This window comes from Burkholderia semiarida (assembly GCF_029268935.1).
Classification (GTDB): domain Bacteria; phylum Pseudomonadota; class Gammaproteobacteria; order Burkholderiales; family Burkholderiaceae; genus Burkholderia; species Burkholderia semiarida.
In genome coordinates this window covers 428,847-484,883 of sequence record NZ_JAHLCL010000003.1, presented here as the reverse complement: position 1 = coordinate 484,883, position 56,037 = coordinate 428,847, and the positions used below count along the sequence as shown (strand labels likewise).

General features: G+C 68.7%; 55 protein-coding genes (2 of these 55 running past the window's edge). 31 read left to right on the top strand and 24 right to left on the bottom strand.

Annotated features, from left to right (window positions below; genetic code table 11):
• Positions 1 to 280: the 5' end (the start) of a 5-oxoprolinase subunit C family protein gene (locus KPB06_RS06010; protein WP_275906062.1), read on the bottom strand. The gene continues 788 nt to the left of window position 1, outside the view; the window shows 280 of its 1,068 coding nt (coding positions 1-280); its start codon is at positions 278 to 280; its stop codon lies beyond the left edge, outside the window.
• Complete coding sequence (gene pxpB / locus KPB06_RS06005; protein WP_275906063.1) at positions 277 to 933, bottom strand: 5-oxoprolinase subunit PxpB; 657 nt, start codon at positions 931 to 933, stop codon at positions 277 to 279. The genes KPB06_RS06010 and pxpB overlap by 4 nt, the downstream gene beginning before the upstream one ends.
• Before the next feature lie 149 nt (positions 934 to 1,082).
• Here pxpB and KPB06_RS06000 point away from each other — a divergent pair, with 149 nt between their 5' ends.
• Positions 1,083 to 1,595 carry a winged helix DNA-binding protein gene (locus KPB06_RS06000; RefSeq protein ID WP_059583924.1) on the top strand — a complete coding sequence of 171 codons (513 nt, stop codon included), beginning with the start codon at positions 1,083 to 1,085 and terminating at the stop codon, positions 1,593 to 1,595.
• Positions 1,596 to 1,669: 74 nt separating this feature from the next.
• Here KPB06_RS06000 and KPB06_RS05995 read toward each other — a convergent pair whose 3' ends face one another.
• Positions 1,670 to 2,278 (bottom strand): 5-formyltetrahydrofolate cyclo-ligase, encoded by a 609-nt coding sequence (locus tag KPB06_RS05995; protein WP_059642468.1) that lies wholly within the window; start codon positions 2,276 to 2,278, stop codon positions 1,670 to 1,672.
• Between the two features lie 8 nt (positions 2,279 to 2,286).
• Between KPB06_RS05995 and KPB06_RS05990 the strand changes: the two genes are divergently transcribed.
• The 4 genes from KPB06_RS05990 to KPB06_RS05975 all read left to right on the top strand — a co-directional run bounded on the left by KPB06_RS05990 (position 2,287) and on the right by KPB06_RS05975 (position 7,201).
• The gene (locus KPB06_RS05990) at positions 2,287 to 4,239 is read left to right on the top strand and encodes a lytic transglycosylase domain-containing protein (protein ID WP_060966543.1); all 1,953 of its coding nucleotides are present in this window, start codon (positions 2,287 to 2,289) and stop codon (positions 4,237 to 4,239) included.
• Between the two features lie 50 nt (positions 4,240 to 4,289).
• Positions 4,290 to 5,249 (top strand): complex I NDUFA9 subunit family protein, encoded by a 960-nt coding sequence (locus tag KPB06_RS05985; RefSeq protein WP_059583919.1) that lies wholly within the window; start codon positions 4,290 to 4,292, stop codon positions 5,247 to 5,249.
• A gap of 66 nt (positions 5,250 to 5,315) precedes the next feature.
• Entirely contained in the window at positions 5,316 to 5,960 is a 645-nt protein-coding gene (locus tag KPB06_RS05980) for a glutathione S-transferase family protein (RefSeq protein ID WP_059583917.1), read from the top strand.
• Entirely contained in the window at positions 5,960 to 7,201 is a 1,242-nt protein-coding gene (locus tag KPB06_RS05975; protein WP_059583916.1) for a multifunctional CCA addition/repair protein, read from the top strand. The genes KPB06_RS05980 and KPB06_RS05975 overlap by 1 nt, the downstream gene beginning before the upstream one ends.
• A gap of 42 nt (positions 7,202 to 7,243) precedes the next feature.
• Here the strand turns inward: KPB06_RS05975 and KPB06_RS05970 are convergent, their stop codons facing one another.
• Positions 7,244 to 8,026, bottom strand: coding sequence for a helix-turn-helix domain-containing protein (locus tag KPB06_RS05970; RefSeq protein WP_059583914.1), 783 nt, complete (start codon positions 8,024 to 8,026; stop codon positions 7,244 to 7,246).
• A gap of 388 nt (positions 8,027 to 8,414) precedes the next feature.
• Between KPB06_RS05970 and KPB06_RS05965 the strand changes: the two genes are divergently transcribed.
• Complete coding sequence (locus KPB06_RS05965; protein ID WP_059583913.1) at positions 8,415 to 10,265, top strand: M24 family metallopeptidase; 1,851 nt, start codon at positions 8,415 to 8,417, stop codon at positions 10,263 to 10,265.
• Positions 10,266 to 10,315: 50 nt separating this feature from the next.
• Here the strand turns inward: KPB06_RS05965 and KPB06_RS05960 are convergent, their stop codons facing one another.
• The 3 genes from KPB06_RS05960 to flgA form a co-directional block, all read right to left on the bottom strand.
• Positions 10,316 to 10,756, bottom strand: a complete 441-nt coding sequence (locus KPB06_RS05960; protein ID WP_059583911.1) for a flagella synthesis protein FlgN — start codon at positions 10,754 to 10,756, stop codon at positions 10,316 to 10,318.
• Between the two features lie 79 nt (positions 10,757 to 10,835).
• Positions 10,836 to 11,162, bottom strand: coding sequence for a flagellar biosynthesis anti-sigma factor FlgM (flgM, locus tag KPB06_RS05955; RefSeq protein WP_059583909.1), 327 nt, complete (start codon positions 11,160 to 11,162; stop codon positions 10,836 to 10,838).
• 117 nt (positions 11,163 to 11,279) lie between these two features.
• A complete protein-coding gene (flgA, locus tag KPB06_RS05950; RefSeq protein ID WP_059583908.1) occupies positions 11,280 to 12,485 on the bottom strand; it encodes a flagellar basal body P-ring formation chaperone FlgA in 1,206 nt (401 codons plus the stop codon).
• A 204-nt stretch (positions 12,486 to 12,689) separates the two neighbouring features.
• On the opposite strand from flgA, the gene flgB reads away from it, so the two are divergent.
• From flgB to KPB06_RS05885, 13 genes are all read left to right on the top strand, one after another.
• The gene (flgB, locus tag KPB06_RS05945) at positions 12,690 to 13,178 is read left to right on the top strand and encodes a flagellar basal body rod protein FlgB (protein WP_059583906.1); all 489 of its coding nucleotides are present in this window, start codon (positions 12,690 to 12,692) and stop codon (positions 13,176 to 13,178) included.
• A gap of 40 nt (positions 13,179 to 13,218) precedes the next feature.
• Positions 13,219 to 13,644 (top strand): flagellar basal body rod protein FlgC, encoded by a 426-nt coding sequence (gene flgC, locus KPB06_RS05940; protein WP_006485701.1) that lies wholly within the window; start codon positions 13,219 to 13,221, stop codon positions 13,642 to 13,644.
• A gap of 60 nt (positions 13,645 to 13,704) precedes the next feature.
• A complete protein-coding gene (gene flgD / locus KPB06_RS05935; RefSeq protein ID WP_059583904.1) occupies positions 13,705 to 14,451 on the top strand; it encodes a flagellar hook assembly protein FlgD in 747 nt (248 codons plus the stop codon).
• A 31-nt stretch (positions 14,452 to 14,482) separates the two neighbouring features.
• Entirely contained in the window at positions 14,483 to 15,727 is a 1,245-nt protein-coding gene (gene flgE / locus KPB06_RS05930) for a flagellar hook protein FlgE (protein WP_059583903.1), read from the top strand.
• Positions 15,728 to 15,746: 19 nt separating this feature from the next.
• Positions 15,747 to 16,505: a flagellar basal-body rod protein FlgF gene (flgF, locus tag KPB06_RS05925; RefSeq protein ID WP_059642437.1), complete on the top strand. Its 759-nt coding sequence runs from the start codon at positions 15,747 to 15,749 to the stop codon at positions 16,503 to 16,505.
• Between the two features lie 34 nt (positions 16,506 to 16,539).
• A complete protein-coding gene (gene flgG / locus KPB06_RS05920; protein ID WP_006485706.1) occupies positions 16,540 to 17,328 on the top strand; it encodes a flagellar basal-body rod protein FlgG in 789 nt (262 codons plus the stop codon).
• 20 nt (positions 17,329 to 17,348) lie between these two features.
• Positions 17,349 to 18,038: a flagellar basal body L-ring protein FlgH gene (gene flgH, locus KPB06_RS05915; protein WP_059583900.1), complete on the top strand. Its 690-nt coding sequence runs from the start codon at positions 17,349 to 17,351 to the stop codon at positions 18,036 to 18,038.
• 5 nt (positions 18,039 to 18,043) lie between these two features.
• The gene (locus KPB06_RS05910) at positions 18,044 to 19,228 is read left to right on the top strand and encodes a flagellar basal body P-ring protein FlgI (protein WP_060010306.1); all 1,185 of its coding nucleotides are present in this window, start codon (positions 18,044 to 18,046) and stop codon (positions 19,226 to 19,228) included.
• On the top strand, positions 19,229 to 20,218 hold the full coding sequence (gene flgJ / locus KPB06_RS05905; RefSeq protein ID WP_059608921.1) for a flagellar assembly peptidoglycan hydrolase FlgJ: 990 nt from the start codon (positions 19,229 to 19,231) through the stop codon (positions 20,216 to 20,218).
• A gap of 216 nt (positions 20,219 to 20,434) precedes the next feature.
• Positions 20,435 to 21,190, top strand: coding sequence for a flagellar brake protein (locus KPB06_RS05900; RefSeq protein WP_059583897.1), 756 nt, complete (start codon positions 20,435 to 20,437; stop codon positions 21,188 to 21,190).
• 194 nt (positions 21,191 to 21,384) lie between these two features.
• Complete coding sequence (gene flgK / locus KPB06_RS05895) at positions 21,385 to 23,370, top strand: flagellar hook-associated protein FlgK (protein ID WP_059583895.1); 1,986 nt, start codon at positions 21,385 to 21,387, stop codon at positions 23,368 to 23,370.
• A gap of 23 nt (positions 23,371 to 23,393) precedes the next feature.
• Positions 23,394 to 24,635: a flagellar hook-associated protein FlgL gene (gene flgL, locus KPB06_RS05890; protein ID WP_059583893.1), complete on the top strand. Its 1,242-nt coding sequence runs from the start codon at positions 23,394 to 23,396 to the stop codon at positions 24,633 to 24,635.
• A 280-nt stretch (positions 24,636 to 24,915) separates the two neighbouring features.
• A complete protein-coding gene (locus KPB06_RS05885) occupies positions 24,916 to 26,223 on the top strand; it encodes a solute carrier family 23 protein (RefSeq protein ID WP_059583890.1) in 1,308 nt (435 codons plus the stop codon).
• Between the two features lie 28 nt (positions 26,224 to 26,251).
• On the opposite strand, the gene KPB06_RS05880 is transcribed toward KPB06_RS05885, so the two are convergent.
• The 6 genes from KPB06_RS05880 to KPB06_RS05855 form a co-directional block, all read right to left on the bottom strand.
• Positions 26,252 to 26,833, bottom strand: a complete 582-nt coding sequence (locus KPB06_RS05880; protein ID WP_081066434.1) for a hypothetical protein — start codon at positions 26,831 to 26,833, stop codon at positions 26,252 to 26,254.
• Between the two features lie 72 nt (positions 26,834 to 26,905).
• On the bottom strand, positions 26,906 to 27,439 hold the full coding sequence (locus tag KPB06_RS05875; RefSeq protein ID WP_226094052.1) for a Csu type fimbrial protein: 534 nt from the start codon (positions 27,437 to 27,439) through the stop codon (positions 26,906 to 26,908).
• On the bottom strand, positions 27,436 to 29,739 hold the full coding sequence (locus tag KPB06_RS05870; protein WP_226094051.1) for a fimbria/pilus outer membrane usher protein: 2,304 nt from the start codon (positions 29,737 to 29,739) through the stop codon (positions 27,436 to 27,438). Before KPB06_RS05870 ends, KPB06_RS05875 begins: the two co-directional genes overlap by 4 nt.
• A 25-nt stretch (positions 29,740 to 29,764) precedes the next feature.
• Positions 29,765 to 30,517: a fimbrial biogenesis chaperone gene (locus KPB06_RS05865; RefSeq protein ID WP_059583888.1), complete on the bottom strand. Its 753-nt coding sequence runs from the start codon at positions 30,515 to 30,517 to the stop codon at positions 29,765 to 29,767.
• Positions 30,518 to 30,611: 94 nt separating this feature from the next.
• Positions 30,612 to 31,118 (bottom strand): Csu type fimbrial protein, encoded by a 507-nt coding sequence (locus tag KPB06_RS05860; protein WP_059583886.1) that lies wholly within the window; start codon positions 31,116 to 31,118, stop codon positions 30,612 to 30,614.
• An 845-nt stretch (positions 31,119 to 31,963) separates the two neighbouring features.
• On the bottom strand, positions 31,964 to 32,848 hold the full coding sequence (locus KPB06_RS05855) for a transcriptional regulator GcvA (protein ID WP_059583884.1): 885 nt from the start codon (positions 32,846 to 32,848) through the stop codon (positions 31,964 to 31,966).
• A 96-nt stretch (positions 32,849 to 32,944) separates the two neighbouring features.
• Between KPB06_RS05855 and KPB06_RS05850 the strand changes: the two genes are divergently transcribed.
• The 10 genes from KPB06_RS05850 (at position 32,945) to KPB06_RS05805 (ending at position 41,179) form a co-directional block, all read left to right on the top strand.
• Positions 32,945 to 33,613: a chromate transporter gene (locus tag KPB06_RS05850; protein ID WP_059583882.1), complete on the top strand. Its 669-nt coding sequence runs from the start codon at positions 32,945 to 32,947 to the stop codon at positions 33,611 to 33,613.
• On the top strand, positions 33,610 to 34,137 hold the full coding sequence (locus tag KPB06_RS05845; RefSeq protein ID WP_059583880.1) for a chromate transporter: 528 nt from the start codon (positions 33,610 to 33,612) through the stop codon (positions 34,135 to 34,137). The genes KPB06_RS05850 and KPB06_RS05845 overlap by 4 nt, the downstream gene beginning before the upstream one ends.
• Before the next feature lie 191 nt (positions 34,138 to 34,328).
• Positions 34,329 to 35,075, top strand: coding sequence for a YoaK family protein (locus KPB06_RS05840; protein ID WP_060010296.1), 747 nt, complete (start codon positions 34,329 to 34,331; stop codon positions 35,073 to 35,075).
• A gap of 440 nt (positions 35,076 to 35,515) precedes the next feature.
• Entirely contained in the window at positions 35,516 to 36,637 is a 1,122-nt protein-coding gene (locus KPB06_RS05835) for a porin (protein WP_059583877.1), read from the top strand.
• A 375-nt stretch (positions 36,638 to 37,012) separates the two neighbouring features.
• The gene (locus tag KPB06_RS05830) at positions 37,013 to 37,237 is read left to right on the top strand and encodes a hypothetical protein (protein ID WP_059584024.1); all 225 of its coding nucleotides are present in this window, start codon (positions 37,013 to 37,015) and stop codon (positions 37,235 to 37,237) included.
• A gap of 232 nt (positions 37,238 to 37,469) precedes the next feature.
• Entirely contained in the window at positions 37,470 to 38,825 is a 1,356-nt protein-coding gene (gene gor, locus KPB06_RS05825; protein ID WP_059583875.1) for a glutathione-disulfide reductase, read from the top strand.
• 3 nt (positions 38,826 to 38,828) lie between these two features.
• Positions 38,829 to 39,176, top strand: coding sequence for a hypothetical protein (locus tag KPB06_RS05820; protein WP_124658818.1), 348 nt, complete (start codon positions 38,829 to 38,831; stop codon positions 39,174 to 39,176).
• 127 nt (positions 39,177 to 39,303) lie between these two features.
• Positions 39,304 to 39,975: a CsgG/HfaB family protein gene (locus tag KPB06_RS05815; RefSeq protein ID WP_185716591.1), complete on the top strand. Its 672-nt coding sequence runs from the start codon at positions 39,304 to 39,306 to the stop codon at positions 39,973 to 39,975.
• Positions 39,976 to 40,055: 80 nt separating this feature from the next.
• A complete protein-coding gene (locus KPB06_RS05810; RefSeq protein WP_059583873.1) occupies positions 40,056 to 40,499 on the top strand; it encodes a DUF4810 domain-containing protein in 444 nt (147 codons plus the stop codon).
• A gap of 14 nt (positions 40,500 to 40,513) precedes the next feature.
• The gene (locus tag KPB06_RS05805) at positions 40,514 to 41,179 is read left to right on the top strand and encodes a DUF799 domain-containing protein (protein ID WP_059583871.1); all 666 of its coding nucleotides are present in this window, start codon (positions 40,514 to 40,516) and stop codon (positions 41,177 to 41,179) included.
• A 149-nt stretch (positions 41,180 to 41,328) separates the two neighbouring features.
• On the opposite strand, the gene KPB06_RS05800 is transcribed toward KPB06_RS05805, so the two are convergent.
• From KPB06_RS05800 to KPB06_RS05750, 11 genes are all read right to left on the bottom strand, one after another.
• Positions 41,329 to 42,630 carry an NAD(P)/FAD-dependent oxidoreductase gene (locus KPB06_RS05800; RefSeq protein ID WP_059583870.1) on the bottom strand — a complete coding sequence of 434 codons (1,302 nt, stop codon included), beginning with the start codon at positions 42,628 to 42,630 and terminating at the stop codon, positions 41,329 to 41,331.
• 25 nt (positions 42,631 to 42,655) lie between these two features.
• A complete protein-coding gene (locus KPB06_RS05795) occupies positions 42,656 to 43,960 on the bottom strand; it encodes an NAD(P)/FAD-dependent oxidoreductase (RefSeq protein WP_059584023.1) in 1,305 nt (434 codons plus the stop codon).
• Positions 43,961 to 44,058: 98 nt separating this feature from the next.
• Positions 44,059 to 45,657, bottom strand: a complete 1,599-nt coding sequence (locus tag KPB06_RS05790) for a DUF3138 family protein (protein ID WP_059583868.1) — start codon at positions 45,655 to 45,657, stop codon at positions 44,059 to 44,061.
• Between the two features lie 115 nt (positions 45,658 to 45,772).
• On the bottom strand, positions 45,773 to 46,612 hold the full coding sequence (locus tag KPB06_RS05785; protein WP_059583866.1) for an ABC transporter permease subunit: 840 nt from the start codon (positions 46,610 to 46,612) through the stop codon (positions 45,773 to 45,775).
• Positions 46,609 to 47,595, bottom strand: coding sequence for an ABC transporter permease subunit (locus KPB06_RS05780; RefSeq protein WP_059583863.1), 987 nt, complete (start codon positions 47,593 to 47,595; stop codon positions 46,609 to 46,611). Before KPB06_RS05780 ends, KPB06_RS05785 begins: the two co-directional genes overlap by 4 nt.
• Positions 47,596 to 47,605: 10 nt before the next feature.
• Positions 47,606 to 48,760: an ABC transporter ATP-binding protein gene (locus tag KPB06_RS05775; protein ID WP_275906064.1), complete on the bottom strand. Its 1,155-nt coding sequence runs from the start codon at positions 48,758 to 48,760 to the stop codon at positions 47,606 to 47,608.
• Between the two features lie 188 nt (positions 48,761 to 48,948).
• Positions 48,949 to 50,064, bottom strand: a complete 1,116-nt coding sequence (locus KPB06_RS05770; protein WP_059583859.1) for a polyamine ABC transporter substrate-binding protein — start codon at positions 50,062 to 50,064, stop codon at positions 48,949 to 48,951.
• Positions 50,065 to 50,126: 62 nt separating this feature from the next.
• A complete protein-coding gene (locus KPB06_RS05765) occupies positions 50,127 to 51,569 on the bottom strand; it encodes an aspartate aminotransferase family protein (protein ID WP_275906065.1) in 1,443 nt (480 codons plus the stop codon).
• A 34-nt stretch (positions 51,570 to 51,603) separates the two neighbouring features.
• Positions 51,604 to 52,941 (bottom strand): glutamine synthetase family protein, encoded by a 1,338-nt coding sequence (locus tag KPB06_RS05760; protein ID WP_059576368.1) that lies wholly within the window; start codon positions 52,939 to 52,941, stop codon positions 51,604 to 51,606.
• A 28-nt stretch (positions 52,942 to 52,969) separates the two neighbouring features.
• Positions 52,970 to 53,755, bottom strand: coding sequence for a gamma-glutamyl-gamma-aminobutyrate hydrolase family protein (locus tag KPB06_RS05755; protein WP_059576375.1), 786 nt, complete (start codon positions 53,753 to 53,755; stop codon positions 52,970 to 52,972).
• 283 nt (positions 53,756 to 54,038) lie between these two features.
• Positions 54,039 to 54,221: a hypothetical protein gene (locus KPB06_RS05750; protein WP_059576381.1), complete on the bottom strand. Its 183-nt coding sequence runs from the start codon at positions 54,219 to 54,221 to the stop codon at positions 54,039 to 54,041.
• A gap of 434 nt (positions 54,222 to 54,655) precedes the next feature.
• Between KPB06_RS05750 and KPB06_RS05745 the strand changes: the two genes are divergently transcribed.
• Both KPB06_RS05745 and KPB06_RS05740 read left to right on the top strand, forming a co-directional pair.
• Positions 54,656 to 55,207 (top strand): cupin domain-containing protein, encoded by a 552-nt coding sequence (locus tag KPB06_RS05745; protein ID WP_059576469.1) that lies wholly within the window; start codon positions 54,656 to 54,658, stop codon positions 55,205 to 55,207.
• Between the two features lie 88 nt (positions 55,208 to 55,295).
• A protein-coding gene (locus KPB06_RS05740; protein WP_059576383.1) for an aldehyde dehydrogenase crosses the window boundary here: on the top strand, positions 55,296 to 56,037 show its start. 749 nt of this gene lie beyond the right edge of the window; 742 of the gene's 1,491 nt are visible here — the first part of the coding sequence; its start codon is at positions 55,296 to 55,298; the stop codon falls past the right edge of the window.

Genomic DNA, 56,037 nt, shown 5'->3' with positions numbered 1-56,037 from the left:
CGGGCTTGCCGTCGAGCGTCGCGCCGAATTCGGTGCCGGTGATCGCGATGCGCGTGGCGCGCGGGAAGCGGAACGCGGCGGGGCCGATCGTGATTTCGACGGCCGCGGCGTCGGGGCGGTTGCCGACGAGCCGGTTGCCGACCTCGAGCGCGAGGCCGTCGAGCGCGCCGCCCTGCGCGACGCCGAGATGGCGCATGCCGCGGCGCCCGAGATCCTGCACGGTCGACAGCGGCCCGGCCTGCACGACCTCGATGGTGCCCGGTGCGTTGCTCTGGGTCATCGTGTGTGGACTCCGGCGATGGTGAAGCGTACGCGGTCGCCAGGCAGCAGCAGCGTCGGCTGCGGCCGCGCCGGATCGAACAGTACCTGCGACGTGCGGCCGATCAACTGCCAGCCGCCGGGCGACGTGGCCGGGTAGATGCCCGTCTGCGCGCCGCCGATGCCGACCGAGCCGGCCGGCACCTCGAGCCGCGGCGCCGCGCGGCGCGGCGTGTGCAGCGACGCGTCGAGGCCGCCCAGATACGCGAAGCCCGGCTGGAAGCCGACGAAGAACACGACGTAGGCGCCGCCCGCGTGGCGCGCGACGACTTCATCGGCCGACAGGCCCGTGTGCGCGGCGACGGCGGCCAGGTCGGGGCCGGCGGCCCCGCCGTATTCGACCGGGATCTCGACCTCGCGGCCGTCCGCGTGCTCGACGTCGGCCGTCTCCCACGCGTCGCGCAGCGCGGGCGTGAGCGAGTCGGCCGTCGCGGCGAGCGCGTCGAACACGATGGTCAGGTTGTTCATGCCGGGGACGACGTCGATCACGTCGGGCCATGCGCGTGCGGCCGCGGCCACGGCCCAGACGCGGCGCTGGCAATCGAGCGTGGCGGGCGGCGGCACCTCGCAGACGAGGGCGGCATCGCCGAGCGGATAAATGCGGGGTTGCGTCATCGGACTGGCACGGTTCGGACGGCAATGTTAGCGCACATTGTCAATAAAATATCGACAACTTCTCAATAAGCGTTTTCGCCTAGCTCGTCGGCCGGGGCTTCTGGCGTACACTCGGGCACATCCTGTCATCCGGCTTGCGCCGCCTTTCCATGAAGCGTCCTGCGACCAAGATCGTGTCATCCGAACACCTCGTTTCCGAATCGAGCGCGGAGCTGTCGGAGCTCGAATACGGGCTCATCATGGCCGGCAACGCGTTCAACCGCTGGATGGTGCGCTGCATGTCGGCGGCGGGCGCGAAGGACATGACGGCGGTCGAGGTCTCGCTGCTGCATCACGTCAGCCATCGCGAACGCAAGAAGAAGCTCGCCGACATCTGCTTCGTGCTCAATATCGAGGATACGCACGTCGCGACCTATGCGCTGAAAAAACTGATCGCCCGCGGCTATGTGAAGAGCGAGAAGAGCGGCAAGGAAGTGTTCTTCTTCGCGACCGACGCGGGCCGCGAGCTGTGCCTGAAATACCGCGAGGTGCGCGAGCACTGCCTGATCGAGACGCTGAAGGACAGCGGCCTCACCAACGAGCAGATCGGCGACGCGGCGCAGTTGCTGCGCCACGCTTCGGGCCTCTACGACACGGCCGCGCGCGCGGCGGCGTCGCTGTAGGCGCCGGCGCAAAGCGGCGCGCGCGGCGATGCGCTCACGGGCGCATGGCGACGATCGCGGCGCCGCGCGCGGCATTATCCGGCGCCCGGGTAAAGCGCGCCGTCGGTGACGATCCAGCGCAGCGCGAGATCGTGCGCTTCGGCCGGCAGCGCATCGACGCGGCATGCTTCGTACGCGATGCCGACCGTCACGGGCAGCGCGTCGCCCGGCCACGCGGCGAGCGTGCGGTCGTAGTAGCCGCCGCCGTAGCCGAGCCGGTAGCGCTGAAGATCGAATCCCACGCAGGGAATCAGCAAAAGATCGGGCACGACGACGATTCCCGACGCCGGTTCGGGAATCCGGTGATGGCCTTCGCGCATCGGCGTGCGCGCATCCCACGCGTGAAAGGCGAGCGGCGTGTGACGCTCGCCGATCACCGGCAGCGCGGCGCGCCGGCCGGCGCCCGCCGCGCACCATGCGAGCACCGCGTCGCGCGCATCGAATTCGCCCGGCAGCGGCCAGTAGAACCCGACCGTGCGCGGCGCCAGACGGTCGAGCAGCGCGCGCAGCCGCGCGTCGAGCGCGGCGTTCGCGGCGGGTTGCGACGCGGCGTCGCGACGGGCGCCGGACAGCGTTTTGCGCAGCGCAACCTTCGGGTTCGGCACAGGGTTGCGTGCTATGCTTTCGCTCACTTCGTGCTCCATTCAAAACGATGTCGAACAGCCTTTTCCGAGTATATCGCGCGCTCGCGCTGACGCTTTCGGCCGCCGCGCTCGTCGCGGGCACGGCCGCATGCGCCGCACCGAACGACGACACGCTCCCCGGGGATGACCAGATCTTCGTGCAGCTTCGCGAAGCCGCACGCCGCAACGACGCCGCGAAGGCCGCGCAGCTTGCGTCGATGATCCCGAACTATCCGGTTCCGTCCTACGTCGAGTATTTCCAGATCAAGCCGCAGTTGTTCGATTCGACGGGCCGCGCGCGCGTCGATGCGCCGGACGCGCCCGTGCAGTCGTTCCTGCAGCGCTACGACGGGCAGGCGATCGCCGATCGCCTGCGCAACGACTACCTGCTCGTGCTCGGCGCGCGTCACGACTGGCGCAATTTCGACGACCAGTACAAGCGCTTCGTGCTCGACGACGACACGCAGGTCAAGTGCTATGCGCTCGAATCGCGCGCGGCGCGCAACGAGAACGTCGCCGACGCGGCGCGCGCGCTGCTCGTCGAGCCGAAGAACTACGGCGACGCGTGCGTCGACCTGATCACCGCGCTCGCCGTCAACCAGCAGTTCACGAGCGACGACGTGTGGCAGCAGGCGCGCCTCGCGTACGAGCAGAACTACACGACGCTCGGCGGCAAGATCGTCGACGCGCTCGGCCCGCGCCCGGCCGGCTTCGACCAGGCGACGAGCGCGCCGCCGCTGTATCTCGCGCGCGGCGTCGGCCCCGACGCCGCGTCGCATCAGCTCGCGCTGATCGCGCTCGGCCGCATGGCGCGCAACGATCCGGACGCGGCCGCCGGGATGCTGACGACGGTCGCGCCGTCGCTCACCAAGCAGGAACAGGCGATCGCGTGGGGCGCGATCGGCTACCAGGGCGCGATCAAGCGCTCGCCGATGGCATCGGTCTGGTACGCGAAATCGGCGAACGCGCCGCTGTCGAACCCGGGCTACGAATGGCGCACGCGCGCCGCGCTGCTCGCCGGCAACTGGCCGATGGTGCGCTGGTCGATCGAGCAGATGCCGCCGTCGCTGCGCAACGATCCGGCGTGGATCTACTGGCATGCGCGCGCGCTCAAGCAGAGCGGCGACACGCTGCAGGCGAACCAGGAATTCGAGCAGGTGGCCGGCCAGTTCAACTTCTACGGGCAGTTGGCCGGCGAGGAGCTCGGCCAGCGCACGACGATTCCGCCGCGCACGAAGGTGAGCGACGCCGAGATCGATGCGATGAGCAAGATCCCGGGCTTCGCGCTCGCGCAGCGCTTCTATGCGCTGAACCTGCGCCTCGAAGGCAATCGCGAATGGAACTGGCCGCTGCGCGGGATGACCGATCGCCAGCTGCTCGCGGCCGCCGAATACGGCAAGCGCGTCGAGCTGCTCGACCGCACGGTCAACACGGCCGACCGCACGAAGGCCGAGCACGACTTCACGCTGCGCTATCCGTCGCCGTACCGCACGACCGTCGAGCGCTACGCGCAGTCGACGGGCCTCGACGTCGAGTGGGCGTACGGGCTGATCCGCCAGGAATCGCGCTTCATCATCAGCGCGCGTTCGTCGGTGGGGGCGGGCGGCCTGATGCAACTGATGCCAGCGACGGCCCAGATGGTCGCGAAGAAGCTCGGCATGGGCACGATCTCGCGTGCGCAGATGCACGACATCGACACCAACATCCAGCTCGGCACCTGGTATCTCGCCGACATCTACAACAACTTCGACAGCTCGCCGGTGCTCGCCACCGCCGGCTACAACGCGGGCCCGGGCCGGCCGCGCCAGTGGCGCCAGGTGTTGACGCAGCCGGTCGAAGGCGCGATCTTCGCGGAGACGATTCCGTTCAACGAGACGCGCGACTACGTGAAGAACGTGCTGTCGAACACCGTCTACTACGCGGCGCTCTTCGAGGGCAAACCGCAGTCGTTGAAGAAGCGTCTAGGCATGATCTCGCCCTGATACATGAACTGCCGCGCGAGACGCGGCAGTGTTCTTTCGAGGCCCACATCATGGATCGCCAGACCGTCGCGCTGCTGGGCGGCACCGGCTTCATCGGCAGCCGGCTCGTCAATGCGCTGATCGACGCCGGCAAGCACGTGCGGATCGGCACGCGGCGGCGCGACCACGCGCGCCACCTGCAGATGCTGCCGGTCGACATCGTCGAGCTCGACGCGCTCGACACGCGCACGCTCGCGCGCTTCGTCGCCGGCGCGCACGCGGCGATCAACCTGGTCGGCGTGCTGCACGGCGGGCGCGGCACGCCGTACGGGCCGGGCTTCGAGCGCGCGCACGTCGCGCTGCCGGCCGCGCTCGCGACGGCCTGCACGGAGGCCGGCGTGCGGCGTCTGCTGCACATGAGCGCGCTCGGCGCCGATTCCCACGGCGCGAGCATGTACCAGCGCTCGAAGGGCGACGGCGAAGCCGCGCTGCATGCGATCGCGGCCACCGATTCGCTCGCGCTGACGATCTTCCGTCCGTCGGTCGTGTTCGGCCCGGGCGACGCGTTCCTCAATACGTTCGCGACCCTGCAGCGCACGGTGCCCGTGCTGCCGCTCGCGATGCCCGACGCGCGCTTCCAGCCGGTGTTCGTCGGCGACGTCGTGCGCGCGTTCGTCAACACGCTCGATCTCGCGGGCGCGCACGGCAAGACCTACGAGCTCGGCGGCCCGACCGTCTACACGCTCGAGCAACTGGTGCGCTACTGCGGCACGCTGGTCGGCCGGCAGGCACGCATCGTGCGGCTGCCCGACGCGCTTGCGCGGCTGCAGGCAAGCGTGTTCGAATGCCTGCCGGGCGAGCCGGTGCTCACGCGCGACAATCTCGCGACGATGTCGGTGCCGAACGTGCTGTCGGGGCCGCTCGCGCCGGAACTCGGGCTCTCGCCCGCGAGTCTCGAAAGCATCGCGCCCGCGTATCTCGGCGAAGCGACGAAACGCTCGCGGTTCGACTGGTTCCGCTCGCGTCGTTAACCCGCGCGCCGGGCAACGTCGGCCGGCCCCTTTCTTTTCCTTTTTCGCGTTTTCGGGAACCCCGTCATGAAGCTCGTCATTGGAGACAAGAACTACTCGTCGTGGTCGATGCGGCCGTGGCTGCTGCTCGTGCATTTCGGCATCCCGTTCGACGAGATCGTGGTCGAGCTGCGTCGCGACGACACGGCCGCGCGCATCCGCGAATACTCGCCGACCGGCAAGGTGCCGTGCCTCGTCGACGATCACGGCTCGGCGATCTGGGATTCGCTCGCGATCGCCGAGACGCTCGCCGAGCGCTATCCGCAATTCCCGATGTGGCCGGCCGACCCGCTCGCGCGCGCGCATGCACGCTGCATATCCGCCGAGATGCATTCGGGCTTCGCGGCGCTGCGCACGCAGATGGGCATGAGCATCCGCGCGTCGATGCCGGGGCGCGGCGCGACGCCGGAAGCGCTCGCCGACGTCGCGCGCATCGACGCGCTGTGGAGCGAATGCATCGAGGCGTCGGGCGGGCCGTTCCTGTTCGGCGAATTCGGCATTGCCGACGCGATGTACGCGCCCGTCGTGATGCGCTTCAACACGTACGCGCCGGCGCTGTCGCCGGAAGCCGCCGGCTATGCGGCGCGCGTGACGGCGCTGCCGGCGGTGCGGCAGTGGATCGACGGCGCGCGCCGCGAAACCAACGTGATCGCCGAATACGAGCCCCAGTGATGAACATCTACGCAGTAGGCGGAGCGATCCGCGACGAATTGCTCGGCGTGCCGGTGCAGGACCGCGACTACGTGGTGGTCGGCGCGACGCCCGAGCAGATGACCGCGCAGGGCTTCCGGCCGGTCGGCAAGGATTTCCCGGTGTTCCTGCATCCGCAGACGCAGGAGGAATACGCGCTGGCGCGCACCGAGCGCAAGACGGCGGCCGGCTATCACGGCTTCCAGTTCCATTACGCGCCGGACGTGACGCTCGACGAGGATCTCGCGCGGCGCGACCTGACGATCAACGCGATGGCGCGCGAGGTGAGCCCGGATGGCGCGCTGGTGGGCCCGGTGATCGACCCGTTCGACGGGCAGGCCGACCTGCGCGCGCGCGTGTTCCGGCACGTGAGCGACGCGTTCGTCGAGGATCCGGTGCGGATCCTGCGCATCGCGCGCTTTGCCGCGCGGTTCGCGGATTTCACGGTCGCGGACGAAACGCTCGCGCTGATGCGGCGCATGGTCGACGCGGGCGAGGTCGATGCGCTCGTGCCCGAGCGCGTATGGCAGGAGATCGCGCGCGGGCTGATGGAGGCGAGGCCGTCGCGGATGTTCGCGGTGTTGCGCGACTGCGGCGCGCTCGCACGCATCCTGCCCGAGGTCGACGCGCTGTGGGGCGTGCCGCAGCGCGCCGATTACCACCCGGAAGTCGATACCGGCGTGCACGTGATGATGGTGGTCGACTACGCGGCGAAGCAGGGCTATTCGCTGGCGGTGCGCTTCGCGGCGCTCACGCACGATCTCGGCAAGGGAACGACGCCCGCGGACGTGCTGCCGCGCCACGTCGGCCACGAAGGCCGCAGCGTCGAACTGCTCAAGCCGCTGTGCGAGCGGCTGCGCGTGCCGAACGAATGCCGCGATCTCGCGCTGGTGGTCGCGCGCGAGCACGGCAACCTGCATCGCGTGATGGAAATGGGCGCGGCCGCGCTGGTGCGGCTCTTCGAGCGCAGCGACGCGCTGCGCAAGCCGGCGCGCTTCGCCGAACTGCTGCAGGCCTGCGAATCGGATGCGCGCGGCCGGCTCGGGCTCGAGGCGCAGCCGTACCCGCAGGCCGAGCGGCTGCGCGTCGCGCTCGCGGCGGCGCGCAGCGTCGATGCCGGCGCGATCGCGCGCGGCATCGGCAGCGACACGGAGAAGATCAAGGATGCCGTGCACCGCGCGCGGATCCAGGCTGTCGCGCAGGCGCTCGCGATCGGCGAGTAGGCGGGGCGGAACAGCGCGCAGGGCGTGCGCGCCCGTCGGCCGTTACGGTTTCTTCCTGCGTGCCGGGGTCGCGGCCGCCGGGCGTTTGCCGGCGGCGGTGGCGCGCGCCTTCGCCGTCCCCTTCCTTTCGGCTGCGCCGGCCCTCGACGGCCGTGCCGCGGCGGCGTCGCGGCCATTCCGTTCGAGCGCCGGCGCGCGGCGGCGCGCGCGCGGCGCGCCAGCGGCCGGCTGCCCGATATCCGTCGTCGCGGGCACGCATTCCGCACCGCTGTCGTCGAACAGCGGCAGCGTGCTGACGGTGATCAGCTCGGCCGGCCCGTCGCCGACGTTGGCCACGCGATGGCGCTTGCGCGCGTCGAAGTGCAGCGAGTCGCCGGCCGTCAGCGGGTAATGCTTCTTGCCGACCGTGTAGCAGACGCGGCCGGCCAGCACGTACACGAATTCGTCGCCGCCGTGCGCGACCCATTCGGACCGGTAGCCTTCCAGCATCTGCACCTTGAGCGCGTTGATCTGGCTGCCGTCGAACGTGGTGGACAGCCGCTCGTACCACTGCGACGCGGCGTCGAGCGCGTACGGCCGGCGGCTGCCCTCGTGCGAATCGGGCTGCGCCTGGCGCGGCTGGTCGATCAGCGCGCCGAGCGGCACGCCCAGCGCCTTCGCGACGTTGACGAGCGACGACAGCGAGATGCCCGTCAGATGACGTTCGACCTGCGACAGGAACCCCACCGACAGTTTCGCTTCGGACGCGACTTCCAGCAGCGTCTTCTTCGCTTCCCGGCGCAGGCGGCGAATGCGCTGGCCGATACGCATGAGGTCTGAATCCATGAATCTCTTTCGTGTGGCAACGAGTCGGGACGCGGGCGAAGGGGCTAAGCGGCCGCCGGGGCGGGGCGGCGGCTGGGCCGGCGCATTGTACCGCGCGGCGTCGCCGGCCGAATTGGCGTTGTGCCGGGATCCGCGGGCGGGGCGCCGATTTTAGTCCTACGAAAATTTTGGCTTGACCTCGATTTCAGCGTGCTCTAGATTCTGTCGCGCATCAAACAAAGTTAAGTGAGACAAAAATTTTACCGAGGGCCTGCCGCCTGAACGGCGGCGCGGCCGCGGCCGCGCGTCGTGCCGTGCGTGACCTGAACCGCGGCGACGTGTCGTGTCAGGCAGGTGCGACGCCGCGACATGCTTCCGGCCGCCGACAACAACGCATAACGGGCATCCGATGATCGATCGACTGAAATACAGCTTCTCCGGCCTTCCCCCGTACGACGCGTCCGTCGCCGACACGCAGGCCGGCCTGTCGCGCCTGCTCGATGCCGCGCGGCTCGACGCGGTGGTAATCACGTCGCAGGACGAATACGTGACCGAATACCTGCCGCGCGGCAACAACCCGCGCTATGCGGTGTCCGGTTTCGACGGGTCGGCCGGCTGCGGAATCTTCCTGAGCGCGGCGACCGCGCAGGCGCTCGATCTGCCGCCGTTCGTGCTGTTCGTCGACGGCCGCTATCACTTCCAGGCCGACGAGCAGTGCGATCCGGCGCGCGTGCGCGTCGAGAAGCTCGGCATCGACGTGACGATCTGGCAGGCGATGGCCGACTGGCTGCTCGCGCACGCGAGCCGGCTCGCGCGTGTCGGCTACGACGCGCGGCGGATCAGCGTCGCGCAGCGCGACCGGCTGTTCGAGCAGACACGGGCCGCGTCGCTCGACTGGGCGAGCCTCGCCGATCGAGAGATCGATCGCGCGATCGCGCTGCCGGGCTGGAACGTCGAGCGGCCGATCTTCGAAATTCCGGCCGCGATGACCGGCGCGAGCGTCGCGCAGAACCTCGACGCGCTGAACCGCCGGCTCGCCGCGCATACCGGCGCGGCCGACGGCAGGACGGCGTTCTTCACGTGCGCGTCGGACGATCTCGCGTATCTGCTGAACAGCCGCGGCTATCACATCCCGAATGCGTCGTCGCACCTCGGCTTCCTGTTCGCGATCGGCGGCCAGGTGGCGCTGTTCTTGCCGGAAGGCTGCGACCGCTGCGAGGTCGCGCTCGATTCGTATCCGGCGCTGCACGTGATCCGGCGCGACGTCGCGGCGCTCGAACGGTTTCTGGCCCGGTTCGCGGTCGAGCACGTGTGCTACGGCTTCGAATCGGTGAACTGCGCGCTCGTCGACGCGGTGAAGCGCGTGTGGCCGCACGCGCGGCATGCCGATTTCAACCCGGTCGAGGCGATGCGGGCAAGCAAGACGCCGGCGGTGCTCGAGCGCTTCCGCGACGCGTTCGCGCGCAGCTCCACGGCGATCGCCGAGACGATGCGCTGGGCGAAGACCGGCGAGCCGGGCGTGCGCCACACCGAGTACGACCTCGCGCGCAGGATCAACGACGCGTACGGCGCCCGTTCGGCGGTCGCGCTGTCGTTCCCGTCGATCGCGGCGAACGGCGCGAACAGCGCGTTCGCGCATTACACGGCAGCGAGCACCGACGTCGAGCTGACCGAGGGCGAGCTCGTGCTGCTCGACAGCGGCGCGTACTACGAAGCCGGCTTCGCGACGGACTGCACGCGCGTCGTGCTGCGCCGCACGCGGCCGGAGACGGTCGCGCAGCCGTGGCAGCGCGAGATCTACACGGTTGCGCTGAAGGCCTGCATCAAGGGGCTCGTCGCGCGCTTTCCGGCCACGGCGACGGGCGGCGACGTCGATGCGCTGGTGCGCCAGGTGTGCCGCGATCATGGCCACGATTTCGGCCACGGCACCGGCCACGGCGTCGGGATCCACGTGCACGAGGGCGGCGTGCGGTTCGCGCCGGGCGCGACCTACGGGCTGGTGCCGAACGCGGTGATTTCGGTCGAGCCGGGCATCTATCTGCCGGGCAAGGGCGGCGTGCGGATCGAGAACATCGTGATCGTGCGGCCGGACGACGCGCAGCCGGGCACGGTGACGTTCGAGAACATCGTGACGGTCGGCTACGACTGGGACCTGATCGATCTCGATCTGCTGGACGACGCCGAGCGCGCGTACCTGCGCGACTACGAGCGGCTGTGCGTGGAACGCGGCACGCAGGTCACCGCGTGTCCGCTGTTGTAACGAAGGGGAAAGCAGGGAGCGTGGCCGCCGGGCGGCGCGACGCCGGCCGGTCAGCGCGCGAGCGCCGACACGCGCCCGTCGGGGCCGTACACGCCGGCCGGCGCGGGCGCCGAGCGCAGCACCGCGAGCGCGCGCTCGTTGTAGTCCATCCGGATCCGGATCAGCATCCCGTTGTTCGCATTGGCCTGGCGCGCGCGTTCGGCGGCCTGCTGCAGCAGTTGCCAGCGGCTCGCGAGGCGCGTATCGCGCTCGGCCGCCTGGTCCATGCCTTTCTTGCCGGCCGGAAAGCCGAGTGCGGAAAGCTGCGTGTCGCGCATGCGTTCGAGCTGCGCGAGCCGGTCGATCAGCGCGCTTTTCTTCTCGACGATCCCGGGCAGCATCTCGAGCGGCTCGGCCGTCGTCAGCGCCTTTTCCTCGTAGACGAGCAGGGACGCGAACGCCTCGACCGTCGCGTGTTCGTCGTTGACCGTGGCCAGCAGCTCTTCTCTCATCGCGTCATGCTCGTCACGCCGGTGCGCGCAGTGCTGCGCGCGCCGGCAAACCGGGGTGACCCGGCCACGAGGCCGGGGATTAGCTGCCCGGACGCTGCTGCTGCAGCAGCTCGCGGGCGGTGTTCAATACGCCGTCGGCAATCTTGTGCGCGTCGATCGTCAGCGTGCCGTCGTTCAGCGCGTCCTTGATCGACTGGACCAGGCCTGCGTCGATATCGGCGTCGCCCGATGCGGACACCGAACGCAACTGGCCGGACAGACCCGACAGGTTCACGGTCGCGTCGCCGCCGGTCGATCCTGCGTCGGCTGCCGGTGCGGACGGCTGGTCCGTGCCGGACGGCGCACGGGCCGCGCCGTTGCCGGTCGGCGCGAGGGGGCTCGGTTTCGGAGTGGAATCGATCTTCACGATGGGTTTCCTGTACGGTTTGACCCAGATAACGGCCGGGTCGGCCCGAACTTTAGCATCGCGAGCCCGACAGGCTCCGAATAAACAATTCTTTACATTTTTACGGCCGATCCGTCCCTACAGCGGAATTTCCACGGTGCCGGCGTCCTTGACGACCGCCGTGACGATCTGGCCCGCCGCCATCCGCACCCGCACCGACTGGCCGGGCGCCGCATTCGCGAGCGCGCTGCCCTCGGCCGAAATCGTGAAGCCGGGGCCGGCCGCGACGACCCGCACCGTCTGGCCGGCCGACACCGACGCCGCGCTCTTCAGCATGTCCTGCCGCAGCGGCAGCCCGGCCGAGATGCGCGCGAGCGCGGTCGCGCCGATCGCCTGCACCGGATCGGTGATCACCGCGAGCGGCAGCACCGTCAGGTCGCCGTCGCGCGCGACGAGATCGGCCGCGGAGAGCGGCTCGCCGGGCGCGATCTGGCGCGCGGCGACGTAATAGGTAGCCTGCACGGCGACCTTCGCCTGCAGGTAGACGGTCCACGGCCGCTCGCCCGCGCAGCGCACGCCGACCGTCGTGCGGCCCCACAGGCGCGCGCCGGTCGGCAGGAACGGTTCGAGCGTCGTGCACGCGGCGAGCCCGCGCGGAAAGGCGGTCGTGACCGTCGCGGTGGTCTTGCCGGGCAGGCCGGCGATCTGCTGCTGCAGGAACGCGAGGGCCGCGCGCCGGATCGTTTCGGGATCTTGCTGGCCGGGCGGCGTCGCGGGCGGGGGCGCGGCGGCAGCCGGGGCAGGGTTGGCGGAGGCGGCCGCCGTGCGCGGCGCCGCCGCGACCGACGCGGCGCGGGCCGCCGCGAGGCGGGCCGATGCTGACGGTTGCGGCGCCGGCCGCGCGGCATTCGATGCCGGCTCGGCCGTGCCGGCGACGACCGTCGCGATGGCGGCCGGGTCCGCCGCACGCGGCGGCGCGCCGTACCCGGCGTTCGCGCGGGCGGCTGCGTAGACGGGGACCGGCGCGGGAGCCGGCGCGGCGGCCGGCGGCGGCACGCTCGTCACGACCATCTGGCCGGCCGGTTGCGCCGCGTAGCCGGCGCCGGCCACGCGCTGCGCGCCCGAAGCGGAAGCGGCGCCCGCATTCGCGCCGAACTGCCCGCCGCTCGCCGCGTTGGCGTGCGCGAGCGCGGTTTCGGCCGTCTCGCCGCGTCCGGGAATCACGATCATCCCGTCGTCCGCGTGCACGGCGGGCGCGGCGATCCACAGCGCCGCGGCGAGCGCGAATGCACGCCGGACGTGCGTGAGCCGCCCGTTCCTGTCGCGAAGTGCGCCGCTCGTCATCGCCGTGTCCTCGATCCGTTGATTCGCTTCGCATTCTAGGGAGCGCGGGCGTCGCGCAAACGATGAATAGAGGGGGCCTTTGCCGCGTTATTCGCCCGATTGCCGGTTGCGTGCCGCGCCTACCATCGCTGTCATGGAAAAAAGCCGCTCGGGCCGCCATCCGGCGCGAGGGGCGTGCAGCGCTTCATACGGAGAGACGCACACATGCTGGACAAACTCGATGCGGAATTCGCGTTCGGCCGACAGGCGCTCGACGTGCGCGCCTACCGGCAGGAACTGCTGTCGTCGAACATCGCGAACGCCGACACGCCCGGCTACCAGGCCCGCGACGTCGATTTCGCGTCGACGCTCGCGCGCTCGCTGAAGCAGACGGGCGGCGGGCTCGCGCCGAGCAACGCCGCGCCACTGCCGATGGCGCAGCCGGCCGGCGTGACGAGCGGCATGTCGATGGTGTCGACGGCGCCGGGCCACATGGCCGGCACCGCGAAGCTGATCCCGACCGGCGGCCCGTCGGACGACTACGGCCGCGCGCAATACCGGATGCCGCTGCAGCCGTCGCTCGACGGCAACACGGTCGATCTCGACGTCGAGCGCGTGCAGTTCGCGAACAATGCGCTGCACTACGAAACCGGGATGACCGTGATGACCCAGCAGATCAAGGCGATGATCGCCGCGATCTCGACGAACTCGTAAGCGCCGCTTCCGAATCCGGACCCAAGCACAAGGAGCCTCCATGCCTTCGTTGATGAACATCTTCGGCGTCGCCGGATCGGCGCTGTCCGCGCAATCGCAGCGCCTGAACGTGACCGCGTCGAACCTCGCGAACGCCGACAGCGCGACCGGCCCCGACGGCAAGCCGTACAAGGCCAAGCAGGTCGTGTTCGCGACCGACCCGATGGGCGGCGCGCGCACCGCGTCCGGCCAGGGCGTGGGCGGCGTGCGCGTGACGAAGGTGATGGACGACCCGTCGCCGATGAAATCGACCTACGATCCGGCGAACCCGGCCGCCGACGCGAACGGCTACGTGCAGATGCCGAACGTCGATCCGGTGCAGGAGATGGTGAACATGATCTCGGCGTCGCGCTCGTACCAGGCCAACGTCGAGACGCTGAACACCGCGAAGACGCTGATGCTCAAGACGCTGACGATCGGCTCGTAAGCCGCGCGCCGACGACCCGACCGACCCGACACCGACAGTTCCGACAGAAGGCCACCCAGGATGACTTCCTCCAACACGACGATCGGCAGCAACGGCACCAACGTGTCGACGCTGCCGACCGACACGATGAACACCAACAAAGTGTCGTCGACCAACGGCACGTCGGCGAGCGACCTGCAGGCGACGTTCCTGAAGCTGCTCGTCACGCAGTTGCAGAACCAGGATCCGACGAGCCCCGTCGACAGTTCGCAGATGACGTCGCAGCTCGCGCAGATCAACACGGTGAGCGGCATCGCGCAGTTGAACACGTCGCTCACGTCGCTGTCGTCGCAGCTCGCGGCCGGCCAGCAGACGCAGGCCGCGCTGCTGATCGGCACCAACGTGCTTGCGCCGGGCAACAGCGTCGGCGTGAAGAGCGGCGCGGCGTCGCCGTTCGGCGTGTCGCTCGCGAACGACGTGTCGAACCTGACGATCACCGTGAAGGACAAGACGGGCGCCGTCGTCAACACGATCGACGCGGGCAAGCAGTCGGCCGGCACCGTGCCGTTCAACTGGACGCCGACGGACGCGGCCGGCAACGCGCTGCCCGACGGCACCTACACCGTGAGCGCGCAGTACACGGGCAGCGACGGCAAGACGTATGCGCCGACCGTGCTCGCGGCCGCGACGGTGCAGAGCGTGATCAAGCAGGCGGACGGCACCGCCGGGCTCGTGCTGTCGAACGGCACGACGGTGGGGCTCACCCAGGTTGCGTCGATCTTCCCGAACACGAAGTCGTCCTCGTCCGGCGACACCACCACCAACTGATTGATCGAGCTTTTTCCTAACGGAGACCGAAATGGGTTATCAACAGGGTCTGAGCGGCCTCGCCGGCGCATCGAACGCGCTCGACGTGATCGGCAACAACATCGCGAACGCGAACACGGTCGGCTTCAAGTCGAGCACCGCGCAATTCGCCGACATGTACGCGAACTCGGTCGCGACGTCGGTCAACACGCAGATCGGCATCGGCACGTCGCTGAACGCGGTGCAGCAGAACTTCGGGCAGGGCACGATCAACACGACGAACTCGTCGCTCGACGTCGCGATCAACGGCAACGGCTTCTTCCAGATGTCGAACAACGGCGTGACGACGTACTCGCGCGACGGCACGTTCCAGCGCGACAAGAACGGCTTCATCATCGACTCGCAGGGCCGTAACCTGATGGGCTACGCGGCCAACGGCGGCGGCGTGATCAACACCGCGCAGACCGTGCCGCTGCAGGCGCCGACCAGCAACATCGCGCCGACCGCGACGACCAAGATCACCGGCCAGTTCAACCTGAACTCGCAGGACAAGGTGCCGGCCAAGACGCCGTTCGACCCGAACGACAACACGACGTACAACTATTCGACGTCGATCCAGGTGTACGACTCGCTCGGCGGCTCGCAAGCGGTGAACATGTACTTCGTGAAGTCGGCGGCCGGCACGTGGGAAGCGTATGCGAACGTGCAGGGCGCCGCGACCCCGACCGACCTCGGCACGATCACCTTCGATTCGTCGGGCGCGATCAAGAGCACGACGCTGCCGGGCTCGACCACGCCGACCACGTCGCTCGGCCAGTTCGACTTCACGGTGCCGACCACCGACGGCTCCACGACGCCGCAACAACTGACGCTCAACCTGACCGGCACGACGCAGTACGGCGGCAAGAACGGCGTGAACAACCTCGCGCAGGACGGCTACGCGAGCGGCACGCTGACGACCTACACGATCGGCGCCGACGGCAAGCTGACCGGCAACTACTCGAACGGCCAGACCGCCGTGCTGGGCCAGATCGCGATCGCGAACTTCAACAACCCGAACGGGCTGGTGAACCTCGGCGGCAACCAGTACGCCGAATCGTCGGCGTCGGGCGTGCCGCAGGTGTCGGCGCCGGGCAGCACGAACCACGGCACGCTGCAGGGCAGCGCGCTCGAGAACTCGAACGTCGATCTGACGGCGCAGCTCGTCAACCTGATCACCGCGCAGCGCAACTACCAGGCGAACGCGCAGACGATCAAGACGCAGCAGACCGTCGACCAGACGCTCATCAACCTGTAAGCGCGGATAACCGGCAGCCATGGACCGACTGATCTATACGGCGATGACGGGCGCGTCGCAGTCGCTCGACCAGCAGGCGGTGGTCGCGAACAACCTCGCGAACGCGTCGACGACGGGCTTTCGCGCGCAGCTCGCGACGTATCGCGCGGTGCCGATGAATTTCGGCGACGGCAGCAACATCGACCCGACGACGACGCGCACCTACGTGCTCGCGTCCACGCCCGGCGCCGATTACGCGCCGGGTCCGATCACGCGCACCGGCAACCCGCTCGACGTGGCCGTGCAGGGCGCCGGCTGGCTGTCGGTGCAGACGGCCGACGGCGGCGAGGCGTACACGCGCGCCGGCAACCTGCACGTCGACGAGAACGGCCAGCTCGTGAACGCGAGCAACCTGCCGGTGATCGGCAACGGCGGCCCGATCTCGGTGCCGCCGAACGCGGAAGTGACGATCGGCAAGGACGGCACGGTGTCCGCGCTGATGCCGGGCGACCCGCCCACCGCCGTCGCGATCGTCGACCAGATGAAGCTCGTCAATCCCGACCCGGCCACGCTCACGCGCGGCAACGACGGGCTGTTCCGCACCGCCGACGGCAATCCGGCCGACGCCGACCCGAACGTGGTCGTCACGCCGAATTCGCTCGAAGGCAGCAACGTGAACCCGGTGACCGCGATGGTCGCGATGATCGACAACGCGCGCGCGTTCCAGCTTCAGTCGAAGCTGATCCAGACGGCCGACCAGAACGAGCAGACGGCGAACCAGCTGCTCAATTTCAGCTGAGCGGCACGGCCCTCGCTATCAGGAGAAGATTCAAATGAACCGTTCGCTCTACATCGCCGCCACCGGCATGAATGCGCAGCAGGCGCAGATGGACGTGATCTCGAACAACCTCGCGAACACCAGCACGAACGGCTTCAAGGCGTCGCGCGCGGTGTTCGAGGATCTGCTGTACCAGACCATCCGCCAGCCCGGCGCGAATTCGACGCAGCAGACCGAGCTGCCGTCGGGCCTGCAGCTCGGCACCGGCGTGCAGCAGGTCGCGACCGAGCGCCTGTACACGCAGGGCGGCCTCACGCAGACCGGCAACTCGAAGGACGTCGCGATCAACGGCGCGGGCTTCTTCCAGGTGCTGATGCCGGACGGCACCAACGCGTACACGCGCGACGGCTCGTTCCAGACCAACGCGCAGGGCCAGCTCGTCACGTCGAGCGGCTACCAGGTGCTGCCGGCGATCACCGTGCCGCAGAACGCGCAGTCGCTGACGATCGGCAAGGACGGCGTCGTGTCGGTCACGCAGCCGGGCTCGAGCAACGCGGTGCAGATCGGTTCGCTGCAGATCGCGACCTTCATCAACCCGGCCGGCCTCGAGGCGAAGGGCGAGAACCTGTTCGCGGAAACGACGTCGTCGGGCGCGCCGAACGTGTCGCAGCCGGGGCTGAACGGCGCGGGCGTGCTCAACCAGGGCTACGTCGAGGCGTCGAACGTGAACGTCGTGCAGGAACTCGTCAACATGATCCAGACGCAGCGTGCCTACGAGATCAACAGCAAGGCCGTGACGACGTCCGACCAGATGCTGCAGACCGTCACGCAGATGAAGAGCTAACCGGAAGTCCCGTCGTCGCCATGAAGCAGGTTCGCCTCCCCTCGTCAGCCACCGTCCGCGCCGCGTGCGCGGTCGCGGTGGCGGCGCTCGCCGGTTGCGCGCAGATTCCGCGCGACCCGATCATCCAGCAGCCGATGACGGCGCAGCCGCCGATGCCGATGTCGATGCAGGCGCCCGGCTCGATCTACAACCCCGGCTTCGCGGGGCGGCCGCTGTTCGAGGATCAGCGCCCGCGCAACGTCGGCGACATCCTGACGATCATGATCGCGGAGAACATCAACGCGACCAAGTCGTCGGGCGCGAACACGAACCGGCAGGGCAACACCGATTTCAACGTGCCGACGGCCGGCTTCCTCGGCGGGCTGTTCGCGAAGGCGAACCTGTCGGCGACCGGCGCGAACAAGTTCGCGGCCACCGGCGGCGCGAGCGCGGCGAACACGTTCAACGGCACGATCACGGTGACCGTCACGGGCGTGCTGCCGAACGGCAACCTCGTGGTGAGCGGCGAGAAGCAGATGCTGATCAACCAGGGCAACGAATTCGTGCGCTTCTCGGGGGTCGTCAACCCGAACACGATCTCGGGCGCGAACTCCGTCTATTCGACGCAGGTCGCCGACGCGAAGATCGAATACTCGTCGAAGGGCTACATCAACGAAGCCGAGACGATGGGCTGGCTGCAGCGTTTCTTCCTCAACATCGCGCCGTGGTGATGACGATGAGAACGACCCTGTTCAGCCGCCTGTCGGCCCACGCGCACACGGCCGCGCGGCTCGCCGTCGCGTTCGCGGCGGTGGCCGCCGCGTGCGTGCTCGGCGCCGCGCCCGCGCACGCGGAACGCCTGAAGGATCTCGCGCAGATCCAGGGCGTGCGCGACAACCCGCTGATCGGCTATGGCCTCGTCGTCGGCCTCGACGGCACGGGCGACCAGACGATGCAGACGCCGTTCACGACGCAGACGCTCGCGAACATGCTCGCGAACCTCGGCATCTCGATCAACAACGGTTCGGCCAACGGCGGCCCGTCGTCGCTGAACAACATGCAGCTGAAGAACGTCGCGGCCGTGATGGTGACGGCCACGCTGCCGCCGTTCGCGCGGCCCGGCGAGGCGCTCGACGTCACCGTGTCGTCGCTCGGCAACGCGAAGAGCCTGCGCGGCGGCACGCTGCTGCTCACGCCGCTGAAAGGCGCGGACGGCCAGGTGTACGCGCTCGCGCAGGGCAACATGGCGGTCGGCGGCGCGGGCGCCAGCGCGAACGGCAGCCGCGTGCAGGTGAACCAGCTCGCGGCCGGCCGGATCGTCGGCGGCGCGATCGTCGAGCGCGCGGTGCCGAACGCGGTCGCGCAGATGAACGGCGTGCTGCAACTGCAACTGAACGACATGGACTACGGCACCGCGCAGCGCATCGTGTCCGCGGTCAACGCGAGCTTCGGCCCGGGTACCGCGACGGCGCTCGACGGCCGCACGATCCAGCTCGCGGCGCCGGCCGATTCCGCGCAGCAGGTCGCGTTCATGGCGCGGCTGCAGAACCTCGACGTGAGCCCGGACAAGGCCGCGGCCAAGGTGATCCTGAACGCGCGCACCGGCTCGATCGTGATGAACCAGATGGTCACGCTGCAAAGCTGCGCGGTCGCGCACGGCAACCTGTCGGTGGTCGTCAACACGCAGCCGGTGGTGTCGCAGCCGGGGCCGTTCTCGAACGGGCAGACGGTGGTCGCGCAGCAGTCGCAGATCCAGTTGAAGCAGGACAACGGCGCGCTGAAGATGGTGACGGCCGGCGCGAATCTCGCCGACGTCGTGAAGGCGCTGAACACGCTCGGCGCGACGCCCGCGGACCTGATGTCGATCCTGCAGGCGATGAAGGCGGCCGGCGCGCTGCGCGCCGACCTGGAGGTGATCTAAATGGCAGCCACGCTCCCCAACGCAAACGACCTCACGCAGCGCTTCGCGCTCGACGTGCAGGGTTTCGATGCGCTGCGCGCGCAGGCGAAGCAGTCGCCGCAGGCCGGCGCGAAGGCCGTCGCCGGCCAGTTCGACGCGATGTTCACGCAGATGATGCTCAAGAGCATGCGCGACGCGTCGCCCGACGGCGGCTTGCTCGATTCGCACACGTCGAAGATGTACACGTCGATGCTCGACCAGCAGCTCGCGCAGCAGATGTCGACGCGCGGGATCGGCGTGGCCGACGCGCTGATGAAGCAGTTGCTGCGCAACGCGGGCGTCGGCGCCGGCGGCGCCGCGGCGGACGTTGGCGCGGGCGGCATGGGCGGCATGGGCGTGGGCGGCCTCGGCACGACCGGCAACGAAGGCGGCCTCGCCGCGATGAACGCGATGGCGAAGGCCTATGCGAACGCGGCGAACAACGGCGGCCTTGCCGGCGCGCGCGGCTATTCGGCCGGCAGCGCGCTGACGCCGCCGCTCAAGGGCGCGAGCGGCGTGCGCGACGCGGACGCGTTCGTCGACCGGCTCGCGGGCCCCGCGCAGGCGGCCAGCGCGACGACCGGCATCCCGGCGCGGTTCATCGTCGGCCAGGCCGCGCTCGAATCGGGCTGGGGCAAGCGCGAGATCCGCGCGACGGACGGCTCGACCAGCTACAACGTGTTCGGCATCAAGGCGAACAAGGGCTGGACCGGCCGCACCGTGTCGGCGCTGACCACCGAATACGTGAACGGCACGCCGCGCCGCGTGGTCGCGAAGTTCCGCGCGTACGACTCGTACGAGCACGCGATGACCGACTACGCGAACCTGCTGAAGAACAACCCGCGCTACGCGGGCGTGCTCAGCGCGAGCCGCAGCGTCGAAGGCTTCGCGCACGGGATGCAGAAGGCCGGCTACGCGACCGACCCGAATTACGCGAAGAAGCTGATCTCGATCATGCAGCAGATCGGCTGACGGCCCGCCCGCCACCGATTGGCCCCTTCGGACCGCGCCCGGCACCTTGCCGCGCGCGGTTTCAACGTTTGCGACAAATAAATGGCCGTTTCGATCTAAACTTTCGGTCAGCACTGCCGCTAAGTGTGAGAGACCTGCGACCGGGCCCCCGTTCTGGCCCGGTTTTATTGCGCACCGGTTGCCCCGGGCGCCCATGACAAGAAAGACCGGCTAGCCATGAATATCGAAACGTCGACGGACCCCAGCCTGGATGCAGGCCACTCCGGGCCCGACTATGCCCGCCGCAATCCGCTGGAAATCGGCGTGCAGCTGCGCAACCTGGTGAATCGCGGCGATTTCCTGACCGTCCAGTACCCGGGCGGCCAGCTCGTCACGCGTTTGCTCGAGGTCGACGTCGGCGCGCGGACGTTCACGTTCGACTGGGGCGCGTTGTCGGAGCAGAACGCCGGCATCCTCGGCGCGTCGCACTGCACGTTCGCGGCCGCGCCGGAGGGCGTGCGCGTCGAATTCACCACGGGCACGCCGCGCGAGACGCGCTACGAGGGGCTGCCCGCGTTCGTCGCCGATTTCCCCGACGTGCTGGTCTGCATCCAGCGCCGCGAATATTTCCGCGTCGACGCGCCGATCGTCGATCCGTTCCTGTGCCGCGGCAAGCTGCCGGACGGCGAAAGCTTCCTGTTCGAGGTGCACAACCTGTCGCTCGGCGGCGTGGGGCTGCGCACGGCCGACGAGCGCGTCGAGGCGCTCGAGGTCGGCACGCTGCTGCCGGACGTCGAGCTCGAGCTGACGGGCCACGGCAAGCTGTCGCTCGACCTGCAGCTCGTGTCGCAGCGTTCGACGCAGATGCCGAACGGGGCGCGGCGCTACCAGCTCGGCTTCCGCTACATGTCGCTGCCGGGCAGCGCGGAGAACACGCTGCAGCGGCTGATCACGCAGCTCGAAATGAAGCGCCGCTCGCTCGCGCGGGCCTGACGCGCCCCAGCGGGCGGCCCCCACGGGCGGCCCGCGCAGCGCCGCCGGCGCCTCGTGCCGGCCGCTTCCGACGGCGACGCACGCTCGTGCGCCGCGCGTGCATTTTTTCCTCAATTTTTTCGATCCGCGGCCGTTATACCGGGAGTCACGCAACCCGGCGGCCGCAACGCGCGGCCGGCTCATCAGGATCGCGCATGTCCAACACACTCATGAACCTCGGCGTCAGCGGCCTGAATGCCGCGCTCTGGGGCCTCACGACGACCGGCAACAACATCAGCAACGCCGCGACGCCCGGCTATTCGGTCGAGCGGCCCGTGTATGCCGAAGCGAGCGGCCAGTACACGGGCAGCGGCTACATGCCGCAAGGCGTGAACACCGTCACCGTGCAGCGGCAGTACAGCCAGTACCTGAGCGACCAGTTGAACACCGCGCAGACGCAGGGCAGCGCGCTGTCGACCTGGTACACGCTCGTCGCGCAGCTGAACAACTACATCGGCAGCCCGACGGCCGGCATCTCGACCGCGATCACGAGCTACTTCACCGGCCTGCAGAACGTCGCGAACAACGCGTCCGACCCGTCCGTGCGGCAAACCGCGATCAGCAACGCGCAGACGCTGGCCAACCAGATCAACGCGGCCGGCCAGCAGTACGACGCGCTGCGCCAGAGCGTGAACACCCAGCTCACCAGCACGGTGTCGCAGATCAACACGTACACCGCTCAGATCGCCGAGCTGAACCAGCAGATCTCGGCGGCGAGCAGCCAGGGCCAGCCGCCGAACCAGCTGATGGACCAGCGCGACCTCGCCGTGTCGAACCTGTCGAGCCTCGCCGGCGTCCAGGTCGTGCGCAACGAGGGCGGCTACAGCTTGTTCCTCGCGGGCGGCCAGCCGCTCGTCGTCGCCGACAAGAGCTACCAGCTCGCGACCGTCTCGTCGCCGTCGGATCCGAGCGAGCTGACCGTCGTGTCGCAGGGCATCGCCGGCGCGAACCCGCAGGGGCCGAACCAGGCGTTGCCCGATTCGTCGCTGTCGGGCGGCACGCTCGGCGGCCTGCTCGCATTCCGCAGCCAGACACTCGACCCCGCGCAGGCGCAGCTCGGCGCGATCGCGACCAGCTTCGCCGCGCAGGTCAACGCGCAGAACGCGCTCGGCATCGACCTGTCGGGCAATCCGGGCGGCAACCTGTTCAACGTGCCGTCGCCGACCGTGTACGCGACCCAGGGGAATACCGGCAACGCGTCGCTGTCGGTGTCGTTCGCGAACGCGTCGCGGCCGACGACGAGCGACTATACGCTCTCGTTCGACGGCGCGAATTACACGCTGACCGACCGCGCGAGCGGCGCGGTGGTCGACCAGAAGGCGGGCCCGATGCCGGTTTCGCTCGGCGGGCTGAACTTCTCGGCCGCGACCGGCACGCAGATGCAGCCGGGCGACAAGTTCACCGTGCTGCCGACGCGCGGCGCGCTGAACGGCTTCGGCCTTGCGACGACGAGCTTCTCGGCGATCGCGGCCGCGTCGCCGGCCGTCACGTCGGCGGCGAGCACCAACACGGGCACGGGCAAGATCACGCTGGGCGGCGTGACCTCGGGCTATCAGGTGCCGACGACCAAGCTGACCTTCGACGCGACGGCAAAGACGCTGACGGGCTTCCCGGTCGGCACGACGGTGACGGTCGGGACGACGCCGCCGACGACGGTGACCATCGTGAATCCGACGGACACCGTCCCGTACGACCCGGCGTCCGGCGCGACGATGACGATGTCGGGGACGGCCGCGGGCGCACTCAACGGCGTGAGCGTGTCGCTGTCCGGCGCGCCGGCGACCGGCGATTCGTTCACGATCGGGCCGTACGCCGGCGGCACCAGCGACGGCTCCAATGCACGGGCGCTGTCGCAACTCGTCAATGCGAAGGCGCTCGGCGGCGGCACGACGACCCTCACGGGCGCGTACGCGACCTACGTCAACGGCATCGGCAACACGGCGACGCAGCTGAAATCGTCGAGCACCGCGCAGACCGCGCTGGTCGGTCAGATCACGCAGGCACAGCAGTCGGTGTCGGGCGTGAACCAGAACGAGGAAGCGGCCAACCTGATGCAGTACCAGCAGCTTTACCAGGCGAACGCGAAGGTGATTCAGACGGCGGCGACGCTGTTCCAGACCGTCCTTGGCCTGTTCAACTGACCGGATTCGAGAGGATAGAAACGATGCGGATCTCCAGCGCCCAGTATTTCCAGCTGAACGTCACGCAGATGAACGACCAGCAGGCCCAGCTTGCGCAGCTGTACCAGCAGATCGCGAGCGGCGTGAGCCTGCAGACGGCGGCGGACAATCCGGTCGGTGCGGCGCAGGCCGTGCAGTTGTCGATGACGTCGGCGACGCTGTCGCAGTACGCGACCAACCAGACCACGGCGCTCGCGTCGCTGCAGGCCGAGGACCAGGCGCTGCAGAACGTGAGCGGCGTGCTCACGAGCGCGCAGACGCTGCTCGTGCGGGCGGGCGACGGCTCGCTGTCCGACAGCAACCGGGCGGCGCTGGCGACGCAGCTGCAGGGCTACCGCGACCAGTTGCTGACGCTCGCGAACACCAACGACGGCGCCGGCACCTACCTGTTCGCCGGCACGAACAATTCCGCGCCGCCGTTCAAGGCCGCGCCGAACGGCAGCGTGGCGTATGTCGGCGACACCGGCACGCGCGACGTGCAGATCGCCGATTCGAGCACCGTGTCGCAGAGCGACACGGGGGCGGCCGTCTTCATGTCGGTGCCGGCGATCGGCAGCACGCCCGTGCCGTCGGCGGGCGCCGCCAATGCGGGCACCGCCACGATCGGCACGGTGGCCGTGACGAACCCGGCGGCCGCGACGAACGGCCATCAGTTCGCGATCACGTTCGGCGGCACGCCCGCCGCGCCGACCTACACGGTGACCGACAACTCGGTCAGCCCGCCGAGCACCACGCCGGCGCAGGCCTATTCGGCCGGCTCGGCGATCTCGCTCGGCAACGGCATGACGGTGGCGGTGTCGGGCACGCCGGCCGTCGGCGACACGTTCGCGGTCGACCCGGCGCCGCAGGCGAGCGGCGGCGCCGACATATTCTCGACACTCGACGCGATGATTTCGGCGCTGAACAAGCCCGTGACCGGCAACCCGGTGGCGAGCGCCGCGCTGACGAATGCGCTGATGACGGGCTCGACCAAGCTCGGCAACACGATGCGCAACGTCACGACGATCCAGGCGTCGGTCGGCGGCCGCGAGCAGGAAGTCAAGGCGATGCAGGCCGTCAACCAGTCCGCGGCGCTGCAGACGAGCAGCAACCTGTCGGATCTGACGAGCACCAACATGGTGACGACGATCAGCCAGTACCTGCAGGTGCAGAACGCGCTGACCGGCGCGCAGAAGGCCTACGTGCAGTTGCAGAACATGTCGCTGTTCCAGTACATCAATCCGTGACGTACGCGGCGCCGGCTGCGATGTGAGCGCATGCTTGCTTCGCGGCCGGCGCGCGCCGCCGCCCCGCGCGTCGGGCGCGGACGGGCGCTTCACCGGGCCGCGCGCCCGCGCACCGGTTCTCTGGCGCGACCTGCCGCTCCGGCACCTGGCCGTTCCGCTTGCCGGCCCCGCCTGCCGGTTCGCTTGCCAGCCCCATTTCCGCTCCGTAAACTCGCGCCAGATTCCAGACCGGCGCATCCCTGGCAGCCGGCGACCGACGACCGACAGGAGCGCTTTCCCCATGTCCGATTCCTACTTCCCGCGCTGGCGGGTCCAACCGACCGGCGCGGCCTCGCGCGTGGTCGGCCCCGACGAACGTCTCGCGTGGCCGCAGATGGTCGCGATGGGCGTGCAGCACGTCGTCGCGATGTTCGGTTCGACCGTGCTCGCGCCGCTGCTGATGGGCTTCGACCCGAACCTGTGCATCTTCATGTCGGGCATCGGCACGCTGCTGTTCTTCGTGCTGGTCGGCGGGCGCGTGCCGAGCTACCTCGGCTCGAGCTTCGCGTTCATCGGCCTCGTGATCGCGGTGACTGGCTACGGCGGCAGCGGCCCGAACCCGAACATTCCGGTCGCGCTCGGCGGGATCGTCGCGTGCGGCGTCGTGTACGTGGCGCTCGGCGCGCTCGTGCAGGCGATCGGCACGCGCTGGATCGAGACGCTGATGCCGCCCGTCGTGACCGGCGCGGTGGTCGCGGTGATCGGGCTGAACCTCGCGCCGATCGCGGTCAAGGGCGTGTCGGGCTCGACCTTCGATTCGGTGATGGCGCTCGTCACGGTGCTGTGCGTCGGCGGCGTCGCGGTGTTCGCGCGCGGGACGGTGCAGCGCCTGCTGATCCTCGTCGGGCTCGTGATCGCGTACGTGATCTACGCGATCGCGACCAACGGGATGGGCTTCGGCAAGCCGATCGATTTCGCGATCGTCGCGCATGCCGCGTGGTTCGGCGTGCCGGGCTTTCGCGCGCCGGTGTTCGATCCGCACGCGATGCTGATGCTCGCGCCGATCGCGGTGATCCTGGTCGCGGAGAACCTCGGCCACATCAAGGCCGTCAGCGCGATGACGGGCACCAACCTCGACCGCTACGTCGGCCGCGCGTTCATCGGCGACGGGCTCGCGACGATCGTGTCGGGCAGCGTCGGCGGCACGGGCGTGACCACCTACGCGGAGAACATCGGCGTGATGGCCGTCACGCGGATCTATTCGACGCTGGTGTTCGCGGTCGCCGCGCTGATCGCGATCGGGCTCGGCTTCTCGCCGAAGTTCGGCGCGGTGATCCAGACGATCCCGGGCCCCGTGCTCGGCGGCGTGTCGATCGTGGTGTTCGGGCTGATCGCGGTGACGGGCGCGCGGATCTGGGTCGTCAACAAGGTCGACTTCTCCGACAACCGCAACCTGATCGTCGCGGCCGTCACGCTGGTGCTCGGCGCCGGCGACTTCTCGCTGAAGATCGGCGGCTTCGGGCTCGGCGGGATCGGCACCGCGACGTTCGGCGCGATCATCCTGTACGCGATCCTGCGCAAGGAGAAGGAGCCGGGGCCGGTGGTGTGAGGCGCGGGGGAGGCCGGCGCATCGGCCATCACGGATTCGGCTGCACCGAAAACGTGAGTGGCCACGCAAAGGTTCCGTCCTTCGCCTTCGGCGCGAACACGAACCGATAGGTCAGCGTAAACGTCGTGTTCAGCGCCGTATACGGCACGTTGATCGTGCCGCCCGTTCCCGGCAGCACCACCTTGCCGCCGAAGCCGCTGATCTCGATCGAACTGAACTGCGACAGGCTCGCGGCGGCAACCTGTACGCGCACCGTATAACCAGCCCGGTCGTTGGTCTGGACCGCGAGGGTCGTCCCCGACGGGTTGTTCGCGTTCGGCACGGCCAGGTAGCCGATGCTCGTGTCCTTGTTCGCGATCACGAGCTTCGCCGGATGGGTCGCGTTCAGCCGCGCATACGCCTGGACCGTTGCCCCGACCTGCACCGGGCGGCTGGCCTGCTTCGCGGCGCTCGGGCCGGGCACCGCGCCGACGAGCGCGATCGAGAGCGCGGCCAGTGCGGCCAGCAGCCCGCGCGCGCGGCCCGCACCGCATGGCGCGAGTGGCGCCGCACCGGTCCGTCCGCGGGCGCGCCGCGCTGCGGCGGCGCTCGCTGTCTGGGTTCGATTCATGTCTGCCCCCGTTGTCCGAGTCCGTGATGGTGGTCGATGGCGGCATGCGCGACGCACGCGCCGTTGGCTCGCCTAGTAGTTGAACAGGATCGTGATGTTGTGGTCCGCGTAGCTGCCCGGCACGGCGTTCTGGCCGCCGCGGATCAGCCCGTACACGGTCGCGCTGAATGCGCCGGCGCCCGTGATCTTGCCCCATGAAATCGTCGACGTGCCGCTCGTGCCGTCTCCCCAGACCGACGTGTGCGCGCTGTCGAGATACAGGTTGTAGCCGAGCGTCTGCGTGTCGCCGGTGCGCGTCATCAGCCGGTTCGCGAACGTGCCGCCGCCCGCGCTCGCCGTGACCGTCGGCGTCGCGTTGCCGCTGCCGGTGCAGTTCACCGAGACGGTGACGGCCGACGTCGCCGCGTTGATGGTGTCGTACGTGCCGAACACCATCGACGACGGTGCCGCCATCGTGCACGTCGTCGCCGCGCGCGCGGCCGGCACGGCCATCAGCGCGGCGCCGGCGGCGAACAACGCGAACGCGGCGGACGCCGCGGAGGTCGCGGCCGTCGCGCGAACGCGCGGGAGCCGGACCGGCCGCCCGGCATGCTTGCGATGTCTCATGGTGTGACTCCCTTGCAAAGATGGGTGCCGAGGTCCGGCAGCGGATCGTCACCGGCGGGAAAGCGCACGGTCACGTCGCACTGCCGGTCGCGCCACGCCGCATGCAGGCGGTTCTGCTCCGACAGTCCGGTGACGTACACGACGCCGTCGCGGCCGACTGGAAACGCGTCCTTCCGCCCGTCGATCGTGACGATCGCGCCGGCCGGCAGGTGCGCGCCGTCCGCGAGATCGAGCGTGAGCATCGCGCCGCGCGAGCGCGTGATCGGGAACACGAGCGCCATGCCGCTGCGGAAGTAGGGCACCGCGTCGAGCTTCAGCGTGCCGATCGTCGCGTCGAACGGAAGATCGGCCTGCTCGATCGAAATCGGGTTGTTTTCATACGCGCGCAGCCGCGGCAGCAGCGCGACGCCGCTCGCGTCCGTGTGCGCGACGAGCTGGTTGTCCGCGAGGATGCCGACGTTGGCGAAGCCCGGCACCTTGACCAGCGCGAAGCTGTCGGTGATCTGCCGCGACAGGCGCGCGGTGCCGTCGACGAACGCGACGCCGCCCGCGACGTTGGCGCGCACGCCGGCGCGGCCGCGATACGCCGCCGCCTCGACGCTGTAGGTGCCGGTGCGCGTCTGCAGCGTCGCGCTCGCGTCCTGCGTATCGTTGCCGGCCTGCAGCGCGTAGCCGAAACCTTCGCCGACCGGCAGGCTGCGCTGCAGTTGCGCGAGCATTTCGGTGCGGCCCTGCTGGTGCATCATCGTGACCGATGCGCTCGTGCGGTTGTCGACCGGAATCGTCCACGCGACGCCGACGATCGTCGCGCCAGCGCCGCTCAGCGGCTTGCTGACGCTGACGTTGGCGAAGCCGAAGCGACCGAGCTGCGCGCTGTAGCTGAGCGACAGCAACTGGGTCTTGTAGCCGTCGCGATCGTCGAGGAACACGTGCGCGAGCCCGAGCGAGCCGAAGCGGCCCATCCCGAGGCCGACGTTGACGCTCGTCAGCAGCTTCGGCGCGAGCCTGCCCGGCTCGAGCCCGATCTGCGCGAAATGCGGGGTCGCCCATTGCGCGTGCGCGCCGATCTCCACGAGGCCGGCCTGGCTCTCGGCGCCGATCGTCGCCAGCGCGCCCGCGCCACCGGCGCTGCGGCTCGCCGCCGCCGCCGCGTTGAGGACGCCGAGCGGCCCGGCCAGCACCACGCCGCCGACGCCGACGTTTTGCCGCGACGCTTCGGCTTCCGCGTGGATCTCGCCGGTGAACCGGTCGGTCATGCCGATCCGGTGCGTCGCGCTGGCGAACCAGCGCCCGTAGTCGTTGCTCGCGAGGCCGAAATCGCGCCGCTCCTTGCCGATCTCGTACGAGAAATCCTGCATCCCCCGCTTCAGCAGATTCGCGCTTGCGTAGAACGATTGCGTGATCACCTGCTCGCGACCCATCACGTCGCGCACCACGACCCGCACGTCGCCCTGGCCGGTCACCACCGGCACGTTGTTGATCGCGAACGGGCCGGGGGCGACCTCGCGCGTCGACGTCAGCGCGTTGTTGACGTAGACGTCGACCGTCGAAGGCAGCACGGCCTGCCCGCTCACGCCCTGCAGCGGGATCGTGACGAGCCCCGGCTGCGTCGCGAAATTGGTCGCGTACTGGATGCCGCCGAAGCGGACCGCGCGGCCCCACATCCCCGCCCGGCTGATCGCGTCGCCGATGCGCAGGCTCGCGAGATGGCCGGGCCGATCGGTCGTCCACGTGGTTTCGAGGCGCGTGAGGCGCCGCGTCGGGCCCGCTTCGTCCGCGAGAAACGTGCCGACGCCCACGCCGAAGCGGTTGAAGAAGCCAAGCTCGAACAGTCCGGAGCCGTGCGTCTGGCCCGCGGCCTGTTCGGCAAGCAGGTCGTAGTTGAAGAAGCCGCCGATGCCCGGCTCGACGGCCGACGCGCGGTGCCGCTCGGTCTCGTCGAAGGTCGCGCCGACGAATGCCTGGGCCGGAGCGCTGATCGCCATCGTCAGATTCTGCTCGTCGACGGTGTACGTGAGGCCCGCGATCGCGTTCAGCGGGTAGTACGGCGTGTCGTTGCCGGCCAGCGGCGCGACGTCCGGCCGCCTGAGCCGCCAGCGCTTCAGGTCGTCGGCCGACACGTAGAACGCGCCGTCGGCCGCCTTGATCAGCAACGCGGTTTCGTCGAGGCCCTGGCGGTTGATGTCGACCTGGTACAGCAGCTCGGCCGGGCCGCCCGCCGCGCCATGCGACGCCTGCGCGGCCGCGGCGGCCGGTGCCGCGACGAGACGTTCTTGTGCGTGTGGGGTCTGCGCGCTCATGAGAATCGCGATCAGCAGCGCCGCGTCAGCGCGCGTTCGGCGCGAGCGTCGTATCGATGTCGCCCGCATCGGAGTAGCCGATCAGGTGCATGCCGGAGGCAACGGCCGGCGCGGTTCCGGCGCCGGGCTTGAACGTCAGTTCGCGCGACTGGCCGGGCAGCACGTACGCGAATTCCGCATGCGTGGCGACGGGGCGATCGCTGCCCGGCGCGAGCAGCGCGAGGTTCGCCACCTGCGCATGCGCGGTGCCGTCGTTGGTCACGCGTAACGCGAGCGTGCCCGAGCCGCCCGGGCGCGGCTCCGCGCTCCAGCGCAGCCGCGGGGCGGTGTCGACGGCCGGCTTCACGAAGATCGGCAGGCTCATTTCCAGCGCGATCTGCACGCCGGTGAAACCGGGCTTCGGCGCGGGCGGAATCTCCTGCAGATACAGCCGGTAGCTGGTTTCGCGGTCAGCGGCGGGCGGATGCCGCAGGCCGACGCGCACGACCTGCGCACTGCCGGGCGCGATCGTGAAGATCGGCGGCGCGGCGATCAGGTCGCCGGTCGACGCATAGACGTCGTCGCCCGCGTTTTGCGACCACGCGACGGTGCGCAGCTGGACGATCACGGGCTGGTCGGGCGATTCGTTGCGCACCGTCAGCGCGACGCTGCGTTGCGCGGCCGACAGCTCGACGCGCACGGGCGACACGGTGAAGTCGGTGGCCCGGCTGTCGGCGGAGGCGGCGGCGAGCGTCACGGCCGCGAGCCAGGTCGCGAGTTTGTACACGTTCGGTTTCATCACGGATCCACCTCCAGGGGGGCGCTGCTGGATGTTCGACGTCTGCCGGTCGGGAGGGCGCGCATCTGCGCTGCCGCACGCCCTCCGCGCGGCACTAAAACGTGACGGTGACCGTCACCGTGTCCGCATAGCTGCCCGGCACCGCATTGGGCTGGTCCGGCACCTTGCCGTACACGGTCTTGGTGATCGCCTGCGCCATCGCCATCCCCTGGCCGGTGCCGTTGACGGTATCGCTCGGCGGCGTGTTGCCCCACACGACCGTGCGGTTCGAATCCTGGTACAGCGAGTAGTTGAGCTGGTTCGAGCCGCTCGTCATGATGCGGTTGGCGACCGTGGCGCCGGACGTCGTGCCCGCATTCAGGCCGATGTTGAAGTTCGTCCCGTTCGTGCAGCGGACCGTGATCGCGGACTGCGCCGATTGATCGCCGGTTCCCGGTGTGTAGGCGGGGAAAGTCAGCGCGCCGGCCGAGTCGATCAGGCACGTTGCGTTGACGGTGGCGGATACGCCGAACGTCGTGGTGGTCTGTCCGGCCGATGCCGAGAGGGCCGTGCAGGCGAGCGATGCGGCAAGCGCCGCGTGGGTCAGTACGGAGTGCTTCATGATGCAGTTCTCCCTTGAGAGCTGGAATGTGCGGCCGGTGCGTCGAGCCGTTCGGGACGGGATCTCGATCGTCAGCGCGCGATGCGTCTTCTGGTCGTGTCGGAATCGGGTCGCTTGCTGGGCGGGCACCTCCTTTGTGTCGTCGTGCGGAATCGGGCGCGCGGCCGGGCAGCCGGCCGCTGCTGCAGCGCGTACCGCGCGAGCCGTGGCCGTTGCCGCTCGCGTGCGCGTCGGCACGCGGGCGGCGCCGCCCTGGCGAGCGGCACGACTCGGCGCGGCGCGCATGCGCGCGGCGAGGGATTTCCGGGATTCGCCTATCGGATCGGCGCGTCGTGACTTCGGGTAACGGTGTGGGCCGTGTGCGCGCATCGGACGGCGACGGTGCGAAGCCGCGCCGCCGGCATCAGCGAATGCGTGACAGGAGCAGTGATGCAGGACAGCAGCCGTGTGACGGCCGATATGAGATTCGACATGATTTCCCCGACCCGCTTGATGATTGTTCGTCGCCTGCATCGAGCCGCCGGCCCGTGCAGTGTCGTTGTCTGCACCGCTGCATCAGCAAGCAACGGGCCAACGCGCGCAGAGCCGCGCAAACAGGGGCAGGGAGGACCGCGTGGGGCCGTCGGCGACGGTGTGCGCGCGCAAATGTTTCAGTCGTGCAACACGGCGCGGCGCGGGCTGGCCGGCGGCGGGCCCGGCGGGCGGGCGATGGCGGGATGACGGGGGCGGCTCACGGCGCACGCGGCCGCGATTCCGCTGGGGAATCGCACGCGCCGCAGGCCGATCGGTTTCATTCGTGCAACGTGCGCGCGGCCGATTCGGTCAGGTGTCGGCGGCACCGCGCATCATGCGTTCACATTCGACTGCGCGGCGAGCCACGCACAGAACTGGGCGACGAGCGGATCGTCGGCCGGCGCGCCCGGCGCGATCCACCAGTAGCTGCGCGTCGCGATGCGCGGGCCGGGCAGCGGCATCACGAGGCGCCCGCTCGCGAGCTCGTCGTCGATCAGCGGCAACGGGCCGAGCGCGACGCCGAGCCCGTCGACGGCCGCCTGCAGCGCCAGGTAGAAGTGGTCGAACGACTGCCGCTTGCGCCCCTTCATCGTCACGCCGGCCGCCGCGAACCAGTCGCGCCAGCCTTCCGGTCGCGTATCCGAATGCAGCAGCACGTGCCGCGCGAGATCGTCCGCGCGGGTAATCGGCGCGCGCTTGAGCAGCGCGGGGCTGCACACCGGGATCACGCTTTCGTCGAGGAAGTGGCCGCTCGTGCAATTCGGCCAGTGGCCGGGGCCGCGGCGGATCGCGACGTCGAAGCCGTTCAGCGTGTCGAGCGGCGCGTTCGACGTCGACAGCTTCAGCTCGACGTTCGGCACGTCGCGCTGGAACCGCGACAGGCGCGGCAGCAGCCATTTCATCGCGAAGGTCGGCAGCGCATTGATGCGCAGCACGCGCGCCGCGCCGGTGCTGCGCAACTGTTCGGTCGCGTGCGCGATGCTGTCGAACGCCGCGCGCACGGTGTCCAGGTAGCGGCGGCCTTCGTCGGTGAGCTTCACGCGCTTGCCGTGGCGATGGAACACCGGCTTGCCGAGCCATGCCTCGAACCCGGCGATCTGCCGGCTGATGGCACCGTGGGTCACATGCAGTTCGTCGCCCGCGGCGCTGAAGCTTTCATGTCGTGCCGCGGCTTCAAAGGCCCGAAGCGCGGAAAAGGGTGGGAGATCGCGTGCCATGCTTGTGATTCTAGATCACAAGGACCCGCCGATAAAATCGTTTTGACGGCATCCCGAACAGCGGTAACCTCGGTTCACCGCTTGATGAGGAGCCCCATGCAATCCGCCTTCCCGCCGGCCTCGCCGCCGCCTGCCGCGTCCCCCCGCAGCGTCGGTCTCACCGAGCTGTTCACCGGTTTCCTGTCGCTCGGCCTGATGTCGTTCGGCGGCGCGTTGCCGTTCGCGCGGCGCACGATCGTCGACGAGCGCAAGTGGCTCTCCGCCGACGAATTCACCGATCTGCTCGGCCTCTGCCAGTTCCTGCCGGGCGGCAACGTGATCAACCTGTCGGTCGCCGTCGGCATGCGCTTTCGCGGCGTGGCCGGCGCGTTCGCCGGCATTCTCGGGCTGATCGCCGGCCCGACGCTCGTCGTCGTCGCGCTCGGCGTGCTGTACGCGAAGACGCAGAACGATCCGCGCGTGCAGCACCTGTTCGCGGGGCTCGCGGCCGCGGCGGCCGGCCTGCTCGTCGCGATGGCCGTGAAGGTCGCGAAGCCGCTGCTTCAGGCGCCGCGCGCGGCGGCCGCGATCGCGGTGCTCGCGTTCGTGGCGATCGCGGTGCTGCGCATGCCGCTCCTGACCACGATGCTGGTGCTGACGCCCGTCAGCATCTGGCTCGCGTCGCGCCGCCGCGCGGCCGGCACGCCGCGGCCGGCGCCGGCTGCCGCGCGGGGCACGCACGATTCGCACGATTCGCCCCACGGGCAACAGGAGCGCCGGCCATGAGCGACACGCTGATCGCCATCGCGACGATCTTCAGCCAGTTGTCGCTGCTCGCGTTCGGCGGCGGCAACACGATCCTGCCGGAGATGCAGCGGCAGGTCGTCGACGTGCATCACTGGATGAGCGCGCACGAGTTCACCGCGCTGTTCGCGCTGGCCCAGGCGGCGCCGGGGCCGAACATGATGATCGTGTCGCTGGTCGGCTGGCACGTGGCCGGCTGGGCCGGGCTGCTGGTCGCGTCGCTCGCGAAGTTCGGGCCGTCGTCGATCGTCACCGTGCTCGCGCTGCATGCGTGGGAGCGCTTTCGCGACCGGCCGTGGCGCCGCTACGTGCAGCAGGGGATGATGCCGGTGACGGTCGGGCTCGTCGCGGCAAGCGCGGTGCTGATTTCCGATGCGTCGAACCGCACCGCGATCCAGTGGGGCATCACGGCCGCATGCGCGGTGCTGGCGTGGCGCACGCGCATTCATCCGCTGTGGCTGCTCGCGGGCGGTGCGTTGATCGGGCTCACGGGCATCGGGCAGTGACTGGCGTGTCGCGTGTCGCCGGCCGTTGCGCGCGACGGTTCAGCGGCTAGTGCGACGCACGGCGCCCGGTGGCGCACGTTATATTGGCGCACGGCAGGCGGCGAAGCCCGGCCGCGCAGTGCCGGCGGCGCGCCGCGCCTGCCGGCACGACCGACATTCGCGCCGCCCGCCGCGCACACCACGGAGGATCGATGGATCTCGACGGCGCCAGCCGCAATCTCACTGTCGCCGCATTGCTGACGCTGTCCGGCGGCTATCTCGACGCGTACACCTACGTCGGCCACGGCCACGTGTTCGCGAACACGATGACCGGCAACGTCGCGCTGCTCGGCATCAACCTGTCGGCCGGCGAATGGGCCGCCGCGCTGCACCACGTGCCCCCGCTCGGCGGCTTCGTGCTCGCGGTCTTCGTCGCGCATCTGTTCGGCCTCGCCGCGCGGCGCGGCTGGATGCGTCATACGGCGTTCGTGAGCCTCATCGTCGAGATCGCGTTTCTCGGCGTCGCCGCGAGCGGCCTCGTCGGTGCGTCGAGCGCATGGCTGATTCCGGGCATCTCGTTCGTCGCGACGTTGCAGACGCTGTCGTTCACGCATCTCGAGGAACTGTCGTACACGTCGGTGATGACGACCGGCAACCTGCGGCGTGCCGCGCAGAAGCTGTTCGTCGGGCTGATCCCGCGCTACGACGCCGGCGCGCTGCACGACTCGGCGCTGCTCGCGACGATCAGTTTCTGTTTCCTGGCCGGCGCGGTGGTCGGCGGCCTCGTGACGCGGCTCGTGCCGGACATCGCGCTGTGGGGCGCGGTGCTGCTGCTCGTCGGCGCGTTCGCGGAGATCGTGCGGCGGGCGTGGCGGCGCGCGGGGAACGGCGGTGCGGGGAGCGAGGACGGTAACGGCGACGCGGGCACCGGCAGCGACGGGGCGACGCAAACGGCCTGACGGCAAGCGGCAAGCGGCAAGCGGCAAGCGGCAAGCGGCAAGCGGCAAGCGGCAAGCGGCAAGCGGCAAGCGGCAGGCGGCAGGCGGCAATCGGCAAGCAGCGGACAGCAAGCGGCAGCCCGCGCAACGATTTCGCCGGCTCTTTCGCCGCAATCCGCGTGACCGCACCGCACCATCGTCGCACCTCGCAGCGCCGTACTCGTCCGCCGGCGCCGCCGCGCACCGCCACCTCCCGTCCACCCACCGCGCGAGCCAGGCCCCGCGCGGGAAACGTTGCTCCCGGACGACAATCGCGCGCTTGCCGCGTATTTCAATTTCTTTCAGCGTTCGCACTCGTCTTATGATTCAGCCCACATCGCGCGCGCCATGAACGTGTGCGATCGCCACCCGGCTGCGCACGCGGCCGGTCACGAATGGAGACACCTAAAAAAGGAACGCTCATGAAGCAGACCACCCGACTCGCCGCTATCGCAGGGGGCGCGGCGCTGGCCTTCGCCAGCCAGTACGCAGCAGCACAAAGCTCGGTCACGCTGTGGGGCGTCGCCGACGCCAGCATTCGTTACCTGACCAACGCCAACGCCAAGAACGACGGCCTGCTGTCGATGAGCAACGGCGCGATCACGAACAGCCGCTTCGGCATCTACGGCACGGAAGACCTCGGCGGCGGCCTGAAGGCCGTGTTCAACCTCGAGAGCGGCGTGAACCTGCAGAACGGCGCATTCGCCGACAGCGGCCGCCTGTTCAACCGCGCGGCGTACGTCGGCCTGCAGAGCCCGTACGGCACGGTGACGCTCGGCCGCCAGAAGACGCCGCTGTTCGACCTGCTGGCGGACACCTACGATCCGCTCACCGTCGGCAACTACCTCGAAAACGCGTGGCTGCCGGTCGCCCTCGGCGGCGGCCTGTATGCGGACAACCAGATCAAGTACACGGGCACGTTCGCGGGCCTGACCGCGAAGGCGATGTACTCGACCGGCACCAACTACGAATCGACCGGCGTCGGCGGCTTCTCGGGCCAGATTCCGGGCTCGCTCGGCAAGGGCAATGCATGGGGCGTGTCGCTGTCGTACGTGATGGGCCCGCTCAGCATCGCGGCCGGCGCGCAGCAGAACAGCGACAACTCGGCGCGCAAGCAGACGATCTACCACGCGAACGTCGTGTACGCGTTCAGCAAGGCGAAGATCTACGCGGGCTACCTGCGCTCGAAGGACGACACGGGTTTCGTCGACAGCCTGCTCGCGCAGCAGTCGATCCCGGTCGCGAAAGGCACGGGCCGCATCGACGACGGTCCGTTCGCCGGCGTGAGCTGGCAGGTCAGCGCGCCGCTGACGCTGACGGGCGCGTTCTACTACGACCACATGCGCAATGCGATGACCACGAACGGCACGCTCGCGAGCGGCAACCGCTACGCGATCGTCGGCATCGCCGAGTACGCGCTGAGCAAGCGCACCGAAATCTACGGCACCGTCGACTTCAACAAGACGAACGGCGCGGCGAACGTCGAGCTGCCGGGCCGCAGCAACCAGACCGGCATCGCGATCGGCCTGCGCAATATCTTCTGACGAACGTCGGAAAATGCATGCGCCGGCTTCGTCCGGCGCGCATCGACGAGGCTCCGCGGAGCCTCTTTTTTTTTCGTCGCGCGACCTTCATGCGCGCGCCCGACTATTCGGCGAACGCTCCATTGCGGCAGTCCCGCGCCGTAAGCGATCCGTCGGCAATCCAGAACATACTTTTACAGTACGCGCGCAGGCTTTCCGCTACGCTGCGTGCATCGCGCGTGGCATGCCGTCCGGCGTGCGCGTGCGTCGTTCCGATCGCGCTCCGCGAGCGCGGCCGGCCTGGTGCGTAACTTCTGTATCCGGCGATGACAAACGCGGTTCGCCGGTTTCTTTCGTGGGACGATGCGCTCACGATTTTCTTGAAAGGGGATGACGATGGGTATCCTGAATGTCGTGGGTGAAATCGCCGGCGCAGTGGCCGCCGTCGAAGGCGTGGAAAAGCTGGACCCGGATGCGGGCCTGCTGACCAAGGCGGCCGCGGCCGTCGCCGGCTTCAAGGGCGCCGAGGCGATCGAAGGCATGCTCGAGAAGAAGGACGAGCAGCCGCAGCAGGCAGACGATACGCAGGCGACGGACGGCAGCGACACGTCGCAGGCATGAGCATGGCGGCCGGTCCGGCCGCGGGCGCGCCCTTCGCGCGCCCGGGCCGGCCGGTGCCGCGCAACCGGCAGGTCGGGCATGCGGTCGATCGGTGACGCATGGCACAACCGCCAGCCGGTTTGACCGGCGAGAGGCGTCGTCTCTCGCCGTTTTTTATCGCGCGCGCCATGCGCCGCACGAATCCCCGAATCTTGCTATCGTGCCCCCATCCGAACTGCGATGAGGGAATGCGATGGATTTCGACTACGACCTGTTCGTCATCGGCGCCGGCTCGGGCGGCGTGAGGCTCGCGCGCATGTCCGCGTCATACGGCGCACGCGTCGGCATAGCGGAAGAAGAGCAGATCGGCGGCACCTGCGTGCTGCGCGGCTGCATCCCGAAGAAGCTGCTCGTCTACGCGTCGCACTACCCGCATGAAGTCGACGATGCGAAGGGCTTCGGCTGGACTTTCGGCGCCGGCACGCTCGACTGGCGCGCGCTGATCGCCGCGAAGGATCGCGAGATCAACCGGTTGAGCGACATCTACATCAGCCTGCTGCGGCAATCCGGCGTCGACATGCACGCCGGCCGCGCGACGCTCGTCGACGCGCACACGGTCGCGGTCGGCGCGCGCACGATCCGTGCGCGCCACATCGCGATCGCGACCGGCTCGCGTCCGGTGTTGCCGCCGCGTCCCGGCATCGAACACGCGATCACGTCGCGCGAGGCGCTGTCGCTCGCGACGTGCCCCAAGCGCATCGCGGTGGTCGGCGGCGGCTATATCGCGGTCGAGTTCGCGGGCATCTTCAACGGTTTCGGCAGTCACGTCGACGTGTTCTATCGCGGCGAAAAAATCCTCCGCGGCTTCGACGACGACGTGCGCCAGTTCCTGACCGACGAGATGACGAAGCAGGGCGTCACGATTCACCCGCGCGCGGTGATCGAATCGATCGAGCGCGCGAGCGACGGCACGCTGTTCGTGCGCGTCGGCGACGCGCGGCACGGGCCGTACGATCAGGTGCTCTATGCGACGGGGCGCGTGCCGAACGTCGACGGGATCGGGCTCGAGCAGGCGGGCATCCTGCTCGATGCGCGCGGCGCGATCGCCGTCGATGCGTATTCGGCGACGTCGGTGCCGTCGGTCCACGCGATCGGCGACGTCACGTCGCGGCCGCAGCTCACGCCGGTTGCGACGCGCGACGCCGGCTTGCTCGCGCGCACGCTGTTCGGCGGCTCGCGCGTGGCGGTCGATCACGCGTACGTGCCGTCGGCCGTGTTCAGCCAGCCGGAGGTCGCGACGGTCGGCCTGACCGAGGCCGATGCGCGTCACGCGCACGGCGACGTCGATATCTACCGCACGTCGTTCAAGGCGCTGCGTCACACGCTGTCGGGCCGCGACGAGCGCACGCTGATGAAGCTCGTCGTCGCGCGCGACAGCCAGCGCGTGGTCGGCGCGCACATGGTCGGCCGCGATGCGGGCGAGATCATCCAGGGCATCGCGATCGCGATTCGCGCGGGCGCGACGAAGGCGCAGTTCGACGACACGATCGGCATTCATCCGACCGCGGCCGAGGAATTCGTGACGATGCGGCAGAAGGTGGCCGACTAGGGCGTGAACACATCCTGGGACGCACCGGGCGCGCCGGCTCGCGGGGCCGCCGTGCGCGTTGCACCCATGCTCGGTCGGCGCGTCGTATATCACGCGCTGGCCGACGATTCGGAAAGCACGTCCATTCTTCTCAAGAAATACCGTCTCAATAATCAGGCTTGGTATGATCCACAAAAATCATATACGGGGCCGATCATGCGCGAACAACAGCGCAGTAACCAGAATCATCGCGTAGCGGGCGCACGTGGGGGCGCCGATTCATGCGCCGCGCGTTCGCATCTTGCCGCGACCGATCCGTTGCGCGCATTTTCTCTTCGCATGCCGCCCTCTCCGTCGCCGTCCGGGCGATGAAGTCGCGCGCGCCGAAGCACGCCCAGGCCGTTTCGATCACCGCATCAACCGCCGGCTCTTCAGTCAGCCTGTGAGCCGGCATGCCCGTTCCGGGCCATCTTTCCACGCAAGGAGACCAGCAGTGAACATTCAGACACGACGCACCGTCCTCGTGGCGGCCGCGGTCGTCGCGGCGCTGTCCGGCTGCGCGACCGAATCGTCGCGCACGCTCGACGTGCCGGCCGTCAGCAGCGCGCAGAAGCCGTACGCGGGCAAGCCCGTCGCGATCGCCGTGGGCAAGTTCGACAACCGTTCGAGCTACATGCGCGGCATCTTCTCCGACGGCATCGACCGCCTCGGCGGACAGGCGAAGACGATCCTCGTCACGCGCCTGCAGCAGAGCCGCCGCTTCAACGTGCTCGATCGCGAGAACCTCGACGAGATCAAGCAGGAAGCGGGCTTCATGAAGAAGGCGCAGGCCGTGAAGGGCGCGAACTACGTCGTCACCGGCGACGTGACCGAGTTCGGCCGCAAGGACGTCGGCGATCATCAGTTGTTCGGCATTCTCGGCCGCGGCAAGACGCAGGTCGCGTACGCGAAGGTCAACCTGAACATCGTCGACACGACGACGTCGGAAGTCGTCGCATCGAGCCAGGGCGCGGGCGAGTTCAGCCTGTCGAACCGCGAGGTGATCGGCTTCGGCGGCACGGCCGGCTACGACTCGACGCTCAACGGCAAGGTGCTGGATCTCGCGATCCAGGAAGCCGTGAACCATCTGGCGGAGCAGGTCGACGCCGGCGCATTGAAGGTCGCGCAGTAAGCGTCGCAACCCGCCGCAGCGGGCGCCGGGGCCGGCGCCGCGCTCGACCGATTCAACACGACATCACAAGAGAAAAGACCATGAAACGGGGTAACTGGCTGCCGGCGACGGCCGCCGCCTTGCTGCTCGCCGGCTGCGCGAGCTCCACGCCGCCGCTCTATCAGTGGACCGGCTATCAGCCGCAGGTGTACGAATACTTCAAGGGGCAGAAGTCGCCGCAGGAGCAGATCGACGCGCTCGAAAAAGCGCTGCAGGAGATTCGCGGCAAGGGCCATACGCCGCCGCCGGGCTTCCACGCGCATCTGGGGATGCTGTACGCGAGCATCGGCAGCGAGCAGCAGGCCGAACAGGAACTGCAGGCCGAGAAACAGCTGTTTCCGGAGTCCGCGACCTACATGGACTTCCTGCTGAAGAAGAAAACCGGTGCGCCGAAGGCCGCCGACCCGAAGGCGGCCGGCCAGAAGGCGGTCGACCAGACGGTCGCCGGCCAGAAGAACGCCGATCCGACCACCGCCAAACAGTGAGCGACGCACCCGCCATGTTCAAGACACTCTCATTCAAGCTGCTGTCCGTGCTGTCGCTCGTCGCGCTGCTGAGCGCGTGCGCGCAACCGGTGAAACGGCCCGACTACACGGCGTTCAAGAAGAGCCAGCCGCGCTCGATCCTCGTGCTGCCGCCGCTCAACGAGACGTCCGACGTGGGCGCGACCTACGGGCTGCTGTCGCAGATGACGCTGCCGCTCGCCGAGTCGGGCTATTACGTCGTGCCCGTCGCCGTGATGGACGAGACGTTCAAGCAGAACGGCCTGACCAACCCGGCCGAGATCCAGGAGACATCACCCGCGAAGCTGCGCGAGATCTTCGGCGCGGACGCCGCGCTGTATTCGAAGGTGTCGCAGTACGGCACCGTCTACCGGGTTCTCGCGAGCGCGACGGTCGTGTCGGCATCGGCGAAGCTCGTCGACCTGCGTACCGGCGACGTGCTGTGGCAGGGCCGCGCGAGCGCGAGCAGCGACGAAGGCAATAACAACGGCGGCGGCAGCCTGATCGGCATGCTCGTGGTGGCCGCGGTCAAGCAGATCGCGAACACGCTGATGGACCAGAGCCACGACGTTGCGGCGTACACCAGCACGCGACTGCTGTCGGCCGGTCCGCCGAACGGGCTGCTGTACGGTCCGCATTCGCCGAAGTACGGCACGGACTGAGCGGCGCAGGGCGCGCGGGCGCTTCATGCGCCCGTCGTGCCGCCTGCATGCAATCCGGCCGAACGGCTGCACCATGTGCGCGCGCGGTGTGTGCTTGCCGCGTTTTCGCGCTCACGGCCGTATCGCAATCCAGTGCCGCGCAATCACGCTCAATGCACGCCGAACGCATCCAGCAGCCGGTACCAGCTCATCGCGAGCACCAGTGCCGGCGTGCGCAGCGCCTCGCCGCCGGGGAAGTCGCGATGCCGGATCTTGTCGAACAGATCGAAGCGGCTCGCCTGTCCGTCGATCGCTTCGGCGATCAGCTTGCCCGCAAGCGCGGTCGTGTTCACGCCGTGCCCTGAAAACCCCTGCGCGAAGTACGTCGTCGGCGTGATGCGGCCGAAATGCGGCGCACGGTTCATCGTGATGTCGACGAAGCCGCCCCACGCATAATCGACCTTCACGTCCGCGAGCTGCGGGAACGTCTTCAGCATGTCCGCGCGCATCGCCGCGGCGAGATCGCGCGGCTCGCGCGTCGAATAGCTGACCTTGCCGCCCCACACGAGCCGCGTGTCCGGCGCCGGCCGGAAATAGTCGAGCACGAAGCGGCTGTCGCAGATCGCCGCGCGCGCGGGCATCAGCGCGTCGGCGCGCGCCTGGCCGAGCGGCTCGGTCGCGATCACGTAGGTGCCCACCGGCATGATCTTCCTCGCCAGCGCGGGCGCGAGCGTGCCGACGTATGTATTGCATGCGAGCACGACGAAGCGCGCACGCACGTTGCCGCCGCTCGTCTCGACGACGTGGCCGCCGGACACGTCGCGCACGCGCGTCACGCAGCTGTCCTCGTGAATACGCACGCCTGCTTCGGTTGCCGCCCGCGCGAGGCCGAGCGTGTAGTTCAGCGGATGGAGGTGGCCGCTGTCCGGGTCGTACAGGCCGCCGCGATAGCGTTCGGACTGCACGTAGTCGCCGAGCGCGTCGGCTTCGACGAAGTGGAAGCGGTCGTAGCCGAAGCGCTTCGCGGCTTCGTCGCGCCACCGCTTCAGCGCATCGGCGTCGCGCTCGGTGTTGGCCGCGGTCAGGTAGCCGGGCATCAGCGCGCAGTCGATGCCGTGCCGCGCGATGCGCGACTTCACGAGCGACAGCGTTTCGAGCCCCATGTCCCAGATGCGCTTCACGTCGCCTTCCGGCATGAATCGCGCGAACGTGTCGATGTCGCACGCGAAGCCGCCGATCAACTGGCCGCCGTTGCGGCCGCTCGCCGCCCATCCGACCCGCGACGCTTCGAGCACGGTCACCGAATGGCCGCGCTCGGCGAGGTTGAGCGCGGCCGACAGGCCGGTGAGGCCCGCGCCGATCACGCACACGTCGGCGTCGGTCGTGCCGGCGAGCGGCGCGTGGCGGGTCGTATCGTTGGCGGTCGCCGCGTAGTACGACGCGACGTGCGGCTGGTTGGCGAATGTCTGCATGATAGGAAGCGCGGAGTGAAAGGGCTCAGAACAGCTCGCGTATGCGGTGGTACAGCATGCCGAGCTCGAGCGCGGGCTGCCGCCATGCGTCGCCGCCGGGAAAGCGCCGGTGACGCAGGCGCGCGAACAGGTCGAACGCGCGCGTGTCGCCCGCGATCGCGCCCGCGACCGCGCGCCCGGCGATGCCGGTGAGCGCGACGCCGTGCCCGCTGAAGCCCTGGACGTAGAAGAAGTTCGGATCGATCGCGCCGAAGTCCGGCGCGCGGTTGCGCGTGACGTCGACGAAGCCGCCCCACGCGTGCTCGACGCGCACGTCGCCGAGCTGCGGGAACACGCCGGCCATGCGCTGCCGGATCGCTTCGGCGAGCGCGGCGGGCGACGCGCCGGCCGAATTCGCGCGGCCGCCGAACAGCATCCGGTGGTCGGCCGACAGGCGGAAGTAGTCGAGGAAGAAATTGTTGTCGCACACGGCTTCGCGTCGGGCGATCAGCGCGTCGGCGCGCGTGCGGCCGAGCGGCTCGGTCGCGATGATGTACGACGCGATCGGCGCGATGCGCGCGGCGGTCGCCGCCGGCAGCACGCCGCCGGGGCCCGCGTTGCAGCACGACACGACGAAGCGGCAACGCACCTCGCCCGACGGCGTGCGCACGACGGGCCGCGCGCCGCGCACGACGTCGAGCGCGGGCGTGTGCGCATACAGCGCGACGCCCTCGCGGCGCGCGGCATCGGCGAGCCCGAGGCAGTACTTGAGCGGATGCAGATGGCCCGATAGCGGATCGTGCACGCCGGCCAGATAGCGCGTCGATGCAATGCGCGCCTGGATCTCACCGGTATCGAGCCACGCGAGCGACGGATGGCCCCAGCGCGACGTCGCGGCGTTCATCCACGCACGCAGGTCGTCGATGCGGCGCGGCTTCGTCGCGACCGTCAGGTAGCCGCGCGTGAAGTCGCAGTCGATTCCGTAGCGCGCGATGCGCTCGGCGATCAGCGCGACGCCGTCGAGCGACAGCGACCACGCGGCGCGTGCGCCGTCGGCGCCGAGCTGCCGCTCGATCGCTTCGTCTTTCGCGAAGCCCGTGATCGCCTGGCCGCCGTTGCGGCCCGATGCGCCCCAGCCGGGCCGGTGCGCATCGATCACGGCGACGGACAGCCCGCGCGCGCGACAGTCGAGCGCCGTCGACAGGCCTGCGAAGCCGGCGCCGATCACGCACACGTCGACGTCGATCGCCGCTTCGAGCGTCGGATCGTCCGCCGCGGGCCGCGCGGCGGTTGCTTCGTAGTACGAGTCGCGCGCGAGCGCATCGGCGCGGCGGGTGAAAGACTGCGTCATGAAACCGACTCCCTCGACAAGGCCGCGCGCTGCGCGCGGCCACCCAAAAAACGGCGCGGGACGCCGTGCGTGCGGCACGGCGCCCCGCGCGTGCCGCATCAGAACGAATAGATGAACTGCGTCGCGAGCAGGTCGTTGGACTTGCCGTACGACCCGTCGTTGCGCAGGAACACCTTGTTGTTCGCCCAGTCATGCCGGTATTCGACCTTCACGGTGATCTGCTGGGTCGGATAGAACAGCAGGTCGAGCGCGACGTCCTGGCGCACCGCGCCCTTGCACTCGAAGCCCAGGCCGCCGCCGGCCTTCGACATCGCGAGGCAGTCCGCGTCGACGCCGAAGCCGTTGCTCGGGTCCATCCCGTTGCCGTTCAGCGCGATGCCGCCGCCGCCGCCGCCGTTCTTCGAGTTCGCGAGCAGGTCGTAGCGCAGCGTCACGCCCATGCGGCCGACCACCGGCGCGTTGAACTTGCGGTGCGCGAGCAGCGACAGCCCGTACCACTGCGCGAGCCCGCCGTTGAACGCCGCATGCTGCTGCCGGCCGTAGTCGACTTCGGCGTTGTACTGAACGTCGGCGAGCGTGTAGGTCGCGTCGAGTTCGCCGAAGAAGAACGAACCGTAGCCGCTCGGCGCCGCGCCGCCCGGGCCGTAGTGGACGTTGCCCTGATCGTCGATCGCGCTCGCCAGCGTCTGCCGCCCGATGTTGAACGAGCCGCCGATGTCGAGCGCGCTCGACCACGTGTAGTCCGCGCGCGCGGTGAAGGTCGGCACCTTGTTGCTGGTGGTGATCGGATCGCCGAGCGCGTTGGTGCCCGTCTGCGTGACCGAACCGTACGTGCGGTACTGCTCGTTGCCGAGGAAGAACTTCCACGCCCAGGCGCCCTTCGTGTAGTTCGCGCCGACACCGACGTAGCTGCCCGGATCGGAGAAATCGTACAGCAGGTTGTGCGTGAGCGTGAGCATCTGGTTCGACTGCTGCACCTCGTAGCCGCCGAAGCTCGGGATCAGGCCGGCCACCAGCGTGGTCGACGCGGTGATCGGCACGTTGACGACCGCCGTGTTCAGCAGGTTGTCGGTGATCGAGCCGCGCGAGTTCTGCAGCAGCGTGATGCCGTTGCCGCGGTTCGGCATCAGCGTGATCTCGGCCGACGGCGCCATCGGGCCGACGCCGAACGTCTTCTTGATGTCGAGGTAGAGATCGCCGAACGTGCTGTTGAAATAGTTGTACGCGTTCTCGTGGTTCGCGAACAGGAACGACGACGTGCCGGCCGCGCGGTTGTAGACGTAGGTCGGATCGATGTAGCCGGTGACCGACAGGCCGGCGAGCGGGCCGGTGTTGGCCGCGTCGGTCAGCGAGTCGACCTTCAACTGCTGGTTCGCGATCTGCTGCTTCATTTCGCTGACCTCGTCGTTGGTCAGCATGGCGCGCGCGCGGCCGTAATCCGGCGAGCCCGGATCGGCCGCGACCGCGACGGCGCTGCCGCCGCTGCCGCCGCCGGCCATGCCGCCGCTCGCGCCGGACGCCGCGACGGCCGCCGCCCCGACCGGCTTCGCGGCGAGCTGCGCCTGCATCGCCTTCATCTGTTTCTGCAGCGCCGCGACCTGCGCCTGCAGCGCCTTGATTTCGGCGGATGTCGAACCGGCCAGCGCGACGCCCGGCAACGCGCCGGCCACCAGCAGGCAGATCAGTTTCTTCTTCATTGCGGATTCTCCTAGTCGTGCGCCTGTCAAATCGGGATCGAATCGCGCGCCCCCCTGGGGCAGCGCGTGTTGCTTGTCTGCAGTGCTTGTTGTCGTCGAAGCAGGCGGCGGGCCGTCAGGCCGCCGCGAACGCCGCCTTCAAGTCGGCCATCCGGCGCCGCTCGCGCGCGATCATCATCCGGTTCACGACGATCACGCCGATCGTCACGGCCGTGATGAACAGCGTCGCCAGCGCATTCATCTCGGGGTTCAAGCCCAGCCGCACGCGCGAGAACACCACCAGCGGCAGCGTCGTCGAGCCGGGCCCGGACAGGAACGCCGACAGCACCAGATCGTCGATCGACAGCGTGAACGACAGCAGCCACCCCGACAGCAGCGCCTGCGAGATCAGCGGCAGCGTCACCACGAAGAACACCTTCAGCGGCGTCGCACCCAGGTCGAGCGCGGCCTCCTCGAGCGACTTGTTCATCTCCTTCACGCGCGACTGCACGATGATCGCGACGTACGACACGCACAACATCACGTGGCCGATCCAGATCGTCACCATCCCGCGCCCCTTCGGCCAGCCGAACATCTGCTCGAGCGCGACGAACAGCAACAGCAGCGAGATCCCCTGGATCACCTCCGGAATCACCAGTGGCGCGTTGATCATCCCCGTGTACAGCGTGAAGCCCTTGAAACGGCCGAAGCGCGCGAGCACGAAGCCCGCCCACGTGCCGATCACGACCGACGCGGTGGCCGTCAGGAGACCGATCTTCAGCGACAGCCACGCGGAGTTGAGCAGCTCGTCGTCGTCCAGCAGCGCCGCGTACCATTTCAGCGAGAAGCCCGACCACACCGTCACCAGCTTCGATTCGTTGAACGAGTACACGACGAGGCTGATGATCGGGATGTACAGGAACAGGAAGCCGAAGGCGAGCACGCCCGTCGACAGCGGTTTGTTCGGCTTGATCATTTCGCGTCTCCCAGTTCCTTGACCTGGTAGTACTGGAACAGCGCCATCGGCACCAGCAACAGCAGCACCATCGCGACCGTCACCGCGGACGCCATCGGCCAGTCCATGTTGTTGAAGAATTCATCCCACATCACGCGGCCGATCATCAGCGTGTCGGCGCCGCCAAGCAGCTCCGGGATCACGTACTCGCCCACCGCCGGGATGAACACCAGCAGGCTGCCGGCGATGATCCCGTTCTTCGACAGCGGCAGCGTGATGCGCGTGAACGCGACCCACGGCTTCGCACCGAGGTCGTACGCGGCCTCGAGCAGCGTCAGGTCCATCTTCACGAGGTGCGCGTAGAGCGGCATCACCATGAACGGCAGGTACGAATAGACCATCCCGATGTAGACGCCCGCATCGGTGTGGTAGAGCCGCAGCGGCGTGTGGATGATGCCGAGCGCGATCAGCGTGTGGTTCAGCAGGCCGTCGTCCTTCAGGATGCCGATCCATGCGTACACGCGGATCAGGAACGACGTCCAGAACGGCAGCATCACGGCCATCATCAGCACGTTGCGGCGGTTCGGCTCCGAGCGCGCGATGTAGTACGCCATCGGGTAACCGATCAGCAGGCACAGCACCGTCGACACGGCGGCCATCTTCAGCGAGCTGAGGTAGGTCGCGATGTACAGGTCGTCCTGCAGCAGGAACGCGTAGTGCGACAGTTGCAGCGCGAAGTACACGACGCCGTCCTTGATCTCGACGAGCGACGTGTACGGCGGGATGCCCATCACCTGGTCGGCGAAGCTGATCTTCAGCACCAGCACGAACGGCAGCGCGAAGAACACGGCCAGCCACAGGAACGGCACGCCGATCGCGACGGTGCGGCCCGACGGCAGCAAGCGCGACAGCGCGGCGAAGCGGCCCGGGCGGGCGCGGCCCGCGCCGGTGCGCGCGGCGCCGGTCGACACCGGCGCGGAAGGCGTGGAAGCGGAGGTTCTCATCGTGGCGTCCTCACTGCGTCAGCACGACGCCGCTGGCCGGCGACCACGACACGAACACGTCGTCGTTCCACGCCGGCGCACCGTCGTTCATCAGGTGCGAGCTCGACAGGTTCGACACCACCGTCTTGCCGCTCGGCAGACGCACGTGATACAGCGAATAGCTGCCCATGTACGCGATGTCGGTGACGACGCCGCGCGCCCAGTTGTGCTTCGAGCCCGGCTTCTCGCGCGACACGTGGATGCGCTCCGGGCGCACCGAGATGCCGACCGGCATCCCGAGCGGGCCGGTCACGCGGTGGCTCACGTACATGCGGGCTTCGAGGTCGTCGCTCTCGACGAAGATGTGATCGGGCTCGTCCTCGACCACGCGCCCTTCGAACAGGTTCGTCGAGCCGATGAATTCGGCCGAGAAGCGGCTGTTCGGGTATTCGTAGACCTCGCCGGGCGAGCCGATCTGCACGATCTTGCCTTCGCTCATCACCGCGAGGCGGCTCGCCATCGTCATCGCCTCTTCCTGGTCGTGCGTGACCATCACGCAGGTCACGTCGACCTTCTCGATGATGTTCACGAGTTCGAGCTGGGTCTTCTGGCGGATCTTCTTGTCGAGCGCGGACATCGGCTCGTCGAGCAGCAGGAGCTTCGGGCGCTTGACCAGCGAACGCGCGAGCGCGACGCGCTGCTGCTGGCCGCCCGACAGCTGATGCGGCTTGCGCTTCGCGTACTTGCTCATCTGCACGAGCGCGAGCGCATCGGCCACGCGCTCCTTGATCTCGTCTTTCGGCGTCCCTTCCTGCTTCAGGCCGAACGCGACGTTCGATTCGACCGTCATGTGCGGGAACAGCGCGTACGACTGGAACATCATGTTGACCGGGCGGCGGTACGGCGGCAGCGACGCGAGGTCCTCGCCGTCGACGAAGATCTTGCCGGAGGTGGCAGTTTCCAGCCCGGCGAGCATGCGCAGCAGCGTGGACTTGCCGCAGCCCGAGCTGCCGAGCAGCGCGAACAGCTCGTTCTTCGCGATCGTCAGGTTCACGTTGTCGACGGCCGTGCTGTCGCCGAATTTCTTCACGACGTTTTCGATGCGCACGAATGCATCGTTCTGCGTACGGGGCGCGGCGGCCGGTTGGGTCTGGCGTGCGGCAGCGGAAGAGGGTATCGATTGCATGGGAGTCACCATTCGTTCTTCACGGATTGCAGGCGTGAGCGTCCCCGCGCGAGGCGCGCAACGCGACTCGCGAGCAACGGCTCGTGCCGGATGGAACAGCGCGCGCGTGGCGCGCGGGCGGACGGACGTCCGCGGATCTCAGGCGGGCAGGCGTACCGCGATGCCTGCGCCGCCGCGATGCATGGCGGTCAGTGGCCCGTCTTCAACTGCGCCCACAGACGGTTCTCGAGGCGCAGGATGTCGGCCGGCATCGGCTTCATCAGCACCATCTTCTTCAGCACGTCTTCGGGCGGGTAGACGGTCGGGTCCTGCGCGACGGCCGGCGTGACGAACGGGTGCGCGGCCTTGTTCGCGGTCGGGTAGAACACCGTGTTGGTGATCGCCGCGTTGACCTTCGGGTCGGAAATGTAGTTGATCCACTTCATCGCGGCTTCCGGGTGCGGCGCATCCTTCGGGACCACCATCACGTCGAACCACAGCAGGCCGCCTTCCTTCGGGTTCGCGAACTTGATGTCGTACGAGCGCTTCGCCTCGGCCGAGCGGCGGTGCGCGATGCCGACGTCGCCCGACCAGCCGAGCACGACGCACACGTCGTTGTTCGCGAGGTCGTTGATGTAGCCGGACGAATTGAACTGGGTGATGTACGGGCGGACTTTCTTCAGGACCTCGAACGCAGCCTGGTAATCGGCCGGGTTCTTGCTGTTCGGATCCTTGCCCATGTACTGCAGCGTGGCGGCGAACACGTCCACGGCCTGGTCGAGGAACGACACGCCGCAGCTCTTCAGCTTTTCCATGTTGGCCGGGTCGAACACCAGCGCCCAGCTGTCGACCGGCGCCTTGTCGCCGAGCGCCTTCTTCACCGCCTGCGCGTTGTAGCCGATGCCGTCCGTGCCGTACGCCCAGGGCACGCCGTACTGGTTGCCGGGGTCGGCGTCGGCGATCATCTTCATCAGCAGCGGGTCGAGGTTCGCGAGGTTCGGGATCTTCGACTTGTCGAGCTTCTGGTACACGCCGGCCTGGATCTGCTTGGCCATGTAGTTCGACGTCGGCACGACGATGTCGTAGCCGGAGCTGCCGGCCAGCAGCTTCGCCTGAAGCGTGTCGTCGCTGTCGTAGTTGTCGTACTTGACGTGGATACCCGTCTGCTTCTGGAAGTTCGGGATCGTGTCCGGCGCGATGTAGTCGGACCAGTTGTAGACGTTCAGGTCCTCGGCATGGGCCGACGGGCTGGCGACCGACGTGAACGCGGCCACTGCGGCAAGGGCCGCGATGGAACAGGCTTGGCGAAGTAAGCAGGCACGCATGGTGGAATTCCCCTGGATGATGGCGGCGTGCGGCGCCCGCCGCACGCCTGTAGGCAAAACCGTTACGAAATACCCAGTTGCTGGGCGGTGGCGTCGACGGCCTTCTTCGCCTTCGACACGAGCTCGTCGATTTCCTGGCGCGAGATCACGAGCGGCGGCGACAGCAGCATCCGGTCGCCGGTCGCGCGCATGATCAGGTTGCCGTTGAAGCAGAAGTCGCGGCAGATCGTGCCGACGTCGCCGCCGTTCGCGAAGCGGCGGCGTTCGGCCGGCGCTTCGGCCAGTTGCAGGCTCGCGACCATCCCGTGGCCGTGCACTTCGCCGACGATCGGATGACGTGCGAAGGTTTCGCGCATCAGCGCCTGGAAGTAGGGGCCCGTGTCGGTCTTCACGCGTTCGACGATCCCTTCGTCGCGCAGCAGCTTCAGGTTCGCGACCGCGACGGCCGCCGCCACCGGGTGGCCCGAATACGTGAGGCCGTGGTTGAATTCGCCGTTGTCGATGATCGGGCGCGCGACGCGCTCGTGTATGCCCACCGCGCCCATCGGTACGTAGCCCGACGTCAGGCCCTTCGCCATCGTGATCAGGTCCGGCTCGAAGCCGAAGTGCTGATGCGCGAACCATTCGCCGGTGCGCCCGAACCCGCCGATCACCTCGTCGGCCACCAGCAGGATGTCGTACTTGCGGCAGATCCGCTGGATTTCCGGCCAGTACGTCGACGGCGGGAAGATCACGCCGCCCGCGCCCTGGAACGGCTCGCCGATGAACGCCGCGACGTTCTCCGCGCCGAGTTCGAGAATCTTCGCCTCGAGCTGCCGCGCGCGTGCGAGGCCGAACGCCTCGGGCGTCTCGCCGGCTTGCGCTTCGCCGAAGAAATACGGCTGGTCGATATGCACGATGTGCTCGACCTTCGACGGCATCTGCTCGTGCATGTAGCCCATCCCGCCGAGCGTGCCGCCCGCGATCGTCGAGCCGTGATAGCCATTCCTGCGCGAGATCACGTATTTCTTCTGCGGCTTGCCCTGCACGCGCCAGTACTGGTGCACGAGGCGCAGCACGGTGTCGTTGCCTTCCGAGCCGCTGTTGCAGTAGAAGAAGTGGTTGAAGCCGGCCGGCGTCACTTCCGCGAGCATCGCGGAAAGCTCGATGATCGGCGGGTGCGTGGTCTTGAAGAACGTGTTGTAGAAGGGCAGTTCCTGGATCTGGCGATACGCGGCGTCGGCGAGTTCCTTGCGGCCGTAGCCGACGTTCACGCACCACAGGCCGGCCATCCCGTCGATGATCTTGTTGCCGTCCGAATCCCACAGGTAGACGCCGTCGGCCTTCACGATCACGCGGCTGCCGGCGCGGTTGAGCGCGCCCATGTCCGAGAACGGGTGGATGTGGTGCGCGGCGTCGAGCGCGCGATATTCGGCGGTCGAGCGCGCCTGCGTCGCGCGCGGCGCGGCGGCCGTGGCGCTCGGCGCGGCCGGCTGGATCCAGGCAGATTCGTTGCGGTAAGTCATGTTTCCTCCGTGATTCCGTATGCGGTTGGCACGCTTACACGTGCAGCAGCAGATGGCGGCGTTCCCACGAGCTGATCACGCGGAAGAACGCTTCGTATTCGGTTTCCTTCAGCGCGAAATACGCCTTCAGGAACTTGGGCCCGAGGATTTCGCCGAGCGGCTCGCACGCGGCCATCAGCGTCAGCCCTTCCTCGAGGTTGCGCGGCAACTGGTACGGCAGGCTGTAGCCGTCGCTCACCAGCGGCTCGGTCGGCTCCAGGCGCTGCGTCATGCCGAGGTAGCCGGCCGCGAGCGTCGCGGCGAGCGCGAGGTACGGGTTGCAGTCCACGCCCGGGATGCGGTTTTCGATGCGGCGCGCGGCCGGGCCCGAATGCGGAATGCGGAACCCCACCGTGCGGTTGTCGTAGCCCCACTGCACGTTGATCGGCGCGGCCATGAAGCGCGACAGGCGGCGGTACGAGTTGATGTACGGCGCGAAGATCGGCATCAGCGCCGGCGTGTACTTCTGCAGCCCCGCGAGGTAGTTGTAGAACATCGACGTCGCGCCGCCCGTCTCCTGCGACGTGAACAGGTTCTGGCCCGTTTCCTCGTCGACGATGCTCTGGTGCACGTGCATCGCCGAGCCCGGTTCATCCTCCATCGGCTTGGCCATGAACGTCGCGTACATGTTGTGACGCAGCGCGGCCTCGCGCACCGTGCGCTTGAACAGGAACACCTGGTCGGCGAGCGACAGCGCGTCGCCGTGCATGAAGTTGATCTCCATCTGCGCGGCGCCGACTTCGTGGATCAGCGTGTCGATGTCGAGGTTCTGTGCTTCGCAGTACTCGTAGATGTCCTCGAACAGCGGGTCGAACTCGTTGACGGCCTCGATCGAATACGACTGGCGGCCCGTTTCCGGGCGTCCCGTGCGGCCGACCGGCGGGCGCAGCGGCAGGTCGGGGTCCTTGTTCATGTCGACCAGGTAGAACTCCAGCTCGGGTGCGACGACGGGCTTCCAGCCCTTCGCCTTGTACAGGTCGAGCACGCGGCGCAGCACGTAGCGCGGCGAGATCTCGACCGGCGAGCCGTCGAAATGCACGCAGTCGTGGATCACCTGCGCGGTCGGGTCGACGGCCCACGGGATCAGGCGGATCGTCGACGTGTCGGGCACGCACACCATGTCGGGGTCGGTCACGCCGGTGAGCGATCCGTCTTCCGGATAGTCGCCGGTGACGGTCTGCACCATCACGGCCTGCGGCAGGCGCATCGATTCGCCGGACGTGAACTTGTTGCGCGGCGTGATCTTGCCGCGCGCGATGCCGGCCATGTCGGGAATGATCGCTTCGATCTCGGTGATCCGGTGCTGCTTCAGAAAGCCTTCGATGTCTTGCATGTCTGTTCTCGTTGTCTGGTGGGCGCGCTCAGGCGAGCGCGGCGGCGGCCGTGGCCCGCGTGCGGGCGGCGCGGCGGGCGCGGCAGGCGTCGCCGAACGCGCGGAAGATCGCGCTCGACAGCGGGTTCTGCGCGTGCCGCCATTCCGGATGCCACTGCACGGCGAGCGCGAATGCCGGCGCGTCGGCGACGCTCACGGCCTCGATCAGGCCGTCCGGCGCGACGGCCTCGATCGCGAGGCCCGCGCCGAGCCGCGCGATGCCCTGCTTGTGCAGCGAGTTCACGTGCACTTCGTCGCGGCCGCCGGCGAGCGCATGCAGCTTGCCGCCGGGCGTCAGGCGCACGACGTGCGCCGGGCCGTATTGCGTGTCCAGCGGCGCGTCGTCGTCCTCGCGGTGATCGGCGAGGCCGGGCACGTCGTGCACGTGCTGGTGCAGCGTGCCGCCGAAGACGACGTTCAGCTCCTGGAAGCCGCGGCATACGGCGAGCACGGGCACGCCCGCGACGATGGCCGCACGCAGCAGCGGCAGCGTCGTCGCGTCGCGCGCCGGGTCGTGCTTCGTGCCCGGCGCACTCGGTTCGCCGCCATACAGATGCGGCTCGACGTTCGAGTAGCTGCCGGTAAACAGCAGCCCGTCGACCGCGTCGAGCACGTCGTCGGTCGACTGGCGCTCGCCGAGGGCCGGCAGCACCATCGCGAGCGCCTGCGCGCCGTCGACGATCGCGGCGACGTACTTGTCGCCGACCGTATGCGACGCGTGGGCGCCGATCTGGGTGAGGTCGGCGGTGATGCCGACGAGAGGTTTCCTTTCCATGACGTCAATCAGTAATCCGTAGGGACGTGACGTGCCTCGAGCCGAATGCGGCAAAACGCGGGCGCGACACGACCCCGCAGCCGGGCGCGAGGCGCACGGCCGCTGGTGAATGGGCGCAACGGGATGGCGTGGTGATCCGCGCTGCGCGCGACGGTCAGGCCGTCGTTCGGTTCATCGCGATGCGCGACGCGGCAACGCATGCGCGCACGCGTTCCGTCACCGCATGGACGATGCGGTTGGCGAATCGGCGGACGAAACGAACGGCGTAAAGAAAGGAGAGGCGCTACGGCAGCAGCGACGCCACTTCGTCGGTATCGACGGCGACGAATGCGCGTGCGGAAACGGCGTTGTGGCGCCGAACGGAACGACGGGACAGGATGGTGTAGATCGACAGGTGAAGCAGGCGAGGACTATGCCAGCCGCAACTGCCGTCGGAAGCGGGACCGGCGCTGCGCAAACTTCGCACATCGCCTCGATCCCACCTCACCAGAGGGCCACGGACTCTCACGATTACACTCGACTGGTTTGTTGAAAGTATTGAACACCTGATCGTTTCGACGCGCGGGGCGTTTAAAATAATCGAGGCGCCGGCCCTGCGTCATTCAACATTGACGGGCATCGATTGCTGCATTGCGATGCCGCTTTGACGCTGACCTGAGAGCCAGCATATACGAGCCAATAACGGCGTCAAATGTTTTTTAATGGTCCTGCATCAGGGCTTTCCCGAGCAGTATGAATAAAAGATTCGTAAAGGGAATAGTCGGCGCGCCGTCCATTATTTCGAACGCCTTTCAGGGTTTTCCCCGCTGATGTGCGTCATAAAGTGATTAGAATATTCAACGGCTGTCCAATGCGTCGTTTCACTTTGTCATCGCACTTATCGTGTCCGAAACCGAATCGATGTCCACCGAAGTCGCCGAGCGCCTGCGTTTCGTGCGCAACAAGCATGGCCTGTCGCAGCGCGAACTCGCGAAACGCGCCGGCGTCACCAACGGCACGATCTCGCTGATCGAACAGGGGCGCGTGAGCCCGTCGGTCGGCTCGCTGAAGAAACTGCTCGAATGCATTCCGATGAGTCTCGCCGAGTTCTTCACGTTCGAGCTCGTCGAATCGCGCGCGATCGTGTCGCGTCGCGACGAGATGCCGAACCTCGGCAACGAGTCGCTCGCGTTTCAGCTCGTCGGCGCGAACGTGAAGGACCGCAACATGTGCATCCTGCGCGAAACCTATCAGCCGCTGGCCGACACGGGCCCCGAGATGCTGGTGCACGCGGGGCACGAGGGCGGCGTCGTCGTGTCGGGCCGGCTCGAGCTGACCGTCGACGGCGTGACGTGGCTGCTCGACCCCGGAGACGGCTACTACTTCGAAAGCCGTTTGCCGCATCGTTTTCGCAATCCCAGCGCGGAACTGATCTGCGAGGTCGTCTCGGCCAATTCGCCGGCGACCTTCTGACCGCGCGTCACCGCATTCGCTGCAGGCCGGCCGCGTGCCACGCGCGCGGCGTGCCGCATCGCGAATGCCACAACATTGAGGTATCCCGATGAACAAGTTGACTTTGGCTGACTGGCAACGCAAGGCGGCGTCGCTCGAGATCGAAGGGCGCGCATTCATCGATGGCGCGTCGCGCGACGCACACGGTGGCAAGACGTTCGACTGCGTGAGCCCGATCGACGGCCGCGTGCTGGCGAAGGTCGCCGACTGCGGCGAAGCGGACGTGAACGCGGCCGTCGCGGCCGCACGGCGCGCGTTCGACGCAGGGGTATGGGCCGGCCTGAACCCGCGCGAACGCAAGGCCGTGCTGCTGCGCTGGGCCGCGCTGATGCGCGCGCATCTCGACGAACTGTCGCTGCTCGAGACGCTCGACGCGGGCAAGCCGATCGGCGACACGACGACGGTCGACGTGCCGGGCGCCGCGTACTGCGTCGAATGGTTCGCAGAAGCGATCGACAAGGTCGGCGGCGAGGTCGCGCCGGCCGATCACCATCTCGTCGGTCTCGTCACGCGCGAGCCGGTCGGCGTGGTGGCCGCCGTCGTGCCGTGGAACTTCCCGATCCTGATGGCCGCGTGGAAATTCGGCCCCGCGCTCGCGGCAGGCAACAGCGTCGTGCTGAAGCCGTCGGAGAAATCGCCGCTGACCGCGATCCGCGTCGCGCAGCTCGCGTTCGAAGCCGGCATTCCGGCCGGCGTGTTCAACGTCGTGCCGGGCGCGGGCGAGCCGGGCAAGCTGCTCGCGCTGCATCGCGACGTCGACTGCATCGCGTTCACGGGCTCGACGGCGGTCG

Excerpts from the sequence above, each read along its gene's own strand:
- pxpB (WP_275906063.1), bottom strand. The coding sequence starts at position 933 with ATGACGCAACCCCGCATTTATCCGCTCGGCGATGCCGCCCTCGTCTGC.
- KPB06_RS06000 (WP_059583924.1), top strand. The coding sequence starts at position 1,083 with ATGAAGCGTCCTGCGACCAAGATCGTGTCATCCGAACACCTCGTTTCC.
- KPB06_RS05995 (WP_059642468.1), bottom strand. The coding sequence starts at position 2,278 with ATGGAGCACGAAGTGAGCGAAAGCATAGCACGCAACCCTGTGCCGAAC.
- KPB06_RS05990 (WP_060966543.1), top strand. The coding sequence starts at position 2,287 with ATGTCGAACAGCCTTTTCCGAGTATATCGCGCGCTCGCGCTGACGCTT.
- KPB06_RS05985 (WP_059583919.1), top strand. The coding sequence starts at position 4,290 with ATGGATCGCCAGACCGTCGCGCTGCTGGGCGGCACCGGCTTCATCGGC.
- KPB06_RS05980 (WP_059583917.1), top strand. The coding sequence starts at position 5,316 with ATGAAGCTCGTCATTGGAGACAAGAACTACTCGTCGTGGTCGATGCGG.
- KPB06_RS05975 (WP_059583916.1), top strand. The coding sequence starts at position 5,960 with ATGAACATCTACGCAGTAGGCGGAGCGATCCGCGACGAATTGCTCGGC.
- KPB06_RS05970 (WP_059583914.1), bottom strand. The coding sequence starts at position 8,026 with ATGGATTCAGACCTCATGCGTATCGGCCAGCGCATTCGCCGCCTGCGC.
- KPB06_RS05965 (WP_059583913.1), top strand. The coding sequence starts at position 8,415 with ATGATCGATCGACTGAAATACAGCTTCTCCGGCCTTCCCCCGTACGAC.
- KPB06_RS05960 (WP_059583911.1), bottom strand. The coding sequence starts at position 10,756 with ATGAGAGAAGAGCTGCTGGCCACGGTCAACGACGAACACGCGACGGTC.
- flgA (WP_059583908.1), bottom strand. The coding sequence starts at position 12,485 with ATGACGAGCGGCGCACTTCGCGACAGGAACGGGCGGCTCACGCACGTC.
- flgB (WP_059583906.1), top strand. The coding sequence starts at position 12,690 with ATGCTGGACAAACTCGATGCGGAATTCGCGTTCGGCCGACAGGCGCTC.
- flgC (WP_006485701.1), top strand. The coding sequence starts at position 13,219 with ATGCCTTCGTTGATGAACATCTTCGGCGTCGCCGGATCGGCGCTGTCC.
- flgD (WP_059583904.1), top strand. The coding sequence starts at position 13,705 with ATGACTTCCTCCAACACGACGATCGGCAGCAACGGCACCAACGTGTCG.
- flgE (WP_059583903.1), top strand. The coding sequence starts at position 14,483 with ATGGGTTATCAACAGGGTCTGAGCGGCCTCGCCGGCGCATCGAACGCG.
- flgF (WP_059642437.1), top strand. The coding sequence starts at position 15,747 with ATGGACCGACTGATCTATACGGCGATGACGGGCGCGTCGCAGTCGCTC.
- flgG (WP_006485706.1), top strand. The coding sequence starts at position 16,540 with ATGAACCGTTCGCTCTACATCGCCGCCACCGGCATGAATGCGCAGCAG.
- flgH (WP_059583900.1), top strand. The coding sequence starts at position 17,349 with ATGAAGCAGGTTCGCCTCCCCTCGTCAGCCACCGTCCGCGCCGCGTGC.
- KPB06_RS05910 (WP_060010306.1), top strand. The coding sequence starts at position 18,044 with ATGAGAACGACCCTGTTCAGCCGCCTGTCGGCCCACGCGCACACGGCC.
- flgJ (WP_059608921.1), top strand. The coding sequence starts at position 19,229 with ATGGCAGCCACGCTCCCCAACGCAAACGACCTCACGCAGCGCTTCGCG.
- KPB06_RS05900 (WP_059583897.1), top strand. The coding sequence starts at position 20,435 with ATGAATATCGAAACGTCGACGGACCCCAGCCTGGATGCAGGCCACTCC.
- flgK (WP_059583895.1), top strand. The coding sequence starts at position 21,385 with ATGTCCAACACACTCATGAACCTCGGCGTCAGCGGCCTGAATGCCGCG.
- flgL (WP_059583893.1), top strand. The coding sequence starts at position 23,394 with ATGCGGATCTCCAGCGCCCAGTATTTCCAGCTGAACGTCACGCAGATG.
- KPB06_RS05885 (WP_059583890.1), top strand. The coding sequence starts at position 24,916 with ATGTCCGATTCCTACTTCCCGCGCTGGCGGGTCCAACCGACCGGCGCG.
- KPB06_RS05880 (WP_081066434.1), bottom strand. The coding sequence starts at position 26,833 with ATGAATCGAACCCAGACAGCGAGCGCCGCCGCAGCGCGGCGCGCCCGC.
- KPB06_RS05875 (WP_226094052.1), bottom strand. The coding sequence starts at position 27,439 with ATGAGACATCGCAAGCATGCCGGGCGGCCGGTCCGGCTCCCGCGCGTT.
- KPB06_RS05870 (WP_226094051.1), bottom strand. The coding sequence starts at position 29,739 with ATGAGCGCGCAGACCCCACACGCACAAGAACGTCTCGTCGCGGCACCG.
- KPB06_RS05865 (WP_059583888.1), bottom strand. The coding sequence starts at position 30,517 with ATGAAACCGAACGTGTACAAACTCGCGACCTGGCTCGCGGCCGTGACG.
- KPB06_RS05860 (WP_059583886.1), bottom strand. The coding sequence starts at position 31,118 with ATGAAGCACTCCGTACTGACCCACGCGGCGCTTGCCGCATCGCTCGCC.
- KPB06_RS05855 (WP_059583884.1), bottom strand. The coding sequence starts at position 32,848 with ATGGCACGCGATCTCCCACCCTTTTCCGCGCTTCGGGCCTTTGAAGCC.
- KPB06_RS05850 (WP_059583882.1), top strand. The coding sequence starts at position 32,945 with ATGCAATCCGCCTTCCCGCCGGCCTCGCCGCCGCCTGCCGCGTCCCCC.
- KPB06_RS05845 (WP_059583880.1), top strand. The coding sequence starts at position 33,610 with ATGAGCGACACGCTGATCGCCATCGCGACGATCTTCAGCCAGTTGTCG.
- KPB06_RS05840 (WP_060010296.1), top strand. The coding sequence starts at position 34,329 with ATGGATCTCGACGGCGCCAGCCGCAATCTCACTGTCGCCGCATTGCTG.
- KPB06_RS05835 (WP_059583877.1), top strand. The coding sequence starts at position 35,516 with ATGAAGCAGACCACCCGACTCGCCGCTATCGCAGGGGGCGCGGCGCTG.
- KPB06_RS05830 (WP_059584024.1), top strand. The coding sequence starts at position 37,013 with ATGGGTATCCTGAATGTCGTGGGTGAAATCGCCGGCGCAGTGGCCGCC.
- gor (WP_059583875.1), top strand. The coding sequence starts at position 37,470 with ATGGATTTCGACTACGACCTGTTCGTCATCGGCGCCGGCTCGGGCGGC.
- KPB06_RS05810 (WP_059583873.1), top strand. The coding sequence starts at position 40,056 with ATGAAACGGGGTAACTGGCTGCCGGCGACGGCCGCCGCCTTGCTGCTC.
- KPB06_RS05805 (WP_059583871.1), top strand. The coding sequence starts at position 40,514 with ATGTTCAAGACACTCTCATTCAAGCTGCTGTCCGTGCTGTCGCTCGTC.
- KPB06_RS05800 (WP_059583870.1), bottom strand. The coding sequence starts at position 42,630 with ATGCAGACATTCGCCAACCAGCCGCACGTCGCGTCGTACTACGCGGCG.
- KPB06_RS05795 (WP_059584023.1), bottom strand. The coding sequence starts at position 43,960 with ATGACGCAGTCTTTCACCCGCCGCGCCGATGCGCTCGCGCGCGACTCG.
- KPB06_RS05790 (WP_059583868.1), bottom strand. The coding sequence starts at position 45,657 with ATGAAGAAGAAACTGATCTGCCTGCTGGTGGCCGGCGCGTTGCCGGGC.
- KPB06_RS05785 (WP_059583866.1), bottom strand. The coding sequence starts at position 46,612 with ATGATCAAGCCGAACAAACCGCTGTCGACGGGCGTGCTCGCCTTCGGC.
- KPB06_RS05780 (WP_059583863.1), bottom strand. The coding sequence starts at position 47,595 with ATGAGAACCTCCGCTTCCACGCCTTCCGCGCCGGTGTCGACCGGCGCC.
- KPB06_RS05775 (WP_275906064.1), bottom strand. The coding sequence starts at position 48,760 with ATGCAATCGATACCCTCTTCCGCTGCCGCACGCCAGACCCAACCGGCC.
- KPB06_RS05770 (WP_059583859.1), bottom strand. The coding sequence starts at position 50,064 with ATGCGTGCCTGCTTACTTCGCCAAGCCTGTTCCATCGCGGCCCTTGCC.
- KPB06_RS05765 (WP_275906065.1), bottom strand. The coding sequence starts at position 51,569 with ATGACTTACCGCAACGAATCTGCCTGGATCCAGCCGGCCGCGCCGAGC.
- KPB06_RS05760 (WP_059576368.1), bottom strand. The coding sequence starts at position 52,941 with ATGCAAGACATCGAAGGCTTTCTGAAGCAGCACCGGATCACCGAGATC.
- KPB06_RS05755 (WP_059576375.1), bottom strand. The coding sequence starts at position 53,755 with ATGGAAAGGAAACCTCTCGTCGGCATCACCGCCGACCTCACCCAGATC.
- KPB06_RS05745 (WP_059576469.1), top strand. The coding sequence starts at position 54,656 with ATGTCCACCGAAGTCGCCGAGCGCCTGCGTTTCGTGCGCAACAAGCAT.